Origin of the sequence: Marinobacter sp. BW6, from assembly GCF_008107725.1 — a bacterium.
Classification (GTDB): domain Bacteria; phylum Pseudomonadota; class Gammaproteobacteria; order Pseudomonadales; family Oleiphilaceae; genus Marinobacter.
Genome location: NZ_VIRN01000064.1, coordinates 1,662,495 through 1,719,290, shown reverse-complemented (window position 1 = coordinate 1,719,290; position 56,796 = coordinate 1,662,495). Strand labels below are relative to the sequence as shown.

Here is a 56,796-nt window from a genome sequence, read left to right as displayed (position 1 = left end):
CGGCCTCCCGCAGAAATGACACTTCCGGACTAACCCCCAGAGGGAAAAGGGTTACCACCATAACGAAGAACAACAGCGGATTGAGCAGATCCTGCCGCTGCCGGAAGGCCACCTGCATATCCCGGGCAAACACAGCCTGCATCGCCGCCAGCGAACCGACGGTATCCTGCCGCAAAGTCAGTGCCGGCCGGCAATCAGCATTCATTGGTTGCCCCTCCACCCAGAACAATACGCTGCATACCGGGTAAAGTCAGATCGTGGTGGGTGGTCACTACCACCGCACCCCCCTCGGCGGCCCGCTGTTGAAGGAGGTCCTCAATGGCGCTGACCCCGCCAGAATCAATGGCGGTGAAGACCTCATCCAGCAGCCAGAGCGGCTCATCGGCGATCAACAGGCGCGCCAGGGCCACCCGCCGTTGCTGCCCTGCCGAAAGATTCCGGCAGGGCACATCCTGAAACCCTTTCAGCCCGGTACCATCGAGCGCCTGGCGCAGAACCGGATCCGGCAGCGGTCGCCGCCCTGCCGTCAGTGCCCGGAGATTTTCCATGGGTGTCAGCAATGGTTTTATGCCCGGCCGGTGGCCAAGATACAGGGTATTGCGGAGGAATTCTTCGCGCTGGCCGGATCTCGGCTTGCCGCACCAGAGCAGACTGCCGGACCAGGCGTCATTCAGTCCTGCCAGCATCCGCAGCAGAGTAGTCTTGCCGGAGCCGTTCGGCCCCTCGACACGGGTCACCGTACCGGGCAGTATGGAGAACGACAGGCCACGGAACAGTATCCGTTCATCCCGTTCGCACTGCAGATCGACAGCCTGTAATAACGGCTCAGACATCAGGGCCCCGTAACCAGGACGATGCGCGTGAAGACGGCATCGGGTGCATTCGTGACAGCGGCGGCCATGAATATTGTTCGCGCATGACCTGCCGGCGCGGCGTATTATAACGAAAGTGCCGGCGGATTACTCTTGTCCAACATCAAATCAGTGACGATGAAACTACCCAACGGACAACAGCCCCCGACACCTCCAGCTCAGCCTGCAACGCACACTTCCCGGCCTGCAGTCACAACCGAAGCGGCCCGCGAGCCCGTGGCTGCATCAGCACGGCAGCTACTCGATCAGCTGCAGCTGACAAACCGGGAAACCACCCTGGCCCGGGTGGCAGAAATCATCAACCGTCAGGGCGGCAACGGTGCAGATCTGTTACTGGACATTCGGGGCAAGTCTCTTCTCGTTCAGGCCGCCGTCGGCAAGACCGAACTGGCGACCGGTGATTGGGTAAAAGTAATGCGGGCTGGCAATGAGCTGCAGCTGATGGGCAAACTGGCTCCCGCGCCCGAAGCCGGTATCGCCCGGGCCCTCGCCCAGCGGCTGCCCTGGCAGCAAACCCTGGACTCTGGTCTGGCCAGACTGATGGGCACCCTGACACAGGGCCTCCGCCAAGACCCGCTACCGGGCCAACTGCCCTCATCGCGAGCCCCCCAACCTCTTCCGGAAGCCGCCAGGCAGGCTATTGAACAAATGGTGGCGAGGCTGCCTTCGGGGAACAGCCTGACCCCCGGCTCTGGCAGCCAGGACACGACATCACAACAGGTACGCCAATGGCTTTCGGAAAGTGGCCTGTTCGCCGAATCACGCCTGGCTCAGACACCCTCTGCCCAGTTACCCGATCTCAAGCTGGCGCTTGCCAGGGTAATCACCGCATTGCTTGCCCAACAGGGCAGTACACCGGAGCACTTCAACCGGCTGACACCTATCTCGACGCCAGAGCTCATGCAGGCGCCACTTCAGTTTCCGCAACCACTGGCCACACCCCAGCCCCCCGGCAGTGGCGAAGCGCCCAGCGTGGGGCAGATGCTCCGTCTGCTGGCCGGAATGCTCAACCGGATCACCGTCAACCAATTGCACAGCCAGGTACTGACCGCCCGAGGCGGTGGCGATGCAGCAGGGCCAGCACCCACGTCCACCCTCGTGCTCGATCTGCCATGGCTGACACCCCAGAATGAGCCGAGACTGGCTCAGGTCCGGATCGAACAATACCCGGACAAGGGGGAGTCAGAAACCAAATCAACGAAAACCGCCACAGCCGAATGGCGGCTTTCATTGACCATGGATCTGGATGAAGCAGGCCCCCTGCACTTTGATGTTGCCCTCCGCCAGCAGGCGGTAAGCGCCCGGGTCTGGGCGGAGAAACAGACGACCCTGCGCCAGGTAAACCAGGAGCTTCCCGCACTGAGACAGAGCCTGACCGAGCTGGGTCTGGAAGTGACAGACCTGGACTGCCGCCGAGGAACGCCCCAAAGCAGCGTTACCCGACTCGAACACAGACTGGTGGATACCCGGGCATGACATCAGAAAAAGAACACCAAAGCAGAGCCGCCGTGGCGCTTAAATATGATGGCGAGAAAGCGCCCACCATTAGCGCCACTGGCACCCACGAGCTGGCGGAGGAGATCATCCGCATAGCTCGGGAGCACGATGTTCCACTGTACGAAAATGCAGAGCTGGCCAGCATTCTGGCCCGCCTGTCATTGAACGAAGAGATTCCCGAATCGCTGTACCGGGTGATTGCGGAGATCCTGGCTTTTGCCTTCCATATTCGTGGGCTAACCCCAGATGATCGCAAACCCGGCGCGCCGGATGATTCAGTGAATCAGTGAGCGGAGCGCCCAGGCCTGCTGCCAGTTGTCGCCACGCCTTGGCGCCACAGTGGTTTCAAAGTAATGGCGCAACCGTCGCCGGTCCTCCGGCTGGTCCTTCAGGGCTGACCCGATGATGTGGTGCATCAGCTGTTCAACCGTGATACTGCCACCGCCGTAATACCAGGCGTTGAGGCTGGCCGCATGAGCGACCGAAACCGCTTCCGCAGTCGACAGCGCGGAGCCCGCCAAACGGTCGGTACTTCGGCCGTCCAGGGTCTGGCCATTGCGCAGCTCATGGAACATGGTGACCAGGATCTCGACGACCGATTCTTCAAGCTCCACTTCAATGCCGGCCCGGCTGTTGGCCCTGCCTACCTCCCGGAGCACAACACCCATCTCGTCTGCCAGATCACGGATCGGTCGTATCTCCTCGAAGTCCATGCGCCGTTTCAGGGCAGCGCTCATCCGGTGAACACCCTCATCGATACTGTTGGACGTGGCGATGACATTAAAGCCTTCCCGTGCGAGCACCACACCGTCCTCGCCCGCCAGTTCGGGGATCACCACCACCCTGTCGGACAGCACAGAGAGCAGCGCATCCTGCAGCGACTGGGGACAGCGGGCGATCTCTTCAAACCGGACCATTCGCCCCTCCATCATGCCCCGGAGCAAGGGGCTGGGTACCAATGCTTTCAGGCAGGGGCCCTCGGTATGCAGAACCGCTTCGTTCCAGCTGTACAAGAGCTGCCCTACGGCACTCACCGCCCCGCCCTGGAGCGTCAGCGTAGAGCTGCCGGATATGGCCGCAGCCAGCAATTCCGACAACCAGGATTTGGCCGTGCCCGGCTCGCCGACCAGAAGGCAACCGCGGCTGGTGCACAGGGAAATGATGATCCGAACCACCATGGCCCGGTCAGCAACGAATTTCCGTTCGATGCCGAGCTTCTCATCCCCCATCACAAACTTTTCCACCGCCCGGGGCGACATATGCCAACCGGGTGGCACCGGACCATGATCCAGACCTCTGAGCTTATCCAGCTCAGCCGCATAGACCACTTCCACCGGTTCCCGCTGAGCGGCTTTCGACGTCAATTTTGTGTTGCTCATTCCTGACTCCTGCGGCCACCACGAACTTCCGGTGCCATCCGCTCTCTCGGGAGAATCCGTGGCAGTTCGGAAAGCGGAATAATGCCTTCAATCACATGATCCAGAGCGCTGTCCCGCATGGTCACCAGGCCCGCATCAAGGGCGCGCCAACGCAATTCTCCGATCGGCGGTTGGCTGGAAATGGCGTTCCGGATGTCCGAATCGACTTCCATGTACTCGACAATCGCCACTCGGCCCTGGGTGCCACGGCCGTTGCATTTGTCGCAGCCGGCGCCTTCAAAGCAGCGGAAATCGGCCGGGGGACCATCCGGGAACACCTCGGATAAAATCACTGGATCCGGCTTCACCGGCTTTCGACAATGCTTGCAGATACGCTTTGCAAGACGCTGGGCAATAACGGCCAGCAGCTCACCGGCGATGGAATTCGGATGGATCCCCAAGTCGTAAAGACGCTGCAGAGAATCCACCGCATCGTTGCAGTGCAGGGTCGACAAAACTACGTGCCCGGTCTGGGAGGCCCGGATCGCTTCCAGCGCGGTTTCCTGGTCACGAATCTCACCCACGAGGATCACGTCCGGATCTTCCCGGACAAACGATCTCATGGCATCGGCGAAACCAAAGCCAATTTCCGACCGCACCCGGGTCTGCTGGATATTATCGATGGAGTACTCGATGGGGTCTTCCACGGTAATCACTTTCCGACGCCCATCATCGGCAAGAGTCTGCAGCCCGGCATACAAGGTGGTGGACTTGCCGGACCCGGTCGGCCCCACTACCAGCACCAGCCCGGCCGGGTTATCCAGCAGTCGCTGATAGCGGGCTCCGATCATGGATGACATGCCCAGTTCGGCAATGGTCATCGCGCGACCGGTCTGGGGCAACAGCCGGATAATGGCATGCTCGCCATGCAGCGAGGGTTGGGTCTGGATACGCAGGTCATAGGCCATATCGCCAAGCTGCAGCCTGGATCGCCCGCCCTGGGGCAATCGATGCTCGGCGATGTTCAGTTCTGCCCGCAGCTTGATGACATTGAGCACCCCCTTGATCTCCCGGGGCGACAACTGATACTGCGGAAGATCATGGAGATCTCCATCTACCCGCAGGCGAATCCGAATCCGGTCACCGTACTGTTCGATATGAATGTCGCTGGCCTTTTCACTCACAGCATCCAGCAGGATGGCTTCGTAGACGGACACCAGATAGGGACTGACATGCTTGTTTTTCGGATCCTTACCGAGCAGTTGATCCGCGCTGCCAGCCGAATCCGCCTGCTTACCCGGGCCAGGTTCGTAATCCGCTGCAAAGCGGCGTCCTTTGGCGGTCAGATCCAGCGCTGACCAGAGACGGCGAAAGTCAGTCGGTGTCACCAGCAGGCAATCAATGACCTGGTTGGGACTCAGCCGCTCCAGCTGATCCGTGCGCGCATCTGGATCATCGGTCACAACAGTGATCCGGCCATCTTCCTCAGCAATTGGAATCAGTCGCGAAAGATCCAGAAACGTCCGGGAGAATCGCCGGAACAGCGCGGGATGGAGATCCGGCAGAAGCTCGTCTGCGTCTGTGAAGGTCATGCCCCGCTGCCGGGCGAGAGAGCGATAAAGATCCATCTCTTCCAGATTCAGCTTGCGCCGGAGCACATCAAGCAATCGGCAATTCTGTTTTGCCGCCTCCGCCTTTGACTCGGCCAGGATCTTGTCATCCACAACGCCCTGATCGATAAGGATCTGCTCCACATTGCGGTTAAAGTCGACCCAGCCGAGAGTTCGCACCCGCTCCAGCCCCTTGTCGCGACGCACAAACATGGCGAGGCTTGGCACCGGTCCCGCGCGCCCCTCAAGGCAAACCAGATGGCCACCTTTGCGCAATAGATGAACCAGGCTGCCGGGCTCTTTGATAAACGATGTACAAAGGACAAAGTCGCATGACCGGTCAGGCGCCTGGGCGTCCTCGGCGTTGGCGACCACCACATCGACATTGTGCATACCGAGACGGAAAAACCGCTCTCTGGCCACTTCGGCGACAACCGCATTTCTCTCAACGTATATCACCCGATGGGCCAGCCCTGAGAGCACAGCGGCAAAATATCCGGAGCCACCGCCCACGTGCATTACCACGTGATCCGGTTCAATCTCCGGAAGCAGGGAGAGAATATGACTGACGGTTTCTTCGCGGGGAATGGAGTGGCCGGTTATCGAGGGAACCAGATCAGAACCGGAAACAAAATCATGGCGGGATACAGATCGGAGGGCCTCAAGGGCCCTCGGATAAACTCTCTTCATTAAACAGCGTCCGTAACGGCAGGGTATCAGGCCGCCTGACGTTTTCTGAGTGCTGACACCAGCTCGGCCTCGGGACGGGAAATTCCGCACGTGTTCATAAGATCGTCGATATCGGCGCCAAGATCAACCAGTCGAGAAGCTTCATCGTAGGAGATTCGCAGCGGATCGTTCTGGCGCATTTCATCCAGCGTGGTCCGCAGCTCGTGCAACTGGCGTTCGCAGGTGACCAGCCGCTGCCCTACCCCCATGCTGCCACTGGTGGTGGCATGCAGTTCCCGGCCGATTGTATCGCACCGCTCTTTCAGCGATGCCCTCAGGCTCCGCACCTCTCGTCTGAGCACCAGGCCCTGAACGAAAACCAAAGACAAGGCACCAACAGTCAGCGCCCAGGGAAGATACGAAGGAATTTCTGCAAACATGACGAATGTCTCCCGTTAATTGCCACGGAAGGCATCCATCTGCAGACGCGTAACCCGGTTGCCCCGAATTACAGTGCTGCGATTTCAGCCCACTCGTGGTCTGACAGCATCTTGTCGAACTCGACCAGAATGATCAGTTCGCCATCCTTGTTGCACACGCCCTGGATAAACTTGGCACTTTCCTCGTTACCCACGTTCGGTGCGGTCTCAATTTCGCTGGCTTTCAGGTACACCACCTCGGCCACAGAATCCACCAGGATACCCATTACCTGGTTGGCGGATTCCATTACCACAATCCTGGTGGCGTCGGTTACTTCCGCATCCGCCAGGCCAAAGCGCCGGCGGGTGTCAATGACGGTAACCACGTTACCCCGAAGGTTGATGATGCCGAGCACATAATCCGGGGCGCCCGGAACCGGAGCAATCTCCGTGTATCTGAGCACTTCCTGGATCTGCATGACATTCAGACCATAGGTCTCATCATCCAGCCGGAAGGTAACGTACTGCAGTACCTGATCGTCCTGGGCCTGATTGGTTTGTCCGCTCGGGGATGCCATAGCGATGTTTCTCCTCTTGGGCTGCCCGGCGGGCAACCTGATCGTCAAAAAAATATCATCAGTGCCCAATACTATAGTTAAGGGCACAAACCGTGCCAGCACGGCTCGGTTTCATTCAGTAACCGTTGTTTGCGTCAGCTCAGATCCAGATGGTGCTCTCTTTCGGCCCGCACCAGCAAGTCCGCCATGGTGCGCACATCGATCAGCGCGCACATATGGTCAATGACGGTTCCCGCCAGCCAGGGCCGCTTGCTGCGGGCGGTCCGCCAGCGCACTTCGTCGGGCCTGAGAGTAAAGGACTGGGCCACGTCATCACAGGCCAGTCCCCAGTCGCTGTTATCAAGCCGGATCACGAACCGGTAGTTGTCACGGACATCGGGTGGCACCCGCCCCGCCATGATCCATTCGGCGGTATCCACCACGCGCAGGTTGTGGTCCCGATCAGGGCGAATGCCCATATACCAGCGCGGGCTTCCCGGGATCGGCCGGATCTCTTCCTCAATTCGATGAATGGCACCGAGCAGAATCAGTGGCACTGCCAACTGCAATCCGGCAACCGTAAAAATAAGGCACTCAAAGGGCTGCTCTGACCACTCCGGCCGGGATGGCGGCGCAGACGGCTCCGGCCCTGGCCGCACTTCCACTTTCGCCTTGGGCACAGGCGGCTCCGGAGCCTGACGCATCACTGGCCGGGCTGGCTCGGCGGGCTTTTCCTGAACCGGCCTGGGCGGTTCAGGCCTTGCCGCCGGTTTTTCGGCGGTTGTTACCGGGGCCGGACTTGGTCGCGTTGCTACCTGAGGCTTCTGAGGTGCCGGCTTCACAGGTTCAGGCGCCCCGGCTTCCTCCCGGAGTGCAGTGTCGGTAGCCGTGTGCAGCAATTCATCAAGGTAACTGGCAATGGCGGTTTCCGGATCCGCCAGCCTTGTCAATTTATCGTCAGCCATGCTGACGCTCCTTCACCGTACCCACCCGGGACATCAGATCGTCCAGCAGATGACTGTAGGCCCGGACACCGTGGGTTTCCGCATCCAGTGCAGAGGGCGTAATACCGCCCTGGCTGGCATCCCGGAACTTGGTGTCCACCGGAATGGCAAACTGCCACAGGGATTCGCGATAGGTTTTTCGCAGGAGGTTAAGGCTCTTCACCGATGCCTGGGTACGCCGGTCATACAGGGTTGGCACGATGGTGTAGGACAGTTCGTTTTTCTGGGAGCGCATGATCATCTTCAGGGTATGGAGCATGCGTTCCAGGCCCTTGATGGCCAGAAATTCGGTTTGCACGGGAATAATAAGGTGCTGCGCCGCCGCCAGGGCATTGACCATCAAAACCCCCAGCGAAGGGGTATTGTCCAGCAGGACATAATCGAAGTCGTCCCAGAGCTGGGTCAGGGCCCGGGAAATGATCAGCCCCATTCCCTCCACGCCGATCATTCGCCGCTCAAGGGTGGCCAGGGCGGCACTCGCCGGCAAAAGGGACAGGCCCTTGCAGCTGGTTTCCGTAATCAGTTGGGCAGGCAACCCTTCCGGAACCTTGCCCTGGTGCTGGAACAAGTCGAAAACACTGTGCGCGATGGTATCCGGATCGTACCCGAACCAGCTGGTGAGTGAGCCATGAGGGTCCAGATCCACAACGAGAACACGCTTGCCGCGTTCGGCAAGCAGGCCGCCCAAGGCGACCACACTCGTGGTTTTGCCGACACCACCTTTTTGATTGGCTACTGCCCAGATTCGCACGCTTTGACTCTCCAGAGAATACATCGGTGTGGCCGGCAATCACCTTTCGCCACAGTCCCGTTTATCGGCCATTCCCCGGGCAACTTGAACCAATCCTCGGGAAATCCGGCAAGCTGTTGCCGGCGCCTTTTGTTAACGGGGAGTAATACAGGAACCATGCCAATGGCTCTATACGCATCTGCCGACGTTCTGGTCAGCGCATGGCGCCGCGAATACTGGCGTCACGGGAAATCAGCAACACCACCCGTCGGTTTCTGCGCCGCCCCTCTTCCGCGTCATTCCGGGCAACCGGCTGATACTGACCATAGCCAACGGCTGCGAGACGCTCCGGTTCGATGCCCTCCATCACCAGCATCCGTACCATCGATGCCGCCCGGGCGGCAGACAATTCCCAATTGGAGGGATAGCGGGAGGTACTGATTGGCTGGTTATCGGTAAAGCCTTCCACTTTGACCGCGTTGTCCCGGTTGTTCAGGACGGTGGCGATTTTCTCGACAACGCCAAACGCGTCGTAATGGGGTTCGGCGTCACCGCTGCCAAACAACAGGCTGTTGGGCAGATTCAACTCCAGCCACTCGTCGCTGGTCTCCAGTGACACCACCCCCTGGTTGATCAGCTCGTCGAATTCCATCGACAGCTGGTCGGCCATGGCCCGGAGCGCTTCCGTTCGGGCCTGTGCGTCCATCTCCGGATTACGGGGGGCTTCGGTCACTGCCGGTGGAATGACATTCTCCGCTGGCGCATTCAGAGATCTTTGTGGCTGGTCGCCAACCTCGATGGGCTGAAAGGACCTCTGGGGCGCGTTAAACACACCGGTCAAGGTTTCCGACAGGACTTTGTACTTACCTTCGTTGACCGACGATACCGAATACATCACCACGAAAAAGGCGAACAACAGCGTGATGAAATCCGCATAGGAAATCAGCCACCGCTCCTTGTTATGAAGATCTTCCTGGGGTTGCCTACGGCGCCGCATAAGATGGCCTGCGCATGCTTACTGCAGGAAGCCCCGCAGCCGCAATTCGATGGATTTCGGGTTTTCACCCTCGGCGATGGCAATAATACCGTCGATCATCATGTCCTCGTATCGGGTACGTTCCCGCACGATACCGCGCATCTTGTTTGCGACCGGGAAGAACAGCAGGTTGGCCAGCGCCACGCCGTAGATGGTGGCCACAAAGGCGGTCGCGATCCCGCTGCCCAGTGACTGTGGATCCTCCAGGTTCGTCATTACCTGGATCAATCCCATCACCGCCCCGATGATGCCGATGGTCGGGGAGTAACCGCCCATGGCCTCGAACACTTTGGCAGACTCCAGATCCCTCTGCTCACGGGACTCCAGGTCCACTTCCATGATACCCCTGATGGTCTCGGTTTCGGCCCCGTCCACCAGCAGTTGCAAACCCTTGCGCGCAAAGGGTTCCGGCTCTCGTTCGGCAAGACCTTCAAGACCCAGCAACCCCTGTTTCCGGGCTTTGACACTCCAGTCGATGACCTTTCCGATACCGTCTTCCAGGTTAATGAACGGCGGAACGAACACCCACCGCACCTGGGTAAAGGCCCGTTTGAGCATGGGCCAGGAGGTCTGCAGGATGGTCGCCGCCAGGGTACCCCCAATAACGATAATGGCTGCGGGCCCGTTAAACAGGGAGCTGACCGCTCCGCCCTCCAGCAGATTGCCGCCAAGTATGGCGGCAAAGGCCAGTATGACTCCGAGCAGGCTCAGGAAATCCATCAGCTGACACCTTCGACCAGGCGTGGCCCGATTTCGTCCAGCGACAGCACATCATCAGTCAGCCCCGCCTTGGCGACCGCCATGGGCATTCCGTAAATAACCGACGATTTTTCATCCTGTGACCAGATGTCCGATCCACTCTGCTTCATCATCCGGCAACCTTCTTTGCCGTCCGAGCCCATACCGGTAAGAATGACGCCCAGAGTCTTGCCCGGAAAACTCCTGGCCAGGGAACCGAAGGTTACGTCCACACAGGGCTTGTAATTAAGTCGCTCGTCTCCGGGCAGGATCCGTATCCGGGCCTGACCACCCCGATTCTCGACCATCATCTGTTTGCCGCCGGGCGCGAGCAAGGCAAGCCCGGGCCGCAACACATCGCCATCCTCGGCCTGCCGGACTTCAATCCGGCAGAGCTTGTTCAGGCGCTCGGCGAAGGCCGGCGTAAAGCTGGCCGGCATATGCTGTACCAGAACGATGGGGGCCGGGAACGTCGCGGGCAATGCCGTCAGTACCCGTTGCAGGGCCACCGGCCCGCCGGTTGAGGTGCCGATACCCACCACAGCGTAATGCTTGGCCGTACCTCGACGGGCATGACGCCTTGGTGTTTCGGTTTCGCTCGCAGGACCTGCCGGTGGATTGGAGGGATGGGCGTCGGGTCGATGACGCGGCGCCGATTCCGTCCGGGGGTGCGCTGAAGGGCCCGGCGACCTGGAGGCCGGCGCTGCCGGTTCGGAGCGGGACGGCGACTTAGACCGGTTGCCGGGGCGGCTGCGAGCCACATCCAGAATCCGGTCAATCAGAATTTTCTGGAGCTGGCTGTTATCCCGGGCTATTTCTTCGAAATTCTTGGGCAGAAAATCAACGGCACCCGCCTCGAGCGCGTCCAGGGTCACCCGAGCGCCTTCATAGGTCAGCGAAGAGAACATGAGCACCGGTATAGGATGTTTGCGCATGATCTCGCGCACGGCGGAGATGCCGTCCATTACCGGCATCTCGTAATCCATGGTGATGACGTCGGGGCGCAGTTTTTCGGCCAGCTCAACGCCTTCTCGACCGTTGGTGGCAGCACCAACCACCTTGATCTGGCCGGAGCTGGTCAGGATTTCCGTCAGCCGTTTGCGAAAAAACCCTGAATCGTCAACGACCAGGACAGAAACTGTCATCCACTTCTCCTACCCAATCCAAAGTTCTCTGGCCTCAACCAGCTGCCGGCGCGGCTCAGCCGTAGTGTTGCAGCAAGCTGGGAACATCAATGATCAGCGCAATCCGGCCGTCACCGGTAATGGTGGCGCCCGCCATACCCGGTGTACCCTGCAGTGCGCGCCCGAGGGGTTTGATAACCACCTCTTCCTGCCCGACAAGCTGGTCGACGACAAAACCCACCTGCTTGGTACCCATGGCCACGATGACCACATGAGCGTTTTCGGGCACCTCCTGGGTAGCACCGCTACGAACCAGCCAGCGTTTGATGTGAAACAGCGGGAATACCTTTTCCCGAACCACAATACACTCACGCCCATCGACGATGTTGGTCTTGGTCAGGTCCAGATGGAAGATCTCGACTACATTTACCAACGGCAATGCGAACGACTGATCCCCCAGCATGATCATCAGAGTGGGCATGATCGCCAGTGTCAACGGAACCTTGATGACGATTCGCGAACCCTTACCCAGTTCCGATTCGATGCTCAACTGGCCATTGAGCTGGCCAATCTTGGTTTTAACCACATCCATGCCGACACCACGACCGGAAACATCTGAAATCTGGTCCTTGGTGGAAAATCCGGCGGCAAAAATCAGATTGAAGCACTCGGAATTAGTCAGGCGATCAGCGGCATCCTGATCGTAGATCCCCTTCTCAACTGCCTTCCGGCGCAGCACTTCCGGATCCATACCGGCGCCGTCATCTTCGATGAACAGCAGGATATGATCACCCTCCTGCTCGGCAGACAGGGTAACGGTACCCTGCCGGGGCTTACCTGCTTTCTCACGTACCTCGGGGGCTTCAATCCCGTGGTCTACCGAATTCCGGACCAGGTGGACCAGCGGATCGGACAGCGCTTCGACCAGGTTCTTGTCCAGGTCGGTGTCTTCACCGTGCATCACCAGGTTGACCTCTTTCTTGAGGTTCCGGGCCAGATCACGCACCACCCGTGGGAACCGGCCAAACACTTTCTTGATCGGCTGCATGCGGGTCTGCATCACCGCAGACTGGAGATCTGTGGTGACCACATCCAGGTTGGACACCGCCTTGTGCATGTGTTCGTCTTCGCTTTCGAGGCCCAGACGCTGGAGGCGGTTACGAACCAGCACCAGTTCCCCCACCATATTCATGATGTCGTCGAGGCGCTTGGTGTCGACGCGTACCGTCGTTTCCGCCGCCGGAGCATGCTCGCGGGCGGGCATGGCCGGTGCGGCAGCGCCTTTTGCTTCCGGTTTCTCTGGCTTCGGAGCCTCTGCCTTCGGCTTGGCCGGCTCTTTCGGGGCTGAGGTTTCCTTCGGCGCTGAAGCCTGTTTGGGGGCTGAAGGCTCGCCACCCGCTGTCGGACTTCCGCCTTTGCCGTGGAGATCGTCCAGCAGTTTCTCGAATTCGTCGTCGGTGATCAGATCATCGCCGCCGGCCTCAGCCTTAACGGCCGGTTTTTCTTCTTTACTGACGGGCTCTTCTTCGCCCGCCGGTGCACCCGCAAACTGCCCTTTTCCGTGCAGCTGATCCAGCAGCGCCTCGAATTCGTCGTCGCTTATTTCGTCGTCTCCGGAACCCTCATGGTCACCGGCGGCCGATTCCGCGCCCGAAGCCGAAGAAGTGTCGTCGGATTTCTCGTCCTGCAATGCGTCCAGAAGTTGCTCGAATTCATCGTCGGTGATGTCGCCACCGTCTTCCGCAGGTTCGCTCTGTTGGTGCTCAGGTTGAGAAGCAGCGGCGGGTGTCCCCTCGCCTTCTGGCTGGGCCAGGGCATCCAGGCGTGCAATCAGTTCGTCCGGGGCCGGTGTCAGTTCCTCGTGATTGCGGACCTGCTCAAACATGGCATTGACGTTGTCCAGGGCTTCCAGAACCACGTCCATCAACTCAGAGTCCACCTTGCGCTTGTGATTACGCAGGATGTCAAAAACGTTCTCGGCGGAATGGCAGCAATTCACCAGTGCTTCAAGCTGAAGGAAGCCCGCGCCGCCTTTAACGGTGTGAAAGCCACGGAAGATGGCGTTGAGCAGGTCACTGTCGTCAGGATGTTGCTCAAGATCTACCAACTGCTCTGACAGCTTTTCGAGGATCTCGCCGGCTTCTACCAGGAAGTCCTGCAAAATCTCTTCATCAGCATCAAACGCCATGCGTTACCCTCTTCATTCAGAAACCGAGACTGGACAACAGGTCGTCTACGTCATCCTGTCCCGAAACTACATCTTCACGCTCATCGGCCTTGATCTGGGGCCCGACGCCCTTCTCTGCAGATTCTTCCTTTTCTTCAATCTGGTGCACCGTTCCGGTCAGCTGATCCACATGGCTGGCCATCACAACCAGGCTGAGCATCTGCTCCTCCACCTCTTTCACCAGGGCGGTGACCTTCTGGATAACCTGACCCGTAAGATCCTGATAATCCTGGGCCAGCAGAATTTCCGACAGGTTGCTGTACATGGTGTCAGCATCGGTAGCCATGCTAACGAAAAAGCGATCAATCCGGCCGTAAAGCTCCCGGAACTCGGCCGGCTGCATTTCCCGGCGACGCAGTCGCTGCCACTCATCACGCAAGGCGGCGGCCTCGTCTCTCAGGGCATTCGCCACCGGCATGGTTTCCTCAACCAGATCCATGGTCCGGTTGGCCGCTTCACCGGTCATCTGCACGACGTATTCGAGGCGATCGGAGGCATCTGTCATCATCGACAGCGCTTCCTGCTGCTCGGCGTTACGGGGGTCAATCTGGAAGTTCCGGATTGCTTCGTGCAAGCTCCGGGTCAATCGCCCTACCTCGCGATACAGACTCTGATCCCTGACCTCACTAAGTTCATTGATCAGGGTCATGGCTTGCGCATAATCACCTGCATCAACACTCTCTGCCAGTGCTGCCGCCTGCCGCTGGAGCTTTTCCGTCACCTCCGGTTCAAGGCCCCGATGGTTCTTTTTGCTATCGCTCATGAGAGCCATCCGACCTCTGGTTACTGGATTCTTTCAAAGATTTTCTCAATCTTTTCCTTGAGCACCGCGGCGGTGAACGGTTTGACAACATAACCGTTCACGCCCGCCTGGGCCGCGGCAACAATCTGATCCCGCTTGGCCTCAGCCGTTACCATCAATACCGGCAGGGTTTTCAGATTCTCATCCGCCCGAACGGCCTTGAGCAGATCAAAACCGGACATGCCCGGCATGTTCCAGTCGGTTACCAGAAAATCGTATTTGCCGCTCTTGAGCATCGGCAGCGCTGTGTTGCCGTCGTCAGCTTCATCGGTGTTGGTGAAGCCCAGATCACGCAGCAGGTTCTTGATGATCCGTCGCATCGTGGAGAAGTCGTCCACAATGAGAATTTTCATGTTTTTGTCCAATGGGACCTCCAGTTAGTAACACCCGGAATTCATTTGACCTTTGCGTTCAAAGTCTAGCAGGCCGCTGTTTTAACCGCTTATTGTCAGACCTTTGCTTCGGTTGTAAAGCATCGGTTACCAAAAACTACAGACTACCCCGTCGCCGACACAGACTGAACGCAGTCAGCTGTCCGATTCCTGGCGCCAATCCGACAGCCGTCCCCGAAGGCGCAAAGCTGCCTGGCTGTGAATCTGGCTTACCCGGCTCTCGCTGACGCCAAGCACCGCACCAATCTCCTTGAGGTTCAGTTCTTCCTGGTAATACAGGCTCAGCACCAGTTTTTCCCGCTCTGGCAGGTCTTCAATGGCCTCCGCGAGGCTGCGCCGGAAGGCATCGGAGGACAAGCCCTCAAGGGGATTATCCTGTGTCTCTGTCTGTTCTATCGGCAGCTCTCCGGATTCATTGAGCTCATCGAGACTAAAAAGTCGGCCACTATTGGAATCGGAAAGGTAAGAATGATATTCGGCCAATCCCATACCCAGCTCTTCGGCCACTTCCAGATCCTGGGCTTCACGGCCCAGACGGTCTTCAACGGCCTTGATGGCCTGGGAAATACGGCGGGCGTTGCGATGCACAGAACGGGGGACCCAGTCGCCCTTGCGGATTTCATCCACCATGGCGCCGCGAATCCGGATACCGGCGTAGGTTTCGAAGGTGGCACCTTTGGTGGAACTGTAGCGCTGGGCAGCCTCAAGCAAGCCGATCATGCCGGCCTGCATCAGGTCTTCCAACTGAACGGACGCCGGCAGGCGGGCCATCAGGTGAAGAGCAATTTTCTTGACCAGCGGCGCATGCTGCTCAACGAGCTGAGAAGGCTTCTGCGCACCCGACTGGTTATAGATTCCGAGGTTTTTCGCCAATGTCATGTATCCGGTTTCTTGTTTGACTGGATCCGATTCAGACTTCGACGAGCCGCTCCACAAAAAATTCCAAATGCCCGCGGGGAGAGGACGGCAATGGCCAACTGTCTACCTTGTCCGCCAGCGCCTTTATGGCCAGGGAGGCTTTCGCTCTGGGATAGGCATCCAGCACCGCGCGCTGTCGCTGGACCGCTTTCTTCACAGCCTCATCGTAGGGGACTATTCCGACGTATTGTAGTGCCACGTCCAGGAAGCGCTCGGTGACCCGTGTCAGTTTTTCAAACAGATGCCGACCTTCCTGCTCGTTTCGCACCTGGTTGGCAAGAATACGGAAACGATTGGTGCCGTATTCGCGGTTCATGAGTTTGATCAGGGCGTAACAGTCAGTAATGGAAGTGGGCTCATCGCACACCACCAGTAACAGTTCCTGGGATGCCCTGAGAAAGCTGACCACCGATTCGGAGATACCGGCGGCAGTATCCACGATCAGGACATCAATCTGGTCCCCCAGTTCGCTGAATGCGTTAATCAGCCCGGCATGTTCCATGGGGCTGAGCTGGGTCATTCTCTGGGTACCAGAGGAGGCAGGAACAATCTTGATACCGCCAGGACCATTCACCAGAACGTCCTTGAGATCACATTCACCTGCCAGCACATCCTGGAGATTACGATTGGCGGTAATGCCGAGCAACACGTCGATATTCGCCAGCCCCAGGTCGGCGTCGAGCAGCACCACTCTCCGGCCTTTCTGCGCCAGGGCGATTCCGAGGTTCACCGACACGTTACTCTTGCCGACTCCACCTTTTCCGCCGGAAACTGCAATCACCTGTACCGGTTGTGCTTTGCTCATACTGTTTTTTGTCTCTCGCCACGTTTCGCCGGGTGCTATCTTCCGACGCCTGCTGTCAATCTGTCCGGTCTCAGGCGTGTTCTTTCAGACCCTCTGCGACCGCCTGCTGTTGCTGGAGAGTTTTAAGCCGGTCCACGGCCAGCCGCACCAGCGGAACGGCTTCTGCGTGGTGCAGATCTTCAGGAATCTTCTGCCCGTCTGTGTAATAGGCTACCGGCAGACCGGTTTCCATCACAAAGCCGAGAGACTCACCCAGTGTGAGCGCCTCATCAATCTTGGTCATTACACAGCCCGCAAGTTTTGCCATCTTATAGCAATGCCAGACGGATTTCATGATGCGCGGTTGACTGGTTGCAGAGACCACCAGGTGCGTTTTGATATTGTGATGGCTGCGAGCCAGTTCTGCCAGCTGTTCCTGGTAGCCTTTGTCGGCGCTGGTCAGACCAGCGGTATCGATCAGGACCAGGTGACGGTCTGACAGCTCGTCCAGAATATCATCCAGACTGTGGCTCTCATCCACGACCCGAACCGGCACGTTCAAGATACGGCCGAACACGAACAACTGCTCGTGCGCCGCCACCCGATAGCGATCGGTGGTGACCAGGGCCACCGAGTCGGAGCCATGCTTGAGCACGTAGCGGGCCGCCAGTTTGCCAATGGTAGTGGTTTTTCCGGAACCGGTGGGACCCACCAGCGCGTAGGCACCACCCTCATCGAGCCACTCCATGCGGGAGGTCCGGACGCCGGTACACAGCATTTTCAGGGACTGTTTCCACCCATCTTCCAGGCGCCCTGCCTTATGGCGCCGGGAAATTGACCCCGCCAGATCACTGCCGAGTCCGAATTCCTGCAACCGCTCGGCCAACCTCTGCTGAACGGCGGTCGTTGCCGAAACCTCCGGCTCCGGTTGCGACCGACGCCCCTGCATCATGTCTCTCAGGGAGCTGATCTCGGCGCGCATCTGCGCCAGCTCATCGGAATAAGTTTCCCCAGGTGCTTTCGACAGAGGTTCCACATCATCAAAACCACCGCTTACCGTTTCCTGAACGGCTGCAAACGACGATCCGGCGTAGCTGGCTCCCTGGGACGCACGTTTTTCCCTGACTTCGCGAATGCGATCCCGTGACCGACTCAGCTCGTCCTCGAGCCGGCGGTGCTGGTCGGCCTGCATCTCAGCAAGACGGGACCCGTTGGTCGCTTCCTCAGCCTGGTTGCCCAGACGCTGACGTGCCATGTTTTCGTCGTAGTCCAGAGCCGTCACAATTTCGACGCCGCCGTCGACCCGACGGTTGGAAAGGATTACGGCGTCTGGCCCCATCTGTTCACTGACCTGTTTCAGCGCCTCGGCCATGGTCTGAGCAAAAAACCGTTTTACTTTCATGATGCCTCTTCCTCCACCGGCAACGCCGTGCCGGCGCTGTCCGCTCTGTCATCCGGGCCGTTACTGGCCAACGGACGCCACGATCGTAATCTGTTTGTTATCCGGAATTTCCTGGTAGGAGAGCACGTGAAGTCGCTCTACCCCATAACTGGCAAACTTCGCCAGGACCGGCCTCAGAGGCCCGGACACCAGCAGAATGGCCGGTTTGCCGAGCATCTCCTGGCGCTGGACGCTCTCCTGAAGGGAGCGCTGGAGCTTTTCAACCATATTCGGTTCCAGAACCAGGCCAATATCTTCCTGACCGCCGGATTGTTGACTCTGTTGAACTGACTTCAGCAATAACTGTTCCAGATCTGGATCCAGGGTGATTACCGGTATCTCCGATTCGTTGCCGCAGATACTCTGGACAATCATCCGGCGCAGGGACTGCCGGGCGACCGTAGTCAGCAGCTTCGGATCCTGACTCTTCGGATGCACATTCACGACGGCCTCGGCAATGGACCGCATATCCCGGATCGGCACTTCTTCTTTCAGCAGGTTCTGCAGTACTTTCAGTAGCAGACTGATTGAAACGGTGGTGGGCACCAGCTCCTCGGCCAGCTTCGGAGAAATCTTCTCCAACTGATCGAGCCACTTCTGGACTTCCTCGTGGCCCAGCAGTTCGTGGGCATGCTTCTGCAATACCTGGTTCAGGTGGGTAGCGACGACGGTACTGGCATCAACCACGGTATACCCCAGGGTCTGGGCCTGGTCCTTCTTGTCGGGCTCGATCCAGCAGGCATCCAGACCAAACGCCGGGTCCTTGCCTTCAATCCCCTCCACTTTCCCGAATACCTGTCCCGGATCTATTGCCAGCTCGCGGTCCGGATGAATTTCCGCCTCGGCAATGGTCACGCCCATCAGGGTGATGCGGTAGACGTTAGGCATCAGATCCAGGTTGTCACGAATGTGGACCGAGGGCATCAGGAACCCCAGATCCTGGGACAGCTTTTTACGAACACCCTTTATTCGACTGAGCAACTGACCACCCTGGGATTTGTCCACCAGGGGAATCAGCCGGTAACCCACTTCCAGACCGACGATATCGACAGTGGACACATCGTCCCAGCCGAGCTCTTTGGTCTCTCCAGGTGCCGGCAACTGACGTCCCTGATCGCCACCTGCATCACCGCCCGGGGGCAGATCCCGACCCGATGGCCTTGGGGCCGCAGCGCCACCACCCCGCACCGGGAACGCGCCCTCTTCTTCCACGGTCTGTCGCTGGTGCTTCCAGATATACCAGGCCGCTCCACCTGCCAGCGCCCCCAGTCCCAGGAAGGCCACGTGGGGCATACCGGGAATCAAACCGAGGATAATCAGGATCGCGGCGGCAATAGACAGCGCCTTGGGTGCACTGAACATCTGTTGGAGAATCTGGCCGCCCATGTCCTGGCTGGAGGTAACGCGCGTCACCATGATCGCCGCGGACGTGGAAAGCAGCAGAGACGGAATCTGTGCCACCAGGCCGTCACCAATGGTCAACAAGGCGTAGCGCTCTACGGCCAGGCCAAAATCCAGCCCGTGCTGGAGCATGCCGATGGCGATACCACCGATAATGTTGATGGCAAGAATCAACAGGCCGGCAATGGCGTCCCCTTTCACGAACTTGGAAGCACCATCCATGGAACCGTAGAAATCCGCTTCCTGGGCAATCTCTGAACGACGATGCTTGGCCTCGTCCTGGTTGATCAGACCGGCGTTCAGATCAGCATCAATGGCCATCTGCTTGCCGGGCATGGCGTCCAGGGTAAAACGTGCACTTACCTCAGACACCCGACCGGCACCCTTGGTCACCACCAGGAAGTTGATGATCATAAGGATCGCAAACACCACCAGACCCACGGCATAGTTACCGCCGATCAGGACTGCACCAAAGGATTCGATAACCTTACCGGCTGCATCACCGCCTTCGTGACCATTCAGCAGTACGATCCTGGTAGATGCCACGTTCAGGGCGAGGCGCAAGAGCGTGGCCACCAGCAGGACTGTCGGGAAAGAGGCGAACTCCATCGGCCGGAGGGCGTACACACACACCAGCAGAATAACGATCGACAGGGTGATGTTGAAGGTAAAGAACACGTCCAACAGGAAAGCTGGCATGGGCAGGATCATCATACCCAGCAAACCCATCAGCATGACGGGAACGCCCAGATTTCCCCGTGTCAGGGTTTTGACGTTATTAAGGACTAAAGCTCTGTCCATGCCGGAAACTTCTCCGATTGGCCGTGCCTGCAGGCATTTTAAAGGTCGAAAATCTGACACCAAGGCGTCGTTTGGAAGGGTTATCGCAAGATCCGTACCACCCCTTAGTGGATTTCCGTTAACCGGCCATTTGCGGCCTGACTCCCCTTGCCAGATGCGGTATCCTTGCGCCATTTGATCGCGACGCTAAAACTCCAACCAGACACACAGGTGACCCCATGCCAATCCACGAGGTAAAACACCCTCTGATCCGCCACAAGCTCGGCATCATGCGCCGTGCGGATATCAGCACCAAGAATTTCCGGGAGCTGGCACAGGAAGTTGGTGCACTTCTGACCTACGAGGCCACCAAGGATTTCAATCTTCAGGAAAAGACCATCGAAGGCTGGGCTGGACCGGTTAACGTGGAACAGATTCATGGCAAGAAAGTTACCATTGTTCCGATCCTGCGGGCGGGGCTTGGCATGCTCGATGGTGTGCTGAGCCTGATCCCGGTGGCCCGGGTGAGCGTTGTCGGCCAGATCCGCAATGAGGAGACCCTGGAGGCCAGCACCTACCTGGAAAAGCTGGTGGGGGAACTGGACCAGCGCATGGCCATGATTGTCGATCCGATGCTCGCCACCGGGGGTTCCATGATCTCCACCATTGATCTGCTCAAGAAAGCAGGCAGCACCGAGATCCGGGCTCTGGTTCTGGTCGCAGCACCTGAAGGGGTTGAAAAGGTTCTCGAGAAGCACCCGGATGTATCCATCTACACCGCGTCTGTAGATGAGCGCCTTAACGACAAAGGCTACATCCTTCCGGGTCTCGGCGATGCCGGCGACAAGATCTTCGGCACCAAGCAGAAGGACGTTTAAGCATGCAGGACCATACCAACGACCCGGTCTGGAAACAGGCCATTGCCGGCTCCCAGATGTTGCTGGTGGCCTTCGGCGCACTGGTCCTGATGCCCCTGATTACCGGGCTGGATCCCAACGTGGCCTTGTTTACCGCCGGCCTTGGCACCCTGATCTTCCACGTGGTGACCGGGGGCCAGATCCCGATTTTCCTGGCGTCATCCTTCGCCTTCATTGCACCGGTTATTGCCTCCAAGGGCCGGTTTGGCATTGAAGAAACCCTGGGCGGCCTGATGGCGGCAGGTATTCTGTATATTTTACTGAGTGGACTGGTACGCCTGCGCGGTACCGGCTTTGTCCGGCGTCTGCTGCCGCCGGTGGTCATCGGCCCGGTAATCATGACCATCGGGCTCGGCCTGGCACCCGTTGCGGTTCATATGGCCTCAGGACGCACCGGTGACGGTGCCAACCAGCTGATTCCCTATGACACCGCCATCTGGATCGCCATGATCTCTCTGGCGGTGACCATCATCATGTCAGTCTGGTCCAAGGGCATCTTCCGGCTGATTCCGATCATGTTCGGCGTCATCACCGGCTATATCCTGTCTGCTTTTGCCGGCATCGTGGATACCACGCCGATCCAGGAAGCCGCCTGGTTTGCCGTCCCCAACTTTGTTGCGCCGGCCTTCAGCTGGGGCGCGGTATTGTTCATGATTCCGGTGGCCATTGCCCCGGCTATCGAGCACATTGGTGACGTTCTGGCCATCGGCAACGTGACCCGCAAGAACTACCTGGAAAAACCGGGCCTGCACCGCACCCTGCTGGGTGACGGTCTGGCGACCAGCGCTGCCTCCATGCTCGGCGGGCCGCCAAACACCACTTACTCGGAAGTAACCGGCGCTGTGATGCTGACCAAGAACTTCAACCCGAAGGTCATGTGGTGGGCTGCCTGCATAGCCATCGTTCTGGCTTTCGTTGGCAAGTTCGGCGCGGCACTACAGACCATCCCGGTACCCGTCATGGGTGGCATCCTGTGCCTGCTGTTCGGCTCCATTGCCGTGGTCGGCCTCAACACACTGATTCGCCACCAGGTGGATCTGTCACAGTCTCGCAACCTGGTTATCGTGGGTGTCACCCTGGTGTTCGGTATCGGCGGCATGGTGCTCGGGCACCTGGAAGGCATCGCGTTGTGCGCGGTGGCTGCCATCATCCTGAACCTGATACTCCCCGGCAGCCGCGAGGCATGGGGTAAAGCCGTTTATGAGCAGAAAGCCGACTGACAGCTCCGGCATCAGCTTCACTGCCCTGTATACCGGTGCCGTCTGGCACCGGTACGGGCTTTCTGACGACACCCTCGCCACGGAAAAGGGCCGCTGGCTCTACCACCTGATGACACCCTTCGAAGCTGCCAGCAAAGCGGCCATCGGAGGCAACATCCGCACCTTCCTCCTGCAACGACACCTGATCATCGACCACCTGATCGACCAGGCAATCCGCGACAAGGGCATCACCCAGGTGCTGGAAATTGCCTGCGGCATGTCGCCCCGGGGGATTCGTTTACGCCAGAAACATCCCCTGCTCCACATGGTCGAAGCCGACCTGCCCGACATGGCCGCCCGGAAAGCCCTCCGCCTGGTGACCACCGGCCGACTCGGCGACCACCATCAGGTCACACCCGTCGATATCCTCGCCGACCACGGTGAGTATCAACTGGAAAAAGTGATCGACCGGGTATTCGAGAACAACCAGCCGGTGATCATCGTCACCGAAGGCCTGACCAGCTACTTTTCACTGGAAACCATCAGCGAGTTCTGGCGGCGACTTGCCGCCGCCATGGCAAAGCGCCCCGGTTCCATTTACCTGTCCGAAAGCTACTACCAGCCCAGCCAGCCTTTTTTGAACAATACCCTCAAAGCACTTGGTGGCGTCCTCGGGGCCGTCACCCGCAGCGAGGTATCCTTCCACTTCCAGAACGACGCCCAGGCACGGGAGCATTTCCTGTCCTATGGGTTTGCCTCCGCCACAGTGCACGATCCGCGATCCTGGTATGGGATTCTGCCAATCCCCGAAAGCCGCGGGGAGCCGATGGTTCGGGTTATTGAGGCTGGTTGTTGATGCGATCTCGAATGGTTCCAAAGCGGGTTGTCGGGTGGGCCTCCCAAAGATGCCGGCGGCCAAGGATGGCCGACGCCAAGCGCACATGGATGTGCTCGTAGCGGTTTTTGGGAGGCCCACCCGACAACCCGCCAGCACCAATCCTCGCAGGCCACCAGGGAACACAGCACTGACCTCAGACGTCCCGCCGCAAATCCGAGGGAATCGGGAAGTCAGGCATACCCGGCTTCGGCCCGCGCCCCTTTCGGAACTGCCGCAGCTGGAAGACATAGGCGAGCACCTGGGCAATGGCCATGTAGAGGCCATCGGGAATCTCCTCGCCGATGTCGGTGTTGTGGTACACCGCCCGGGTCAGCGGCGGCGTTCTCAGGATCTCGACTTTGTTCTCCCGGGCAATCTCCATGATCTTGAAGGCAATCTCATCGGCGCCTTTGGCGACCACAATGGGCGCAGCATTGGCTTTCTGGTCATATTTCAACGCCACGGCATAGTGGGTCGGGTTGGTGATCACCACATCTGCGGTAGGCACATCCTGCATCATGCGCCGCTGGGCCATTTCGCGCTGCAGCTGACGGATCTTGCCTTTAACCTCCGGCTTGCCCTCGGTGTCCTTGTACTCGTCTTTCACTTCCTGCTTGGTCATGCGCAGCTTTTTCTGGTGATCGAAGATCTGGAATGGCACGTCGATCATCGCAATGATGATCGTGGCGCAGGACAGCAGGAAGAAGCTCCAGGCGATAGTCCAGAGTACGTGCTCCATGGCCGGCACCACCGGCTCTTCGGCGATGGCCAGCAGGTCTTCAGTGCGTAGATTCAGGATCAGGATGGCCAATGCCATAACCAGGCCGACCTTGGCAATGGCCTTGACCAGTTCAATCAATGAACGCATGGAGAACATCCGACCAAGGCCCTTGATGGGGTCCATGCGATTGAGTTTCGGTGCCACGGCCTTACCGCTGATCAGCAGCCCACCGATGCCAATGGAGCCAAAGATGGCGGCGATCAGAAGCAGCACCAGAATGGGCGAAAGAGCCCAGGCGGCCTCCTTGGCAGAGGCGATGAGCTGCACGCTCATGTGTCGCATGTCGAAGATGGCGGAGCGTTCGATCACAAAGCTGTCGCGCATGATGGCCTCCAGCGACGCACCAAGGCTGGCGCCGAACATGAGCATGCCGCCCGCGCCGGCCAGAAGCACAGCCATGGTGGCAAGCTCTTTGGAGCGCGCAGTCTGGCCCTCCTCCTTGGCTTTTTCCAGCCTTCGGGGAGTGGCCTCTTCCGTTTTTTCCTGACTGTTGTCGTCTTCTTCGGCCATGAGTCTTTACGGCTGCCCCTGCAGTCCCCGCATGAAATCAAATGTCTCTCGGGTGTACTGATCAAAGTGCGGCAGAAAATTGGCGTGCAGCACCCATATGGCAAACAATCCAAAAATCAGGCCAATCGGGAAACCCAGGGCGAAGATGTTCATCTGGGGTGCGGCACGGGTCATAACGCCGAAGGAGATGTTGACGATCAGCACGGCAGTAACCGCCGGCAACGCCAGGAGCATGGCGGAGGCGAACATCCAGCTGATCCGGTGGGCCAGCTCCCAGACGCCGGTCTGGCCCAGGCCTTCCATGCCGATGGGCAGGGTCCGGAAGCTTTCGATAAAGACCTCGAAGGCGACCAGGTGTCCGTTCATGGCCAGGAACAGCAAGGTGATCGTAATGGTGTAGATCTGGGCCAGAACGGGCACGTTAACGCCGTTGGCGGGGTCAACCATGGAGGCAAAGCCCAGCCCCATTTGCATGGCGATCATCTGTCCGGCAACGACGAACAATTGCCAGAGTGCTGTGAGCGCGAAGCCCATGCCGACGCCAATGAGTATCTGCTGAAGGGTGATGACAACGGCATCGGCACTCAGGGCTTCCACCTGAGGAACGGGCGGGATCATGGGTGCGATCAGGATGGTCATCAGCAAAGCCAGGCCCAGGCGGACCCGTGCAGGCACCAGCTGGGTACCGAAGATGGGGATCACCATCAGGAAACTGGCCAGACGGAACAAGGGCCAGAGGTGCTGGCCGACCCACTGGCTGATAACGTCCGCGCCGATTTCCGCCGGTATCATCCGTCAGCCGATCAGGTAAGGAATGTTGCCGAACAGCCGGTTGGCGTGGTCCAGCAGTTGCGTCAACATCCAGGGGCCCCAGACAATAATGACAATCAACGTGACCAGCAGGCGCGGCAGGAAGCTCAAGGTCTGTTCGTTGATCTGTGTTGCCGCCTGGAAGGTACTGACGACCAGACCGATAACCAGACCGGGCCCGATGATGACTGAGGCAAGGAGGACAATCATCCACAGGGCTTCGCGCAGGATGTCGATAACGGTTTCCGGAGTCATGACGCCTCCTATATTCCGTAACTGGCAGCGAGGGTGCCCATGATCAGGGCCCAACCGTCTACCAGCACAAACAGCATGATCTTGAACGGCAGGGAGATGATGATCGGCGACAGCATCATCATACCCATGGCCATGAGAACACTGGCCACCACCATGTCGATAATCAGGAACGGGATGAACAGGATAAACCCGATCTGGAATGCGGTTTTGAGCTCACTGGTCACGAATGCCGGCATCAGGATCCAGAAAGACACGTCTTGCGGCGTCTCGTACTGTGTATCGGAGATTCGCATGAACAATGCCAGATCGCTCTCACGGGTCTGTTCCAGCATGAATTTCCGGAAGGGCTGGCTGGCCAGCTCGACCGCTTCCAGGGAGGTCACTTCTTCCTGCATGTAGGGTTGCAATGCGACTCGATTGGCCTCCTCCAGTACCGGTTTCATGATGAAGATACTGAGAAACAGGGCCAGCCCCAGAAGAATCTGGTTCGAGGGGGTGGACTGCAGGCCAATGGCCTGACGCAGAATGGCAAACACAACGATGATGCGGGTGAACGAGGTCATCATCATGAGCATGGCCGGCAGGAAGGTCAGCGCTGTCATTAACGCCAGGATCTGCAGGGTTACCGAGTATTCCTGCGCCCCCTCGCCTTCGCCGGGTGTGACGGTAAACGCCGGTATACCGGGGATGCCAGACGGTTCCTGGGCAAGGGCCAAAGGCGCCCAGACCAGGCCGGCCAATACAATCAGGGATGGAAGCAGTCGCTTGATGGTTGCGGCAAGCATGGGCCTAGTCGTTCCTTGTCGGGGAGGTCCAGGATTTGCCAATCATGCCCTGCAGGCGACGGGCAAAATCACTGGAACCGGCGCTGCCGGCCTCGACAACCGGCTCGTCAAACACATGCAGGGTCCGGATCGCCGATGGGGTAATGCCCAGCAGGATCTGCTGGCCGCCCACTTCAATCAGGGCGATACGCTCGCGAGCACCGATGGCCATCACCGACACAACCTTGATGGCGTTGTTGTTCATGCCGGTCATGCCGTTCATCCGGCGGATAATCCAGGCGCAGCCATAGATCACGGCAACCACTGCCACCAGGCCCAGCCCCAGGCTGAGAATGGTGCCAAGGGTATCCGGGGCTCTCACCGGAGAATCAGCCGCGGTCGTCTTTGCCGTTTCCTGAGCAACGACCGGATTGATCACAAGCAGCGTCACTGCTGCAGTCAGTCTGGACCACATGCTACTTCTGCAACCGCTTGATGCGTTCACCCGGGCTGATCACGTCGGTCAAGCGGATGCCGAACTTTTCGTTCACCATAACCACTTCGCCGTGGGCGATCAGGGTACCGTTTACCAGAACGTCCAGCGGCTCACCCGCCAGCCGGTCCAGCTCAATTACCGAGCCCTGGTTAAGCTGCAAAAGGTTGCGGATCGGGATCTGGGTGTTACCTACTTCCATTGAAATAGTCACCGGTATATCGAGGATAACGTCAATATCCGGAGCCGGACCACCGCCCTGGGCGGGCTCGCTTCCGGTATCAAACTCTTCCATGGGAGCAGCCTGAACGTCGTCGCCGTCGTCTCCGGACTCACCGGCCTCTGCCATCGCTGCAGCCCATTCGTCCTCACGCTCTCCTTCATCACCGGACTCTTCCATGGCGGCTTCCCACTCGGCAGCCAGCTTTTCGTCTTCGCTGAGTTCCTGCTCGCCTTTCTTGTCGTCGTCAGCCATTGCGTCCCACCTTCAATTGTTTCTTTACCTTGGGCACTGATGCCCGTTCATGAATTCGCAGTGCCAGTTTTCCGTCACGGGTTCCCAACGTTGCCTTGTAGATGGGGATACCGTTGGCAGTGACCGTCAGATGCTCCGGAATCTCCACCGGAATGATGTCGCCGGCTTTCATCTTGGCGATGTCCCGCAACGATATCCGGCGGCGACAGACCGTGGTGTTGATCGGAACGTTAACCTCTTTGATGTCTTCCTGAAGCGCATTTACCCAACGCTCATCGACATCATCAATATCACTCTGCACCCCAGCATCGAGCACGTCTCGGATGGGCTCGATCATGGAATAGGGCAAGGCAAAATGCAGCTCACCGCCGCCACCGTCCAGTTCAATGTGGAAAGTGCTGACCACAACCACCTCACTGGGACTGACGATGTTGGCCATGGCCGGGTTGACCTCCGAGCTCAGGTACTCGAAATCCACCTTGAGTACCGCGTGCCAGGCTTCCTGCATGTCATGGAACACCTGATCCAGGACCATCTGGACAATGCGAGTCTCGGTTGGAGTGAACTCGCGACCCTCGATCTTGGCGTGGCGACCTTCCCCACCGAAGAAGTTGTCCACCAGTTTGAAAACCAGCTTGGCATCCAGTACGAACAGCGAGGTGCCTCGCAACGGGCGGACTTTGCACAGATTCAGGCTGGTGGGGACGTACAGGGTATGGATGTACTCGCCGAATTTCATGATCTGAACGCCGCCGGTGGAGACATCAGCATTGCGACGCATCAGGTTGAACAGACTGATGCGGGTATAGCGGGCAAATCGCTCGTTGATCATTTCCAGAGTCGGCATCCGGCCCCGGACAATGCGGTCCTGACTGGCAAGGTCGTAGTTCTTTATGCCGGTATCGTCAGTCTCTTCATAGGTATCAATGTCACCGTCGTCCACCCCGTGGAGGAGCGCATCGATTTCATCCTGTGACAACAAATCCTGCATACGTAGTCCTGCCCGTGAAGTACCTTGGCCCGTGCGCTATTGCACGACAAAATTTCTGAATAACACCCGTTTAATGGCGGGCTCACCTTCCTGCTCCAGCACCTGATTGACCGTCGTCAGCATCCGGTCGGCCAGGCCGCTCCGCCCCTCGGGCGTCTGCAGTTTATTGAAATCGCTACTCCCAAGGACCGTTACCAACTGGCTTCGAATCAGAGGCATATGCAGCTTGGCCCCTTCAAGTGCCTGCAAATCTGTTGCCTCCAGGGCCAGATGGGCCTGCGCATAGCGCTGGCGGCCTTCCGCCTGAACCGTGGTAACGATGGCTTTATTGATCTGGTAATAGCTACTGGGAATGAAGGTTTCCTCTGCAACAGCCTCCGCGTCACCCTCTTCGTCACCCATCCCCGGCAAGCCATCGCCGAGGAACCACAGGGTACCCACCACAGAAAGCACGATTGCCAGAATGACCACCACGACCAGCATGATGATCAGCTTCAGTTTCCCCTTCTTGGCAGGAGCCGCTTCAGATTCGTTATTTTCAGCCATAATGTTCGCTTTGCCAGAAATCCGTCACAGGGAGCAATTTTCCGTGACCTTTCAGGATTGGATGCAAAGGGCGGGCCAGAACACCCAACCTTCCCGTTCAGAACAGCAGTTTAGCGTTGCCGGGAAGGATGGGCAAAAGAGATTGGAGGAGAATAACGAAGGGTGTCAGGCGAAGATGTCTACTTCGCCTTTCCAACTCAGATCAAGGCTGCCAGAGCTGGCACTTTCATCGTCCTGATCGCCTGCGACGAGCGACGTCGAATCCGCACCGGAGCCATCGTGGTCTCCGGCTCCCTGCTCGCCGGTCTGCTGCCGGGGCGAATCAGACACATCGAAACCAGCCAGGGACAGCCCCTGCTCACCGAGCATATCCCGAAGCCGGTGGGAGTGCAGTTCCAGCTGATCCCGGACCACCGGATTCGCGGAATGGACAGTAATGTTCGCCTGCTCATTCTGCACCCGAACCTTAACCTCCATGGGCCCCATATCCGGCGGCGTCAGGTGGATTTCTGCAACCGACATGTTGCGCGCGGTCAGCCAGCTGAGCTTGCCCACCAGTTTGTCACCCCACTCTGCATGGCCAACCGGCACATCAATGGACGTTGCATAACCCCGCAACGGAGCAGCATTCTCGGCCGTCAGTTTCGCTGCCCCATTGGCATTATTGGCCGCTTGCTGGGACACCAGGTCCATGGCCGACTGAAAGCGGCCAGAATTGATCAACGAGCCGGAATCCGCATTGCGGCCCGTGTCGGTGAGCACTGAGGCTTTCATGGCATCTGTCAGTGTGGCATCGCCGGAGACACCGCCGGACAGGGACTGAGCTTTCTGGCCCGGGGCCCCTGAGAGAAGGCCACTGAACAACCCGGCAACGGGATTGGTTTGGCCCGAACCACCGGTCGCAGCGTTGGCGCCGGCGCCCGGCACTGTAGCTGAGATGACGGCCTCACCGGGACCTCCGGCTTTTGAATTAAACCAGGACTGCAACTCGACAAAGGTGAGCGGAAGCGCCGTCGGTTCTGATTTGCCTTCGCCAGCAACAGCGGCCTCGCCCGCTTCCCGTGGTTCAGCATCCGTGGAAGCGTCAGCTTTATCGCCACCCTTTGGATCTGCGTTCGCGTTTGCTTCCGTTTTCGAATCTGAAGAAGTGTCCCGGGCAGCCCGGGATTCATCGGCAGATCTGGCCTCGGCGTTCCGGTCCGCCTTCTGGCGATCGAGCCGCTTTTGCTCCGCCTGGGAGACAGATTCAAAATCGTTTTTCCTGTCAGCCGGATCCCGGCTGGTTCCGGACTTGGACGGGCCGGGATCTTTCTGCGTCCCGGGCGCGGGGGTTTGGGGAAGAACCATCTGGGCCATGGCAACCTCTTGCCGCTTTTTTCGCATTGTCGCCCTAGCCTTGCCGGACTCGGCCGGTGCTTGGGCAGTTATCAACTCTATGCGAAAGACAAAGCAATTGTGATGCCAGAGAACGGCAGCTCTGTCTGGAGAAAGACCTGGGTTGGCGAAAATTATCGAACCAGCAATCCGTCCAGGCGCTCAATCACCTGCTCGAATTCCCGGTCGATGTCATCCAGCAAACCCGGCGCATCTTCCAAACGGGACTCTTTTCCGGCCATCTCGGCCTTCAGGCAGATTTGGCCAAGCCTTGGGGCACCGATATTGATGCAACTGCCCTTGAAGCTGTGGGCTGTCTTGGCAAATGCGTCGCTGTCCTCTGCCTTCAGCGCTTCCCGCAGCCCACGGATCCTTTCCCGGGAATCTGCAAGATAGGTCTGTATCAGCACTTCGAATTCATCTTCCATGACGTCTCGAAGCTCAGCCAGTGCCTCCTCGTCAAGGTGTGGTTTATCGGTCATCTCGATTCTCCGCTGTTCGGGCGAACTGCCAATCATAGGCAATTTCAACATGGTTGCCCTGTTCATGAAACCTGATGGTCTCAGCCAGACGTTTCAAGAGCAGCAGGCCCCGACCTGCATAACGCCCGCTGGTCGTCGGGGAAATGCCAGCGGCCACACTGGGGTGGTTGTGGAAATCAAACCCCCGACCACTGTCCTCACAAACAACACGAAGCCGACCTCCATCCGGTTTCAAGGAATGATGCAGTGTAAACCGGATGTAATGCCCCTCCACGTTGGCCAGGCGCCGATTGCGCTCGGCATAATAACGGCCAAAGCCCTCCGGGGAGTGCTTCCATTCCGACGGCAGTTCCAGCACACCGTGTTCAAGTGCGTTGTTGTAGAGTTCCGCCAGCAAGGTGTAGATTTCGCCACTCTTCCGGCGAAGCCCCGGCACTTCCATGCAGATGTGAAGCAGCAGAGGCAAGGGACTGAACTCTCCAAGGGTACGTTCCCGGATTTCGTAGGTGCAACGCCATTCCGCCGGCCCAGCAAGGGCAGAGGGCACTGCGTGGTCCGGCAGGGTGGCGAGACCGGCCTCGTACACCATTTCAAGGGAGCACAGCGTCAGATCGTCGCCACCTTCAAAGTGCCCGGTAAACCGGTGAACCGCGGACATCATGGCATCGAATGGGTGGTCACTGACATCCAACCGATCAAGCGTTGCTGTCACGCCCTGCTCGCCGAAGACGTTGCCAGCACTGTCGGAAGATTCCAGAAAGCCGTCGGTCATCATCAACACCCGATCACCCGGGGCAGCGCCAACCCTCTCGAATTCGGCATTGAACTGGTCAGGCGGGAGGATACCGAGCGGCAAGTGCCGCGATGGCAATGCCAGGCGCTCCCCCGAGGGCCGGATCAGCCAGCCATCCGGAAGACCACCGTTCCAGATTTGCACCTGATTGAGTTTGAAATCCGCCTCGATCATGGCGCCGCAGCAGAACATGCCTGTGGGCAGAATCCGTTTGAGTTTCTGGTTGATCTCCCGCAACACGTCCTGGCCGTTAAAGCCCTTGTTCGCCATTCCGTAGAAGATCTCGGCGACCGGCATGGCACCAATGGCGGCCGGCAGTCCGTGGCCGGTGAAATCCCCCACGAAGATCAGCATCCCGCCCGCCGGTCGGGGCGAGGCAAACAGTACATCACCATTGAAAATGGACTGCGGCGAGGCGTGATACCGAATGTTGGCGGCGTCCAGGCAACCGGAGTGTGCCACGTTATCGAATACCCGCTTTGCGATTTCCTGCTCTTCGGTCAATTGGCGATTCCGCTCCCGAATCAAGTCTCGCTGATCGGACAGAGCCTGGTGCATCAGCCGCATGCGGTTGAACGCCTTGATCTTCGCTTCGATAATTATTCGGTTATAGGGTTTGCCCAGAAAGTCGTCACCACCAGCCTCCAGGCAACGGGCCAGAGCGCCCGCTTCAGACAGGGAGGTCAGGAAGATCAGAGGGACCAGACGCTCGCCGGCCAGAAACTTGATCTGACGGGCGGCCTCCATGCCATCCATTACCGGCATCAGTGCATCAAGCAGCACCAGATCCGGGGCTTCCCTCTGGAATACCGAGACCGCATCAAGTCCATTGGCGACATCCAGGACTTCGTGTCCCAGGCGTTTCAGGAGTGTTTTGAGGATAAGGCGGTCGCTGTCAGAATCGTCAGCGATGAGTATTCTGAGGGGGCTGTTATATTCTGCAACGGAATCATCCATGACTACTCCGGCAGTCCGCGAATATCAGCGGATGTTGAACAGTTGCTCGAAATTGGAGATGGAAAGAATGCGCCGGACATCGTTATTGCAGTTTTCTATCACAATACGGGCGCTGTCGCCCCCTGCGTAATCCCTGAGCAACAACAACATGCCCAGGGCCGAGCTGTCCAGATAGGTAGTTTCAGACAGATCCACAAGGTAATTCCGGATGTCCGGATCACCGTGCTCGTAGGCATCACGGAAGGCCTGATGGGTGCTGAAATCAAAACGCCCCTGAATCCTGATAACAAGGGTCTGACCGTCATCATCGCGGCGCGTCTGAATCGGCATTCCAAAAACCTCCCAAGGGATCAAGAGCAGCATTCAACCGGCGTTCTCCACCAGCCCTTCTTCGGGTAAGGATAGCTGAGTGGTCTGATTTTGCATCCGTATTTGCTTGATGTGGAGCAAGATTCAGCGTCGACGGACGTTAAAGGCCCGCCCGGCAGCTTCGTCCGAGAGTTTCTGTTCTCGGAGATCCTGTTCTTTCTGCTCCTGTTGCCGGCAGGTTTCGATGTACTTTTCCATGCCGCGCCGACGCTCCCAGGCCTGCTGCCATTCCTGCTTACGCGCCTCGAAGACCTTTTCGGCCTGCTCCAGTTGTTTCTGCTGCTGCCGGATCACCTGATCCAGCTGCCCGATAAAGGCCTGCCAGGCCTGGAGCCGAGACACCTGTACCACGCCTTGCTGGCTGTTGCGGATCTGGTCCCGGTATTCCTGCTGATAGCGATTCAGGTTCTGCACCTGTTCACGCTGCTCTTCAGCCAGTTTTCGGGCCTCACCCATTCGCTCCAGGGCTTCCTGCTCCTTGCGCTGCTCAAGAGAGAGAACCACTTCCAGCCGCCGGGATCGAAGCATCAGGCATCACCTCCGCCGCCAGCAGCCGGATTCGGCACCGCCGACTTGCGCCGATCAGGTGAACGTCGCTCCGGAACCACCGCCAACAACTGCTCCACGCTTTCTTTTAGCGGTGCGCTCTCATTAAGCCCCTGCTGCAAAAACTGGCGCATATTACCAATGTGAGTGATCGCGAAATCAGTCTCGGGGTCGGAGCCCTTTACGTAGGCGCCCACGGAAATCAGATCCCGGGCCTGCTGGTACCGCGAATACACCTGCTTGAACCGCTGGGCCCTGGAAAAGTGCTCCGTCTCGGTGACCTGGGGCATCACCCGGCTGATGGAAGCTTCCACATCAATGGCCGGGTAGTGGCCCTCTTCCGCGAGACGGCGAGACAGAACGATATGGCCATCCAGAATCGCCCGGGCGGCATCGGCGATCGGATCCTGCTGGTCGTCACCTTCGGTAAGGACGGTGTAGAAGGCGGTGATCGAGCCTCCCCCGGGGCGGCCGTTGCCAGTACGCTCCACCAACTGGGGCAGTTTGGCGAACACCGAGGGCGGGTAGCCTTTGGTCGCCGGCGGCTCACCAACAGCTAGGGCAATCTCCCGCTGGGCCTGGGCATAACGGGTCAGGGAATCCATCAACAGAAGCACCCGTTTGCCCTGGTCCCGATAATACTCGGCAATACGGGTGGTCAGCATGGCGGCGCGCAGCCGCATCAAGGGCGAGTCGTCGGCCGGCGCGGCCACCACCACCGAGCGGGAAAGACCCTCCTCACCCAGTATGTCTTCGATAAACTCTTTTACCTCACGCCCCCGTTCACCAATAAGGCCCACCACTGTTATGTCGGCATCGGTGAAGCGGGTCATCATGCCCAGCAGCATACTCTTGCCCACGCCACTGCCGGCAAACAGGCCAAGACGCTGGCCCTGGCCGACGGTCATCAGCGCGTTGATCGCCCGGATACCAACGTCCATGGACTGTCGCACCGGTGCACGATTCAGGGGGTTGATAATATCGCCGGTAAGAGCAACACGGGCTTCGGCCTGCAGGGGCCCTTTTCCGTCGAGGGGCTCACCACTGCCATCCACCACCCGGCCGAGCAACTGGGGGCCCACCGGAACGCGGCTGGCGGCAGACAGGGGCACGACCCTGGCACCGGGTTTGAGCCCCTCAATCGCAGTGAGCGGCATCAGGTAAACCTTGTCGTCCTCGAAGCCCACCACCTCCGCTTCAACGTTGCCGGCGTTCTGACCAAAGATTACGCAGCGATCACCGACGACCATGGGACAACCCACACATTCCAGGGTCAGGCCCACCATGCGGGTCAATCGTCCGGAGAGTTCAGGTTCAGGTTCGTTGCCCAGGAAACCCTGAAAGCGATTAAGGCGATCAGCGAGGCTCGAGGTCATCACCGTCACCTTCATTTTGCGTCGGCTTCGGGTCGTCTGCGGATTCCTCGGACTCCTGGACATCCAGCACATCACGATGGAAACCGGTCAGATCCTCCATAATGGAATCCAGCTCCTCGGTTTCTCCGCCCTCACTGTCGTTCATCTGCTGATCCAGCATGCTCTGCACAGCCCGCTGGAAGCGTTTCTCGACCGTGAAATCCACCAGACTGTGGCGGGTTTCCACCTTGCAGCCACCGGGCAGGATACTGTTGTCTTCGATGACGGAAGCAGTCGCTTCCAGCCGGGCGGTGACCTCGCGAACCATCTCACAGTCTTCGGGATGAATGTGGATGCGGATGTTCTCGGCCGTCGAGGGTAAAGCCTCCATAGCGCGTCGAACCACATGGCGAATCTGGGACGAATCGATGGTGAGTTCGCGGTAGACTACTGCCCGTGCAAGCACCGTGGTCAGGTTGACCAACGAGGTTTCAAGCTCGTCCTCGTGGCGCCGGATCGGTAGCAGCAGTTCACCCAGCAAGTGTTCGAGACGGTCCAGTTTTGTGTCGATTTCCTTGCGGGTGTCGTCGTAGCCCTGGGTTTTCCCCTTCTCCCTGCCCTCTGTCAGGCCTGTTTCCAGCCCCTCCCGGTGCCCGTCTTCCTTCCCGGCTTTAAGGCCGTCCTCGTAACCCTGATCACGTCCTTCTTTAAAACCGTCTTCACGGGCCGCCTGACGGATCTCGTCAATGTCGGCTGCCGTCAGGGGTTTGACCTCGCGCTCTTCTTCCCGGGCCACTTCGTTGCCGCGGGCGTCCAGTAAGGGCAGCTCCCAGCGCTCGTAGGCGGTCAGCTGCTCCTTGGGAATCCGGTTGACGTCTCGGGTGGAATCTTTCATTACATCATTTCTTCGCCGGCACCGCCGAGGGAGATTTCGCCAGCCTCGGCCATACGGCGTGCGATGGTGATAATGTCTTTCTGGGCCGATTCAACCTCGCTGACCTTGACCGGCCCCTTGGCCTCAAGATCATCCTGCAGCAATTCAGCCGCACGCTTGGACATGTTCTTGAAGATCTTGTTCTGAACGTCCTCGTCGGCACCCTTCAGGGCCACCACCAGAACTTCCGAGGAAACTTCCCGCAACAGCGCCTGGATACCGCGATCGTCCACCTCCTTGAGGTTATCGAACACGAACATCAGATCCTCAATCGTGCTGGCAAGATCCGGATCCATATCCTTGATGGAATCCATCAGATTGCCCTCTATGCTCCGATCCATGAAGTTCATGATATCCGCTGCCCGTTTGACACCGCCAATGCGGCTGGTCTGGGAGGCAGCACCGCCGGAAAACTGTTTCTCCAGAATATCATTGAGCTCCTGCAAGGCCTGGGGCTGGATGCTCTCCAGTGACGCCACCCGCATCATGACGTCAAGGCGAACTTTTTCATCCAGGGTGCCAAGAATTTCTGCGGCCTGATCCGGGTCCAGATAAGAAATAACAATGGCCTGGATCTGCGGGTGCTCGTAGCGAATGATGTCGCCGACAGCCCTGGGTTCCATCCATTTGAGGGTATCAAGGCCGGTGGTATTGCCGCCAATCAGGATGCGATCGATCAGACTGGATGCCTTATCGTCGCCGAGGGCCTGGGTCAGCATCGTCCGAATGTACTCATCATTACCCACACCCAGACCGGTCTGGCCACCCACGGCATCAACAAACTGATTCAGCACATAGGTGACTTCGTCCTTGCTGACGTCCTTCATCTGGGCCATGGCCACGCCCACACGCTGAACCTCCTTGGGACCCATGTGCTTAAGAATTTCAGCCGCGTCCGCCTCGCCCAGTGACATCAGCAGAATCGCAGCCTGCTCCACACGCGGAATTTTACGCTGCGGCTTCTGGGGCTCATTGCCACCCTGTTGATTGGCTTGCTCAGTCATCGACATTCACCCACTGGCGCATTACCTGTGCGACCCGCGCAGGGTCTTCGGCAATCAGACCTTTCAACGCGTTCAGCTGCCTATCATAACCGTCTGTGGCACCCGGCAAAAGCAGATCATCCTGAGATGACATGGCCTTGCGCAGGTCCTCTCCGCCCTCGATATCGTCAAGGCCACCATATCCGCCGCCACTTCCGGAACCGGAATCCAGACCGCGCTCCCGCTGACCACCGCCAGACAGGCTCTTGAGCGTTGGGCGCAGCAGCCCGAGCACCAGCACCAGAATAACCAGGCCTGCCAGTACCTGCTTCATCAGGTCCCAGAACCACGGCTGTTCCCAGAAAGCCGGGGCCTCAAACTCAACGGTTTCTTCCGGCGCAAATGCGGTGTTCATTACCGTAACACTGTCACCCCTGGCGGCAGAGTATCCCACCGCGTCCCGCACCAACATGCTGAGACGTTGGAGCTCCTGCTCCGGCCAAGGCTCGTAGCTGACCTCACCCGTCTGGGGATCCACCACTTTCATATCATCCACCGCCAGAGCCACCGTCACCCGTTTGACTCTTCCGAGCTCCTGGCGCCTGTAGCTGACCGTGCGATCCATTTCGTAGTTTCGCGTGGACTCGCGGCGCACATTCACAGGCGCGGGGGCGGCCTCTTCGCCATCGCCACCGGCAGCCTGCTCGGGCACCGTTGCATCGGCCGGAGGCTGGTTCGCCAGTGCGCCGGGAATACCGCCCTGGGCACCGGCGCCACGCTGCTCTGTAAGCTCACGCTCGCTGCGCACCGCCTGTTGTTCCGGGTTAAACAATTCCTCTGCCTGCTCCACCGAGGAGAAATCCAGATCGGCTGAGACTTCGGCACGATAGCGTCCATCACCCACGATAGGTCCGATCAGAGAGGCCACGCGACGTGTCAGGCGCTCCTCAACTTTGGCGGTGTATTCATACTGGTCCGCCATCTGGTCAGCATTGCTCTGACTCTCCTTGCCGGTCAGCAGATTACCGTTCTGGTCGACAACGGTGACGTGTTCCTTGCTCATCATGGGAACGCTGCCGGCAACCAGGTTCACAATGGCGTTAATCTGTTCCTGCTCGGGTCGGCGACCAGCAAAGACCTCTAGAAAGACCGAGGCAGACGGGTCACGGGCATCACGTACAAACACGGAGCGTTCCGGGATTGCCAGGTGCACGCGGGCATTGCGGACACCTCGCATGCTGGCAACGGTGCGCGCCAGCTCACCCTCAAGTCCGCGGCGGTAAGAAATGGTTTCCATGAACTGGGAGGTACCAAGACCGCGCTCCTGGTCCAGCAACTCGTAACCCATGGTTTTACGATCCGTGACCCCCTCTGCAGCCAGTTTCAGGCGGGCGTCGTAGACCTGATCGGAGGGCACCAGCAACGCGCCGGTGCGAGGATCCATCTTGTATTCGATACCGCTGCTGTCGAGGATGCTGGTGACGTCCTGCGGATTGTAGGAAGACAGATCGCCGACCACCGGCTGGTAGTTCGGCTCCTGGGCCCAGAGTACGACTGCCAGGCCCAGCGCCACACTGGCGGCAAGCCCCACCATCAAACCAATCTGGCGCAGCAGGTTGAGCCGGTTAAACCCCATGAACAGGTCGCTGCGACTCTCTGGCGAGTCGCCCTCGCGGGCCGCCGGCATGTTGGAGGCGTTGGTTTCTGCAGGTACGCTGGCCATGACTCTGCTCCGTTATCAGATCGGCATGTTCATAATGTCTTCGTAGGCCCGAACCACCCGGTTACGTACCTGGGTCAGCGCTTCGAAGGAGACAGAGGATTTCTGGGCGGCAATCATCACGCGGGTGATGTCCACGTTCGGATCGCCCATATCGTATGCGGTTCGCAGATCCCCCGCGGTTTTCTGGAGGTCGTTCACGTTGTTCACGGCATTGCTCAGCATGTCATTGAAGCTGGGCGTTTCCTGGGTTTCCTGAACCTGCCGGGGGCCGTCTATACGGCCACGAACCGATTGATCCTGCTCGACCCGCTGGTTCTGCATCATCTGGGAACGCAGGGACCGGATATCGGACAAAACACTGTTGATGTCGGCACGCTGAACCATAACTTTCTCCTGGCTCCGCCCTCCCAGGGACGGAATTGCTCTTGGGCTGCTGTTAGTCCCAATAAAGCAATTGACAGGCCAAGTAGATTATAGCGCTTAATATCAGTGAGTTATGAACTTAAAGTCTGATCCAGTAAAAATCCCTGACGGACTTTTGACAAGAGGCGGAGTGCGCGCCCGGGCACTGGAAACGAGAGATAAAAAAACGGCACCCCAAGGGGTGCCAATGAAGGAGTTCGTCTTGCAGTGGGTCAGACCAAGGCCATTTCGGCGTCCAGATCGATTCCGGCATCACGCATCTGGGCCAGCTTGTACCTGAGTGTCCGGGGACTGATCCCCAACTGCTCTGCGGCCCGATTGCGACGTCCACGCTCTTTCCGGAGTGTCTGAATAATGATACGGAATTCCTGCTGCCTCAGATCATCTCCCAGCGAAACCGCGCCCTCCGGCTCGTCACTGTGCAACTGAGAAGGTACGTCCAGGGGGGAAAAGCCAGAGTCTGAAATATCCGGCTCGCCCGCTGCTGTGTTGGCAACGGTCTCGGGTTGCGAAACCGGCGCCGCGCTGCGAAGGTCCGGCCGGCCGGTGATGCCCAGTTCCAGACACAGATCGCCAGAGTGAATGACATTTCCCTGGTGCAGCACCAGCGCTCGCTGGATGGCATTGTCCAGCTCCCGCACATTACCCGGCCATTGATGATTCATAAGCGCACTTTTTGCGTCCCGGGCAAAGGTAATCCCGGTCAGCTTCATTTTTCGGCAATGCTTTTTAAGCAGCGAAGTAGCCAGTGGCATGATATCCAGTGGGCGCTCCCGAAGCGGCTGCCAGTGCATCGGAAACACCGTCAGCCGGTAGTATAGGTCTTCGCGGAATTTGCCTTCGCGAACGTAATCCGCCAGATCCCGATTAGTGGTCGCCACCACCCGGACATCCAGGCTGATGGTCTTGCGCCCGCCAACCCGCTCAACTTCTCGCTCCTGCAGAACCCGTAACAGCTTGGACTGAAGCCCCAGATCCATCTCCGAAATCTCATCCAGAAGAATGGTACCGCCGTTGGCCTGCTCGAATTTGCCTGGCGAAGAGGCAACGGCACCGGTAAAGGCTCCTTTCTCATGACCAAACAGAATAGCTTCCAGCATGTTTTCGGGAATCGCCGCACAGTTGATGGCCACAAACGCCTGATCCGCCCGGGGAGATTGCTGGTGAATAAATCGGGCAAGGACTTCCTTGCCGGTTCCGCTCTCTCCGGAAATCATAACTGTGGAGTCGCTGCCGGCCACTTTGGTCGCCAGCTGGAACATCCGCTTGCTGATAGGATCTTCTGCCACCGGCTCATCGCTGGCTTTTTCGCGCCCGCCCCCGACAACCTTGCTGACAGCATCCACCAGAAACCTTGGCTCGAAGGGCTTCACAAGGTAATCAATGGCCCCAGCCTGCATAGCAGACACTGCATCGCTGATCTGGCCATAGGCCGTGATCAGCATCATCGGCAGCCCCGGATACAGCCGCTGCACTTCAGCCAGCAGTTGGTGCCCGGACAGCCCCGGCATGTTGACATCGCTGACCACCATATCCACCGGAGACTCTGCCAGTCGCTCAAGTGCCTCGCTGGCATTGGAGGCTTCCCGTACCCGGAATTTCGCAAGTTCAAGGGTGGTTACCAGCGCTTCTCGCAGGTCATGGTCGTCCTCAACAATCAGAATCTGGGCCTTTGCCATGATTACCTCCGGTCAGTCTCTGTTTCGTAATTGCGGTAGACGCAGGGTAGCTACCGCACCGCCTTGCTCTGGCGATTCGATGGAAAACCGTCCCTGATGCGCCTTGATGACGGCTTGCACCACCGCAAGGCCGAGCCCCGTACCATGGGACTTGGTCGTGTAAAAAGCTTCTGTTAACCGGGCCGCGGCCGAAGACGCAAAGCCGGGCCCATTGTCCAGAACGCGGATGACCAATTCACCGGCTTCTTCGTCTACCCGGACGGCAACATGAGTAGCGCCGGCCTCAAGGCTGTTATTCACCAGATTGGTGCAGGCGCCAACGAGCGCATCCCGGTTACACATCAACCGGCAGTCGCTGGAAATTTCGTTCTGGAGTCTGACTTGTGCGCCGGGAGCCAACTTCAGACCTTCGACCGCCGAAGCCAGTGCCGAAACCAGCTTGCCGGCAGACAGCTCCTCTGCCAGCCGGGTTTCGCCCCGGGCGAAGATCAGCATATCGCGCACCTGCTGCTCCAGATGAGTCAGGCGAGACATCAAACGCGAAGCACAGCGCTGACGCATTTCTTCATCAAGGTCTTCCTGGCTCAGATGCCCACCATAGAGAATGGCCGCGGACAGGGGCGTGCGAATCTGATGCGCAAGGGACGCGACCATCTTGCCCATGGCAGACAGACGCTGGGCATGCGCCAGCTGCGCCTGGAGATGCCGGGTTTCGGTGAGGTCGGTGAGCAGGATCAACTGGCCGGGCTGGTTTTCCATGGTCCGGATCTCAATACTGACCCTGCGGCCATCTTTCAGAGATACTTCGTGACCATCGTCCCGCCTGGGCGCGAAACAGCGATGGATGACATCAACCCAGCGCGCGCCGTCCAAGGGTTCGCCCAGAAGTGAAATGGCAGCGGGGTTGGTCTGCGTCACCACGCCCTGGCTATCCAGAACCACGACGCCGGCAGGCAGGGCATTCAGCAAGGTAGACAGGCGGTCCGCCAGCTGTTCTTTTTCTTCCAGCTCCTGCTGACGCTGAAGCGATTCCTGGTTCAGCTCACCGGAAAGTTGGTTGACCCGCGATTCAAGGGTTCGGTAGGAATCGGTAATCTGTCGCGACATCCGGTTGAACAGTTCCAGGGCGGAATCCACTGCCTCATCGTCCTGCTCCGGAAACAGGGCCGTAACCTTGTCGTTTACATCCGCCGCCGCATTGGCTTTCGCGCTGCCCGCGTCGGACTGAAGAACAAATTGTGCCTGACTCATAACCTGACTCCCCGATCGGCCCGTTGGTTCGGACCCAATAGTTCGGATACTTCGTTTGCAGGTTCTTAAGCCAGCACCGTGCCAACTTGTTTTTTTCGTTATATTTCAGTTGGAAAGCGAATTCAGAAAGAGAGGGATGACAAATTTACGGCGGTCAGAAACGGAAACGGCGCCTCAGGTTACGAACCTTTGACGCCGTTTCATTCGTTCAGGAAACCGGACTATCGAGTTCAGGATTCCTCGGATTCCTCTTCCCGCAGCCCGTACTTGCGAACTTTCTCTACCAGGGTAGTACGACGGATCCGTAGCTTCTCGGCAGCCCGGGCCACCACGCCGCCGGCTTCGTCGAGTGCCTGCTGGATAAGCTGTTTCTCAAGGTTGGAGAGGTAATCCTTCAGGTCAATACCGTTCACCGGCAACAACGCCGGGGCATCCAGACCCACCAGCCCTGGAATACCGGAAGGCATCCCGGTGTCCTCAACCGGACGATTCTCATCATAGTCATCAACGTAGCGGAATTTTTTGGGCAACTCCTGTACGCCAATCACGCTGTAGGGATGCATGATCGACAGGCGTTCGACCAGATTGGCCAATTCACGCACGTTGCCGGGCCAGTCATGGCGACACAGACTCATGATCGCCGCCGAGTTCATCCGCAGCGAGCCGCGCTTCTCTTTTTCCATCCGGGAAATGAGCTCGTTGATCAGCAGGGGAATGTCTTCCACCCGATCACGCAACGCCGGCATCTCGATCGGGAACACATTCAGGCGGTAATACAGATCTTCCCGAAAGTCGCCAGACTCTATCATGTCTTCCAGATGCTTGTGGGTAGCGGCGATTACCCGCACATCCGCCGACTGTGTGCGATTGCTGCCCACCCGCTCGAAGGTGCGTTCCTGAAGAACCCGGAGAATCTTCACCTGCATGTTGAGCGGCATGTCGCCGATCTCATCAAGAAACAGGGTTCCACCCTCGGCCAGCTCGAAGCGCCCTACCCGAGCCGTGATAGCACCGGTAAAGGCACCTTTTTCATGGCCGAACAGTTCGCTTTCCAGCAGTTCCGCCGGAATGGCGCCACAATTAACCGGCACAAACGGTTTCTCCCGTCGGGAAGAGTGGTAATGCAGGTTGCGGGCAACGACTTCCTTGCCGGTACCGGATTCACCAGTGATCAGAACGCTTACGTCCTTATCGGCAACCTGTTCCATCAATTGGCGTACCTGATGGACCTTCCGACTGGTTCCCACAAGGCTGCGAAAGAGCTGAAGTCCGCGCTGCTGGCCACGCTCGCGGGAGCGGCTAAACTGATCCCGGTAGATCTGGGCACGGTAGAGCGAGTCAACAAACTTGGTGTAATTCAGTGGCCATTCTATGCGAGCAATAATGCGGGCGCCGGCCTCATCGGACAGGCCCTTGAGTTCGGGGTGTCCAACAACCAGAAACGGAACGCCCTGAACTGCATTGCAAACAGTCCCAATGGCCTCGGTGACGCCGTCATCCTCGCCGTTCACCACCGCGACCGCGATATCTGAAAGGCTTTCCTCGTCGCCGCTGTTCAAAAGTGCCCTGGCTTCATCGCCGGCGAGGACCTGCTCCTCACCAATGAACTCAAGAATGGTGACTATGTCCCGCAATCTTGAATCATCCTCGCTCAGCACCAGCACTTTGTTATTTTTAGACATTCAACCGAATCTCTTGAGGGATTTGTGCGGTATTTAAGACTGTAAGGACGGCAGAGTCAATTTTATGACGCTATTTTGGTCGATTCGACAAGACGTTCTGATAGGCCTTTGCCGCGCTCCGATTCCGGTTTACCCCCTTGAGGCCCTCTTCCGCTTCCTGGCGGGCAATGCGGGCGGAATCATCTGCTGCGTCAATAAACTGCTGCAACTCCTGCAAGCGGAGTCTCACTGGCTCCGCCTCCACTTTTCCCGATTCCAGGGCAACCATCACAGGCTCGACTGCTGGCTTCACCTGCTCGTTGAGGCGGCCCATCGCTTCCCAGTCTTTGTCTGCGAGGGCGCGACCAAGATCGGCGATCAACTGATCGAGGTGATCAAGGTGAACTTGCGGGTCTGCCATGTCGGTCTCCTTGGAAATCAGCGGCGAGCGGCGCGACGGGCGGCAGAGGCGGTAAATTCGCTGCCCCGGAACCCGGGGTCGAAATCGTACGCCGGGAAACCATCATCAAGCCCATCAACATAATAACGCTCCGCCTTCAGGTCGTAGGTCATTTCCATGGTAGTCCAGAACACCGGCTCACTGTAATAGCTAATGTTGTGGGCTTCGGACACACGCCACAGTTTCCCGTCCGCATCGTATCCCTCAGAAGCCAGAATCTGCCAGCTGTCCTCGTCCACATAGAAAACGCGACGGTCGTAAATATGGCTGATGCCCGTCCGACGCTTTGCTTCGACCACCCACACTCGATGCAGCTCATAACGGGTCAGTTCCTGATTGATGTGGCCCGGACGAATCACATCATCGGCCTCCACCTCCGTCCCGTGCAGCTTGTAGGCGTTGTAAGGTACGAACAGCTCTCGCTTGCCTTTCAGCTCCCAGTCGTACTGGTTTGGCGCGCCGTTGTACATATCCTTCTGGTCAACCGAACGCAGTGACGATGAATTCGGCAAATCGGTCTCGTAGGCCAGGTTGGGCGACCTGCGAAGCCGGCGGGAACCGGAATCATAGCGCCAGGCAAGGCGCGGCGACCGGACCTGGTCCAGGGTCTCGTGTACCAGCGTGATGGTCCCGGCCAGCGACGAAGGCGCAATGGTGTCTGTCTTCAGGTAAAAAATCTTGTTGTCGATTTCCGCCAGCTCCGCCCCCTTCTGACTGTAGGCAAAGAAGTAGTCGTAATCATTGACCACAGGGTTGTAAGAACCATCCTTCTGGGGCGTTGCTGATGCACTCCGCAGGGAAATCTCTTCACCGCGGTAGCGAAGGATGTGGTTCCAGATGACCTCCAGGCCGTCTTTGGGGACAGGGAACGGACTGGTCATGATGGTGTCCCGGACACCATTCCCATTGTCCAGCAACTGCGCTGTGAGGGCATTCTCACGAAACTTGTCGTAGACATGCTCCGGGAACGCCGCCGTGCGGCGAGTCTGGTAAACAGGCATGAAAAAGTCAGGCCCATACTTTTCCAGCATGGCAATATGGCCATCGGAGAGCTTGTCCCGGTAAAGGTCAAGATTTTTGGACGTTATGACGAAGAGGGCCTCGTCTTCCGGAAACGGATCAATTTCAACCTGGCCCTTGCGCCATTCCTCCGGAGGCGTGGCGAGCCCCCCGGTCCACTCGGGTATGCTGCCTGACCGGTTGCCCGCCCTCTCGGCTCCAACCGGGGTGAGATCCTCACCCAGCCGCTCGGCTTCGGCGGTCGTGACTTTGGACAGAGCCTGTCCGGAAAAACCGAAAAAAACCGCGGCGATACCTGCAACGATGTGGCTTCGCATCCCTTACACCTCCAGAAATTCATGCTGTTGGGCAGCCGCAACGATCAGAACTCGCACAGCCGGGGGCCTTTGTGCCAAATTCAAACGGTCGTTTCAAGTGATTGTTTGTATTTAATTGTGAAACCTGTCTGCACAGACAGTTGAAGAAATTCGCCACCGAAAATGGTACAGTGATCAATTAATTTTCCGGGGTTACACCCGCGCTGGGGGATTGAAGGTATTCCATGGCCTCGCAATGGCACTCGCTGGTTTCGCAAAAACTCTTTCTCGCCCGCACTCTGCTCGGGCAACTGGACCGGCCAACGGTCGAGGGTGAAGGGCAGTCCCCCAACGAAGCGGAACAGGCCTTGCGCCGGGAGGCAGCGATTCAAGGGGCGATTGAGCTGCTCCTCAGGTCCCGGAAATTATTGCTGGTGATGATTGCCAGGCTGTACCAGAGAAAATCCGAAGAACCTGCAACTCTGGGTGAACTGGCCTCTCTGATCGGACCGGAACCGAATGAAATAGGTCGGCTGAGAGAGCTTGAACAGCACTCGGGAAGCTGGTGGAACCACATGGAACAATTGGAACGGTCGCAGAGCCGACCACCGGCGACCAAAAAAACCGTCAGCGCGGAGAACATCATCGCGGTGTCCGCCGATTCCGGGCCGGATCGATCCGCGACGGCGTTGCTGAAAACACTGAATGCAGTCAAAAATTTTGCCGACGATCTGGAAGACCAGCACAGCGAGTGGTAAGCCACCCGAACAACCTGCTTTCCAGGTCGTATTAACTTGAAGGTTTATTGAATGTCACCATCGTTTTTTGAAATCGTGCAACTGACCAACGGCGATTACGCCCTGCGCCGCATTGATGATGACAGTGCGCCGCTGGTAAAAATCTCTTTCTCGGAAGAAGCCCGGGAAATGATGGAAGACCGTGATATGTCCGTCGCAAAAGCAATGATCGCCGCCGGCATTGAGGCTGTCGGCAATGTTGCCCACGATATCGACTGGGAAGATGACGAACTGGACGCCTCAGACGCCCAGCCCTCCTACACGCTCCACTGAACGACTAACGCTGCCTGAGAACAACCCCGTGGCTGCTGCCTTCGGCAGAGGCCTTTTGCAGGGATTCGAAAGCAGCGCGGCCCAGTTTACGGGTCCACATGACCACCGCATGACACGTACCCGCACTGAGGGCTCGCTCGGCCAGCTCCTGCGCAGGATAGTCTGGCGTTGAACGAAGCACCAGCAACTCCCCAGCCACGATCCCGTGCATTTTTTGCCACTTGCTGACCAATGCCTGAGGCGGGTCGATCCAAGCCAGCCAACGCTTTTCCTGGTTCAGTTGGGTCAGCATGGGCAACAGCAGCTGGAAATTTTCTACCTGGCCTTCCGGCAGAATAATTTCTGTTACGTTGCCCGAGACCTGAGCTTCGGTGGTTTCCGGAGAGCGTCGGGCGCGAATAACGGAGCGTCGCTCGCGGGCGGCGGTTGCCGGCACTGAACAGGACAGAGCATTGGGATTGTAGGCCAGATTCTGATTAAAGCTCATTTGTTCCATAATTCACCCGTTTTCAATCTATCTGAGGCTATCCGGACTGTTCAGTGCAGATCAGAGCGGCGGATAACACCGACACCCAGGCCTTCGATGAACAGTTCCTGTTCAGTGAGGTCCACTTCAATCGGCGCGAATTCTTCGTTCTCGGCAATAAGGTAGACTTTCGAGCCTTCCTTGCGGAAACGTTTCACCGTGACCTCATCGCCTACCCGAGCCACAACCACCTGGCCATTGTGAACATCCTGGGTGCTGTGCACTGCCAGCAAATCGCCATCAAGAATGCCGATGTCCTTCATACTCATGCCCCTAACCCGCAACAGGTAATCTGCCGATGGCGAGAAGAACTCAGGCTGAAGAGTACAGTGATCCTCAATATGCTCCTGGGCGAGGATCGGACTACCCGCAGCGACCTGGCCGATAACCGGTAACCCCAGATCCTCTTCTGCCTCAGGCAAACGAATACCGCGGCTGGCCCCCGGCACCATTTCAATGGCACCTTTCCGTGCCAGCGCCCGAAGATGTTCCTCTGCAGCATTGGCTGAGCGGAAACCCAGTTCCGCCGCGATTTCAGCGCGAGTTGGCGGATAGCCGGTCTCATCGACGTATCGGCGTATGATATCCAGTACCTGTGACTGCCTTGCTGTCAGCTTCATCAAGCTACTCCGCTAAATCGGGGCCGGCACCAACGTTTTCCTGTCGAAAAGGCCGTTCCGGATGCCCTGTTTTTTTATACAGTAAACTGACTATATACAGTGTTTTATCCAGTGTAAAGTCAGGCCCATGATTTTCCTGCATTCGCTTAACAATGATGATCGACAGCGGTGTGATATGGTTAGTGCACGAGTCCTCACGAATCAGGGAGTAGCATGACCCAAACCAGTGCCTGCAGGATGCCTGACATCCTAGAGACGAACGAAGGGAAAGAACGCCGCGTTGGCGTCGAGATCGAACTGTCTGGTCTGGGCTACGATGAACTGGTCACATTGGCCGCGAGACTGCTGGAAGGTACTCCTGTACTTCAGTCACGCTATGTGACAACGCTGCAGACAGCGCTGGGCGAGTTCACGGTGGAGCTTGATTCCGACCCGATCAAGGATCTCGATCTGGCCGATGAGCGTTTTCCGCAATCGATCCGGGAACTGGGGGGGCAGGCGATGGATGTGATTGACGCTGCTGCCGAGCGCATAGTGCCGCTGGAGATCATCAGCCCGCCCTTGGGTTTCTCCAGTCTGGAGGTAATTGAAACCCTCGTAGACAAACTGAGAAACGCCGGAGCCCTGGGCAGCCGGGACGCCATCTATTTCGCCTTCGGCCTGCAGTTGAATCCGGAACTTCCCGATCTCAGCCCGAAGACAATGGTGCGTTACTTTCAGGCGTTCGCGGCGCTCTACGACTGGCTCAAAAACCGTCATCAACTGGATGTCAGCCGCAAATTCACCACCTACATCGAACCCTGGCACGGGCGCTACACCGAGCTTTTGATGGAAGACAACTACCACCCGAACCTCGGCGAGCTGATGGAGGACTACCTGGAGTTCAATCCAACCCGCAACCGTGCGCTTGATCTGCTCCCGCTCTTTGCGCACCTGGACAGGGAACGCCTGGAACGCCACGTCAAGGATCCGAGAATCAAGAGTCGGCCCACCCTGCACTACCGGTTGCCGGATTGCGACATCGATAATCCCGATTGGCATTTTTCTACCGTGTGGAATGATTGGATCGTACTGGAGCAACTGGCCAACAACCCGGACGACCTGGCCGACATACGCCGGCTATTCCGGGAGCGGCGGAAACTCAACCTGCACAACCTGACCCACAGCTGGCAGGAAACCACCGACGACTGGTTGACCAAGAACGGGTATGTCTGAACAGTATCCCGAACAGGAGCTTGAGGTTCCCGGCCTGACCATCGGCATCAGCGGCCCCACCCGCAAAAGCCTGGCCCATCGTCTTATCAGCCTTGGCCTACGGCTTCACGGCGCCCGCACACACTACATTCGTCCCGGGTCACGGGTAGCCGTAGCGATGCTTGATGGCCTTGTGCTCTCGGGAGGCACTCATGTCCATCCCGAGCGCTATGGCCAGGAACCCCAGGTTACCGCAAACTATGATCGCAAACGGGATGCAACGGACCAGTCGCTCCTTGAGCAGGCTGAGGCCATCGGCATTCCCGTGCTCGGGATTTGCCGGGGCGCCCAGTTCATCAACGTTTTCCATGGCGGGTCCCTATGTCAGAACGTGACCCCTCTGAGGGTCAATACTCGGCATCGACCCCTGTTGCTGCCCCTGCAAACCGTCCGCCTGGTCACGCCAAGCCGGCTTGAACAAGCCATGCGCTCGCCGGTGATCGGCGCCAACCGTATTCACAGCCAGGCGATCAAACGTCTTGGCCGCAATCTTCGAGTGACCGCCCTCGACAATGATCTTTTCGTACAGGGCATTGAGAGTACCGGGCGCCAATGGCTGACTGGGATCCAGTGGCACCCGGAATACCTGTTCTACCATGGTGGGCACCGACGCATCTTTGGCCAGTTCGTAGATGCCGCCCGCCGATTCAAACTGGCCCGCCTGGAACCGGATTCCGGCGAGTCCTGACCAAACAATGGTTTCCAAAGGAGGAAATACCATGATCGGATGGAACCGCAAGCCCCGTTCAAACCGAAAGTCCCGTTTGCTTCTTACCCTGGCGCTCACCGTGCCGGCTATGGCAATAGCGGGCGAAGTGACGCTCACCGGCGAAGGCAGTGTCCGCTATGAGCCGGACAGCGCCAGGCTCCAGTTTACTGCCAGTGCAGAGCATGAACTTCCCCAGAAGGCCACCGAACGGGTGGCTGCTCTGATGGAGCAGTGGCGCGAGGGTATTACCGAGTACCGGGATCAGCTCAATGACTACGCAGATGCGTCGGTGAACCTTTACACCCGAACTCTGCCCGCATCGGAAAGGGACGAGGAGCCCCGCAAGCAGGCCGTCGCCTCCCAGACCATCAGCTTCAGCATCAGTGACCTTACTCTGCTCAATCCCCTGCTTCAGAAGGCCCAGGCTGTGGGCCTGGATTACCACCTCGGCCCTCACCAGTTCTTCCATTCGGATGAGACCGTTATGGAACAGGAAGCACTAGCCAGAGCCATCGCAGACGCCCAGGCCCGGTGCCGATTCGTGGCCAGTCAGCTCGACCAGACCTGCGGTGATGTGGTCACCATCAATATCAATGGCGGACACCGCCCGGTACCAATGATGATGGCGGAGGCCAAATCCATGTCGGATACGGTTTCAAGCGTGGGTGAGCGGGAAATCCAGGCCTCAGTGAGCGCCACCTTCGAGCTGGACTGAACTCAGAAATCCCGGGTGTAGAAAATATCCAGGGAGGCCGCCAGCCCGCTGGCAGCCTCCAGATAGAAGTAGCGGCCCAGATCGTAGCGAAGAGCGACCGTAGTGATCGGCTCGAAGATGCCGACACCGTAGCGAACACTCAGCTCATCCGTCAGATAGCCGCTCGCCACAACCGAGGTCTGATCGCCGGAGCCCTCCGCTTCCAGGGTGAGCTGGCGGATGCCAAACTCTTCGCCAATTTGCCCCGTCACCTTGTTGGTCTGGGTCAGCCCCAGTGACAGCGCCGCCCGGCTCATCTGGCCCTCATCACCCCGGCTCTGGGGCGCCCTACCAAGAATGACATAGGAAAGCGCGTCCGTCTGGGGCATATCGGGGTTGGAGAATACTTCCGTCTGGGGCGACTGCACAGGGCCGGTCAGGCGAATACCGGCAACAACGGTATCCACGGTACGGACGGCCTCGATGTCCAGATAGGGTTGGGTAAGATTGCCCACGAACAACAGTCTTGCCCGCCTGAGCTCGAGCTCCTGACCATAGGCTTCATACTGGCCATTGACCAGCTGGAGCGTGCCGCGAGTATCCATGTCATTGCCAATGCGAAGAGACCCCTTCAGATCACCGGTCACGCCGAAGGCGGCAAAGGTCACCTGATCTTCTCCAACGACCACTGTCACATCCATGTTCAGCGATCGGACAACGGGCTCCTCCCGCTCCACGCCGACAATGACCTCATCCTCCGATACCGACACGGCCTGCTCCGGCAAACCCTGTATCTCGATGTCGCCTCTTGGCACGCCGACCTGTCCGGATACCTCCAGGACTCCTTCACTGAAAACGATGGTCAGGTCCGGCTCCACCTCAAGCTGCGCGTAGGGCTCCAGGTTAAATGGCACACGGCTGCCGGAAATCGTGATTTCGCCCCGGGGAGACTGTTGCCAATCGATCACGCCATCCACAATGGTCTGGCTTCGCGCATTGCTCCGGATCCTGCCACTGATCTCGGCCGAGTAACCGCCAAACTGAACGCTGGCGATCACCTCCTCGATCGGTACCGGCAAGCGGGGATCGGAAACCCGTCCATTCACTAGATGCAGTTCGCCGGTCACCGCCGGTTTCATCAGCGGGCCGGAGAGCTGGCCCTGGCCGTTCACGCGACCGGCAACTTCATCCAGCCCGGAAAGCAGCCCTGCAAGGGCAATATCCAGACCCTCGAGACTGAAGGAACCCTCGACGTTGCGGTCCTCCGAGTTCGGATCCAGCTCCATGTCCAGCGTGAAATCACCAAGCTCCGGGCCGGAAAGACGGACCGAAAGATCGGCTTGTTTCGGCTTCAGGCCGACCTCGGTCGTCAGGGTATTGTAGGCGAGCGACTCCCACTCCCCGTCCACCAGCAGCTGGAATTGTCCTTCGCCGGCGTCCAGGAAAACGCGTCCGTCAGGGCCGTCGCCGGTGGTGGTGAAATCAACCTCTCCGTTGATCCGGCCGTCCCAGCGTAAAGTCTCTGGCAGCAAGGGTGCCAGGGCCACAGCAGGGAAACGGTCGATACGATAGGCAATGCGGGGGACCGGGAGCAGTGTCTGGTCCTCAGCACAAACCGTACTCTCTTCCCAGCGCCAGCAATGATTGCCAAATGTGAGTTCACCATCGGCTTTGTAAGCCAGGGTCGCCGGGGCCTGCAGCCGCCATTGCTGGGACTGTTCCGGAAGGTCAATCACGCCCCGAGACAACTCTCCCTGCCAGGTTTTCCAGTCAGCGCCGGCCCCTCCTGCGAAACCCAGCTCAAGGTCAGCCTCCGCATGACGTGCTCCGATGCTCACGGTGTGCTTTCCCTGGGTGCCATTGGCTTCCAGAGTGAGGATTTCAAGCTCTTGCCCGAACCCTTTGAGGTTTTCCGCCTGCAAACGGCTGACAAGGCGCATCCCCTCCTGCAGGTCGGCCTCAAGACTCAGGGTTTCAAGGGCAAGCTCATCCTGCCAGGCCAGGTTTTTGCCATTCGCCCTAAGCTGTCCCGTCGGGCGCTCTGGTGTTCCCTCCGCAGTCAGGCTGGCTTGCAGGTTCCCCGTCAGGCCGGGCAGAACAATCTCTGGCGCTGGCAGATTCAGAGCCAGATCACCACGCAGCACATCGCCCCAGGTACCGTTGCCCTCAATACGGTTTTCGCCCACCAACAGCCGCAGGTCGGATAGTTCCCAACTGCCAGATGAGGTATCGAGCCGGCCCTGCAGAGACGCCGGATTGGAACGCCAGACGCCCTCAAGATCCCATCCGGCGTTCATGGCGGGTACCGGACCATCCCCGAGCTGTCCCTCGGTCGTCACATCACCGCTTAAACTTGCTTCCAGAACAGGTACCCAATAACCGGGATTGAAATCCTTGAGGCTCAAGGCCGCCTGCCAGGAAAGTGGTCCGGAAAAGTTCACCGATCCGTTGCCGGTAAGAGACCCCGCGCCTGTGCTGACGGTCAGGTTGGTCAGTGTGGTCTGCTCGGTATCACCATCCACCGTGGTGGCCAGTTCCGCGCTGCCCTGAGGACCATCGACACCAGCTTCAAGGTCTGCGTGGTAGCTCCCCTCACGCCAGGACACGGTGCCATCCAGGGAACGAAGGGTTACCACTGGCGTTTCAAGACCAGGAATCAACGTATACCAGGGAAATCCGCGCAAACGGATATCGGCACTGGCTTCGAGGCCCTGGCGCCAGGAAACATTGCCATTGGCCACCACAGTATCCTGCCCGGCCCCGCTCGCCCGCCCCGCGGCCAGCTCGATCCGGATGTTCTCGGCCGCGCGAGTCGTCGCCAGGCCCTCCAGCGTCAGCCGTACCGGGCCTGCCGTGCCCGGAAGCGTGGCTTGCCCCCGGGTACGAAAACCCTCCTGCAGGCTACCCCGGGCGTCCACAGACCAATCATTGAGCACAAGGGTCTCAGGCAGCGCCTGCGCTGCGCGGAACTGATCCGAGGTTAGCCTCAACTGTGCCGGCAGGGCTGGATCGAGCGGCTCGACTTCCCCCGAGAGTTCAGCATTCAGGTAGCCGCGACTGGATGCAGCGACCATCAGATCCCGAACGCTGCCGGAGAGCCGGGCGTCGAGAAGCCACTCATCTCCGTAAGGCGGCGGTATGTCGGCTTTGACTTCCAGATTGACAGGCCAGTCCCTGCGAGTCTCTATCCGGCCAGCGGCGGACACCGTGTACTCGCCCAACTGATACCAGGCGCGCTTAATGTTCCAGTCGGCGCCCGATCCCCCCGCGTCCAGCTCAAACCGGTCCCAGACTCTATTGCCGTTGAAGCTAAAAGGCCCTACCCGGACGCCACCGATATTCAGCGCCAGCGGCAGGTCCACGCTTGGCAGTGTGATGGGGCTCCCGCCTTCGGATTTGTCAGCCGGGGGTAACTGGGTGACTTCGAGCGTCTCTGCCTCCAGATTCTCAATACACAGCTGTTTTTGGAACAGGCAGGAAGGCGACCAGTCCACGAGTGGCGACTCAACGACCACTTCAACCCCGTAGCCCCGCCATTGCAGGTGGTCAGCCTGCCACTGACCAAACAGGGATCCCCGGTCATTTTCCACCTGAAGGCCTGGCACCTGCTCTATAACCCAGGCTGTCCCCGTCTCGGAGCGCAGGGCCAGCAAAACAGCTGACACCACAAGGGCAGGCACGAGAATCAATACCGCCAGACCGACCAGCAACCAGAACCGAAGACGGCGCGGGTGTGCCGGCTGCTCGTGCGGCCTGTCGTCTGATGTTTCCGGTGTCCTCGTCACAGCTCAGGCCCCATGGAAAAGTGAATGCGCCAATCCCCGCCAAATTCACGATCCAGTCCTTTGGCAATGTCCAGCCGCAGCGACCCGACTGGGCTGATCCAGCGTATGCCGACACCGGCGCCGGTGGCCAGCGGGTCGCTCAGGTTGTTGATCGCGTTGCCATGGTCGACGAACACGGCGGCGCGCCATTTATCCGCAAACTGGTACTGATATTCGCCACTGCCAACCATCAGGAAGCGGCCGCCCACCGGCACGCCGTTATCGTTCTCTGGCGATAGGGTCTCATAGCCATACCCTCGCACGCTTTGGTCACCGCCAGCGAAGAATCGCAGGGATGGAGGCACATCTGAAAACCGGTTGGTTGCCACAGCCCCCGCCTGCAGACGGCCCAGAAACCGGTGCTTGTCCGCCAGCGTAAACAGCCCCTTGACCAGGGCGTTTACATGGAGGATATCCACATCGGACAGCACCGCCCGATGCGAACCGGTGACATCGAACTGCAAGTGATAGCCCCGGGATGGGTCCAGTGGGGAGTCTGCGTGAATTTTAGAGTAGCCAGCGCCCGGGAGCAGAAGTGTGCTTGTACCTTTCTCGTCGTTACCGATGTTGAAACGCTCGCCTTCCCAACGAAGCGACAGGACCTGCAGCCAGCCATTATCCAACTGATGCTGCCACTGCTGCCCAAACGTCAACAGTTCTGACTCGACATTCTCGATGTCCTCCCGCTGATAGCCGGCGGTGAGCCGAATCAGATCAGTCATGGGCGGATCCAGGGGCAACTCGTACCAGGTACTCAGGTTCTGCCGTGGCACCGAAAGCTCTGTTTCCGCACCACGCTTGTGGCCCATGGGATTAATCCAGTGCTCCCGCCAGTTACCCCGGAACCGTGGACCGACATCAGTCGAGAAACCGACGCCTGCAGATACTGATCGTGCCTCTCTTCGAGTGAGCTCCACGCGAACGGGAATCACGCCGTCTTCGGCACTGCTCGGCGATGCATCGATATCCACCCCACTGAAGTACCCGCTGTTCTGAAGATCCCGATTCAGTCTGGCTACCTCATCTGAATGGAAGGGAATGCCGGGTTCGAACGTGACGAACTGCTCCAGGAGGCCAAGCTCGAACCAGTGGCCTTCCCGAAAGGTAACCTCTCCAAGGCGATACCGCTCGCCACTTTCATAGATCAGAGTGACGGTAGCACTTCGGGTTGCCGGATCCACTTCCAGGGTGCGGGTAACAAAGCTGCCGTCAAAATAGCCACGCCGACGGGCACGGGTCTGGATGGTGTCGCGGAGATTGGCATATTGGCCATGATTGAGAATATCCCCTTCGGCGGGCTGCGCAGGGAGGTTGGATGTAAACCGGTCATCAGCGGCTGCCGGGCCCCTGATCTCAACGACACGGGACTTGACCAGTACCGGCTCACCGGGGGTAATCGACAAGATCAGCGTGGCGGTAGAATCCGAATCGCCCTGCTCGAGACGCCAGTCAATCATGGGACTGTAATAGCCGAGGGCCCGCAATGCCTCCCGGGCCTGGTCCACAGCCGTGGAGGCGTAACGCCTGAGGTTGCCCGCACTTCGACCTTCAACCTCACCAATGAAAGCCTCGGCGTTTGATTTCAGCTCCGGATAGTCTCCTTCCATGTTCACAACCACCTGTTGCGCGCAAACCCACGCAGGCAGACAGCAAAGCAAAGTGAAGAAAAGCCGGATCCGGCCCGAATTCACGACTTGGTAAATTGATAGCATCCGGCTATTTCAATGTTGGTGGTAACAAGAAAGATTTCCGTTAAAGCGTGGGAGTTTAATGGCAGACGGTCAAGTTAATCCATGGCTGGCCGATCGGCCTGCGTTAACCGGCCTCAGGGCGAGTCGTTTGTAGCGACGAAATAAGCTAACCTGTCAGATACTTAGCAACAGACCGGACCTTGGCGAATGCTGAAGATAAATCGAGAAAACTTGAAGTCCAGCCACCAGCTTGTCTGGTTCATCATTGATTTCCTGATGCTGGGCCTGCTGATCATCAACCTGGCGTTCATTATCTGGGACTCGATCTATAACTTTGTCGCCGTTCAGAATCTGCTCAAAGAACATGCCCCGGTCATCCAGTCCGCCTATCACCCTATCCACGAACGCTTCATCTTTTACGATCTGATCTTTGTCAGTATTTTCCTGACCGAGTTCTTTGTTCGCTGGGGTTACGCCATCAAGGCCAAAGTCTATGATCGCTGGTACTTTTACCCGTTCATACACTGGTATGACCTGGTGGGCTGTATTCCAGTAGGAAGCCTGCGCTTCCTCCGCATTCTGCGGGTGATCTCCATCATCTACCGACTGCACCAGTACAAGATCATTGACGTCACAAACACCAAGATTTACCGCTTCGTGAATTTCTATTACGAAGCCTTTATGGAAGAGCTCTCCGATCGCATTGTGCTGAAGGTGCTGAGCGGCGTGCAGCAGGAGGTCAAACTGGGCTCGCCGCTGTTTGACAAGATCCAGAAGGACATTCTCTACCCCCGACGGGACATGCTCTCCGACTGGATTTCCAAACGGGTTGCCGAGGCGGCCCAGGAAGGCTACGTACCCAATCGCGGAGCCCTCAGGAGCTACCTGGAAGACAGAGTGGATAATGCCCTGAAACAGAACCTGGAGCTGTCACGATTGAAATATCTTCCGGTGGTGGGCCCCACCATTCAGGAAACCCTGGAAGAGGCCGTGGGGGACATCGTTGCCCACGTTATACACCAGATTCTCGAAGATCTGGCCTCAGCCTCCAACCACGCCTTCATTGAAGATATCGTGAACGTATTCCTGCCGACACCCGGTGAAGTGAGAGCCGATGAGGCCCAG

The 56,796-nt window shown here is 58.5% G+C and carries 56 protein-coding genes (2 of these 56 running past the window's edge); 11 read left to right on the top strand and 45 right to left on the bottom strand.

The genetic code is table 11. The features are described from left to right. Both ccmB and ccmA read right to left on the bottom strand, forming a co-directional pair. Nucleotides 1-205, bottom strand: the 5' end (the start) of a protein-coding gene (gene ccmB, locus FMN52_RS16565) for a heme exporter protein CcmB (RefSeq protein WP_148609653.1). 521 nt of this gene lie to the left of the window's left edge; the window shows 205 of its 726 coding nt (coding positions 1-205); the start codon lies at nt 203-205; its stop codon lies off the left edge, out of view. After that, a complete protein-coding gene (gene ccmA / locus FMN52_RS16560; RefSeq protein ID WP_148609652.1) occupies nt 195-833 on the bottom strand; it encodes a cytochrome c biogenesis heme-transporting ATPase CcmA in 639 nt (212 codons plus the stop codon). Before ccmA ends, ccmB begins: the two co-directional genes overlap by 11 nt. Before the next feature lie 255 nt (nt 834-1,088). On the opposite strand from ccmA, the gene FMN52_RS16555 reads away from it, so the two are divergent. Together FMN52_RS16555 and FMN52_RS16550 are read left to right on the top strand one after the other, a co-directional pair. Continuing rightward, the gene (locus FMN52_RS16555; RefSeq protein ID WP_240339504.1) at nt 1,089-2,348 is read left to right on the top strand and encodes a flagellar hook-length control protein FliK; all 1,260 of its coding nucleotides are present in this window, start codon (nt 1,089-1,091) and stop codon (nt 2,346-2,348) included. Continuing rightward, the gene (locus FMN52_RS16550; RefSeq protein ID WP_148609651.1) at nt 2,345-2,659 is read left to right on the top strand and encodes an EscU/YscU/HrcU family type III secretion system export apparatus switch protein; all 315 of its coding nucleotides are present in this window, start codon (nt 2,345-2,347) and stop codon (nt 2,657-2,659) included. Before FMN52_RS16555 ends, FMN52_RS16550 begins: the two co-directional genes overlap by 4 nt. Here FMN52_RS16550 and FMN52_RS16545 read toward each other — a convergent pair. The 16 genes from FMN52_RS16545 to flhA form a co-directional block, all read right to left on the bottom strand. Next, the gene (locus FMN52_RS16545) at nt 2,645-3,748 is read right to left on the bottom strand and encodes an AAA family ATPase (RefSeq protein WP_148609650.1); all 1,104 of its coding nucleotides are present in this window, start codon (nt 3,746-3,748) and stop codon (nt 2,645-2,647) included. The genes FMN52_RS16550 and FMN52_RS16545 overlap by 15 nt on opposite strands. Further along, a complete protein-coding gene (locus tag FMN52_RS16540) occupies nt 3,745-6,027 on the bottom strand; it encodes an ATPase, T2SS/T4P/T4SS family (protein WP_148609649.1) in 2,283 nt (760 codons plus the stop codon). The genes FMN52_RS16545 and FMN52_RS16540 overlap by 4 nt, the downstream gene beginning before the upstream one ends. Before the next feature lie 26 nt (nt 6,028-6,053). Then, a complete protein-coding gene (locus tag FMN52_RS16535; RefSeq protein WP_148609648.1) occupies nt 6,054-6,446 on the bottom strand; it encodes a DUF2802 domain-containing protein in 393 nt (130 codons plus the stop codon). Nucleotides 6,447-6,514: 68 nt separating this feature from the next. After that, on the bottom strand, nt 6,515-7,003 hold the full coding sequence (locus tag FMN52_RS16530) for a chemotaxis protein CheW (RefSeq protein ID WP_008173094.1): 489 nt from the start codon (nt 7,001-7,003) through the stop codon (nt 6,515-6,517). A gap of 134 nt (nt 7,004-7,137) precedes the next feature. Next, on the bottom strand, nt 7,138-7,947 hold the full coding sequence (locus tag FMN52_RS16525) for a chemotaxis protein CheW (protein WP_148609647.1): 810 nt from the start codon (nt 7,945-7,947) through the stop codon (nt 7,138-7,140). Further along, nucleotides 7,940-8,737 (bottom strand): ParA family protein, encoded by a 798-nt coding sequence (locus tag FMN52_RS16520; protein WP_192875728.1) that lies wholly within the window; start codon nt 8,735-8,737, stop codon nt 7,940-7,942. The genes FMN52_RS16525 and FMN52_RS16520 overlap by 8 nt, the downstream gene beginning before the upstream one ends. Before the next feature lie 193 nt (nt 8,738-8,930). Continuing rightward, nucleotides 8,931-9,713, bottom strand: coding sequence for a flagellar motor protein MotD (motD, locus tag FMN52_RS16515; protein ID WP_148609646.1), 783 nt, complete (start codon nt 9,711-9,713; stop codon nt 8,931-8,933). A gap of 18 nt (nt 9,714-9,731) precedes the next feature. Next, nucleotides 9,732-10,472 (bottom strand): flagellar motor protein, encoded by a 741-nt coding sequence (locus FMN52_RS16510; RefSeq protein ID WP_148609645.1) that lies wholly within the window; start codon nt 10,470-10,472, stop codon nt 9,732-9,734. Next, a complete protein-coding gene (locus tag FMN52_RS16505; RefSeq protein ID WP_148609644.1) occupies nt 10,472-11,635 on the bottom strand; it encodes a chemotaxis response regulator protein-glutamate methylesterase in 1,164 nt (387 codons plus the stop codon). The genes FMN52_RS16510 and FMN52_RS16505 overlap by 1 nt, the downstream gene beginning before the upstream one ends. 55 nt (nt 11,636-11,690) lie before the next feature. Then, nucleotides 11,691-13,802, bottom strand: a complete 2,112-nt coding sequence (locus FMN52_RS16500) for a chemotaxis protein CheA (RefSeq protein WP_148609643.1) — start codon at nt 13,800-13,802, stop codon at nt 11,691-11,693. A gap of 16 nt (nt 13,803-13,818) precedes the next feature. After that, nucleotides 13,819-14,604: a protein phosphatase CheZ gene (locus FMN52_RS16495; protein WP_148609642.1), complete on the bottom strand. Its 786-nt coding sequence runs from the start codon at nt 14,602-14,604 to the stop codon at nt 13,819-13,821. Nucleotides 14,605-14,624: 20 nt separating this feature from the next. Beyond that, nucleotides 14,625-15,008, bottom strand: coding sequence for a chemotaxis response regulator CheY (gene cheY, locus FMN52_RS16490; protein ID WP_008173086.1), 384 nt, complete (start codon nt 15,006-15,008; stop codon nt 14,625-14,627). Between the two features lie 162 nt (nt 15,009-15,170). Further along, nucleotides 15,171-15,914, bottom strand: a complete 744-nt coding sequence (locus tag FMN52_RS16485; protein WP_148609641.1) for an RNA polymerase sigma factor FliA — start codon at nt 15,912-15,914, stop codon at nt 15,171-15,173. 31 nt (nt 15,915-15,945) lie between these two features. Continuing rightward, nucleotides 15,946-16,758, bottom strand: coding sequence for a MinD/ParA family protein (locus FMN52_RS16480; RefSeq protein WP_148609640.1), 813 nt, complete (start codon nt 16,756-16,758; stop codon nt 15,946-15,948). A 70-nt stretch (nt 16,759-16,828) separates the two neighbouring features. Next, nucleotides 16,829-18,139, bottom strand: a complete 1,311-nt coding sequence (gene flhF, locus FMN52_RS16475; RefSeq protein ID WP_148609639.1) for a flagellar biosynthesis protein FlhF — start codon at nt 18,137-18,139, stop codon at nt 16,829-16,831. Nucleotides 18,140-18,199: 60 nt separating this feature from the next. Continuing rightward, nucleotides 18,200-20,380: a flagellar biosynthesis protein FlhA gene (flhA, locus tag FMN52_RS16470; protein ID WP_148609638.1), complete on the bottom strand. Its 2,181-nt coding sequence runs from the start codon at nt 20,378-20,380 to the stop codon at nt 18,200-18,202. Between the two features lie 218 nt (nt 20,381-20,598). Between flhA and upp the strand changes: the two genes are divergently transcribed. The 3 genes from upp to FMN52_RS16455 are packed head-to-tail and all read left to right on the top strand — an operon-like array spanning nt 20,599 to nt 23,331. Beyond that, nucleotides 20,599-21,237: a uracil phosphoribosyltransferase gene (gene upp, locus FMN52_RS16465; protein WP_008173081.1), complete on the top strand. Its 639-nt coding sequence runs from the start codon at nt 20,599-20,601 to the stop codon at nt 21,235-21,237. A gap of 2 nt (nt 21,238-21,239) precedes the next feature. Beyond that, the gene (locus FMN52_RS16460) at nt 21,240-22,496 is read left to right on the top strand and encodes a uracil-xanthine permease family protein (RefSeq protein ID WP_148609637.1); all 1,257 of its coding nucleotides are present in this window, start codon (nt 21,240-21,242) and stop codon (nt 22,494-22,496) included. Further along, the gene (locus FMN52_RS16455) at nt 22,477-23,331 is read left to right on the top strand and encodes a class I SAM-dependent methyltransferase (RefSeq protein WP_148609636.1); all 855 of its coding nucleotides are present in this window, start codon (nt 22,477-22,479) and stop codon (nt 23,329-23,331) included. The genes FMN52_RS16460 and FMN52_RS16455 overlap by 20 nt, the downstream gene beginning before the upstream one ends. Before the next feature lie 175 nt (nt 23,332-23,506). Here FMN52_RS16455 and flhB read toward each other — a convergent pair whose 3' ends face one another. From flhB to FMN52_RS16340, 23 genes are all read right to left on the bottom strand, one after another. After that, entirely contained in the window at nt 23,507-24,643 is a 1,137-nt protein-coding gene (flhB, locus tag FMN52_RS16450) for a flagellar biosynthesis protein FlhB (RefSeq protein ID WP_148609635.1), read from the bottom strand. A 6-nt stretch (nt 24,644-24,649) separates the two neighbouring features. Then, nucleotides 24,650-25,435: a flagellar biosynthetic protein FliR gene (gene fliR, locus FMN52_RS16445; protein ID WP_148609634.1), complete on the bottom strand. Its 786-nt coding sequence runs from the start codon at nt 25,433-25,435 to the stop codon at nt 24,650-24,652. 3 nt (nt 25,436-25,438) lie between these two features. After that, entirely contained in the window at nt 25,439-25,708 is a 270-nt protein-coding gene (gene fliQ / locus FMN52_RS16440) for a flagellar biosynthesis protein FliQ (RefSeq protein ID WP_148609633.1), read from the bottom strand. Nucleotides 25,709-25,716: 8 nt separating this feature from the next. After that, the gene (fliP, locus tag FMN52_RS16435; protein WP_148609632.1) at nt 25,717-26,493 is read right to left on the bottom strand and encodes a flagellar type III secretion system pore protein FliP; all 777 of its coding nucleotides are present in this window, start codon (nt 26,491-26,493) and stop codon (nt 25,717-25,719) included. A gap of 4 nt (nt 26,494-26,497) precedes the next feature. Next, on the bottom strand, nt 26,498-26,947 hold the full coding sequence (gene fliO, locus FMN52_RS16430; protein WP_148609631.1) for a flagellar biosynthetic protein FliO: 450 nt from the start codon (nt 26,945-26,947) through the stop codon (nt 26,498-26,500). Between the two features lies 1 nt (nt 26,948). Beyond that, entirely contained in the window at nt 26,949-27,440 is a 492-nt protein-coding gene (gene fliN / locus FMN52_RS16425; protein ID WP_148609630.1) for a flagellar motor switch protein FliN, read from the bottom strand. Continuing rightward, entirely contained in the window at nt 27,433-28,431 is a 999-nt protein-coding gene (gene fliM / locus FMN52_RS16420; protein ID WP_148609629.1) for a flagellar motor switch protein FliM, read from the bottom strand. The genes fliN and fliM overlap by 8 nt, the downstream gene beginning before the upstream one ends. A 36-nt stretch (nt 28,432-28,467) precedes the next feature. Then, nucleotides 28,468-28,977 (bottom strand): flagellar basal body-associated FliL family protein, encoded by a 510-nt coding sequence (locus FMN52_RS16415; RefSeq protein ID WP_148609628.1) that lies wholly within the window; start codon nt 28,975-28,977, stop codon nt 28,468-28,470. 165 nt (nt 28,978-29,142) lie between these two features. Then, nucleotides 29,143-30,333, bottom strand: coding sequence for a flagellar hook-length control protein FliK (locus FMN52_RS16410; RefSeq protein WP_148609627.1), 1,191 nt, complete (start codon nt 30,331-30,333; stop codon nt 29,143-29,145). A 152-nt stretch (nt 30,334-30,485) separates the two neighbouring features. Beyond that, the gene (locus FMN52_RS16405; RefSeq protein WP_148609626.1) at nt 30,486-30,833 is read right to left on the bottom strand and encodes an Hpt domain-containing protein; all 348 of its coding nucleotides are present in this window, start codon (nt 30,831-30,833) and stop codon (nt 30,486-30,488) included. Continuing rightward, on the bottom strand, nt 30,823-32,583 hold the full coding sequence (locus FMN52_RS16400; RefSeq protein ID WP_148609625.1) for a fused response regulator/phosphatase: 1,761 nt from the start codon (nt 32,581-32,583) through the stop codon (nt 30,823-30,825). Before FMN52_RS16400 ends, FMN52_RS16405 begins: the two co-directional genes overlap by 11 nt. Before the next feature lie 24 nt (nt 32,584-32,607). Continuing rightward, entirely contained in the window at nt 32,608-32,913 is a 306-nt protein-coding gene (locus FMN52_RS16395) for an STAS domain-containing protein (RefSeq protein WP_148609624.1), read from the bottom strand. Nucleotides 32,914-33,036: 123 nt separating this feature from the next. Continuing rightward, nucleotides 33,037-33,480, bottom strand: a complete 444-nt coding sequence (gene fliJ / locus FMN52_RS16390; protein WP_148609623.1) for a flagellar export protein FliJ — start codon at nt 33,478-33,480, stop codon at nt 33,037-33,039. Next, complete coding sequence (gene fliI / locus FMN52_RS16385) at nt 33,480-34,874, bottom strand: flagellar protein export ATPase FliI (RefSeq protein WP_148609622.1); 1,395 nt, start codon at nt 34,872-34,874, stop codon at nt 33,480-33,482. Before fliI ends, fliJ begins: the two co-directional genes overlap by 1 nt. After that, nucleotides 34,855-35,748, bottom strand: coding sequence for a flagellar assembly protein FliH (locus FMN52_RS16380; protein ID WP_148609621.1), 894 nt, complete (start codon nt 35,746-35,748; stop codon nt 34,855-34,857). Before FMN52_RS16380 ends, fliI begins: the two co-directional genes overlap by 20 nt. Continuing rightward, the gene (gene fliG / locus FMN52_RS16375; protein WP_148609620.1) at nt 35,748-36,791 is read right to left on the bottom strand and encodes a flagellar motor switch protein FliG; all 1,044 of its coding nucleotides are present in this window, start codon (nt 36,789-36,791) and stop codon (nt 35,748-35,750) included. Before fliG ends, FMN52_RS16380 begins: the two co-directional genes overlap by 1 nt. Further along, nucleotides 36,784-38,493, bottom strand: coding sequence for a flagellar basal-body MS-ring/collar protein FliF (gene fliF / locus FMN52_RS16370; protein ID WP_148609619.1), 1,710 nt, complete (start codon nt 38,491-38,493; stop codon nt 36,784-36,786). Before fliF ends, fliG begins: the two co-directional genes overlap by 8 nt. 15 nt (nt 38,494-38,508) lie before the next feature. Next, nucleotides 38,509-38,877, bottom strand: coding sequence for a flagellar hook-basal body complex protein FliE (fliE, locus tag FMN52_RS16365; RefSeq protein ID WP_008173058.1), 369 nt, complete (start codon nt 38,875-38,877; stop codon nt 38,509-38,511). A gap of 251 nt (nt 38,878-39,128) precedes the next feature. Beyond that, the gene (locus tag FMN52_RS16360; RefSeq protein WP_148609618.1) at nt 39,129-40,595 is read right to left on the bottom strand and encodes a sigma-54 dependent transcriptional regulator; all 1,467 of its coding nucleotides are present in this window, start codon (nt 40,593-40,595) and stop codon (nt 39,129-39,131) included. Nucleotides 40,596-40,607: 12 nt separating this feature from the next. Then, entirely contained in the window at nt 40,608-41,846 is a 1,239-nt protein-coding gene (locus tag FMN52_RS16355; protein WP_148609617.1) for an ATP-binding protein, read from the bottom strand. 230 nt (nt 41,847-42,076) lie between these two features. Continuing rightward, nucleotides 42,077-43,528, bottom strand: a complete 1,452-nt coding sequence (locus FMN52_RS16350) for a sigma-54 dependent transcriptional regulator (RefSeq protein ID WP_148609616.1) — start codon at nt 43,526-43,528, stop codon at nt 42,077-42,079. A gap of 70 nt (nt 43,529-43,598) precedes the next feature. Further along, nucleotides 43,599-43,928 (bottom strand): SOS cell division inhibitor, encoded by a 330-nt coding sequence (locus FMN52_RS16345; protein WP_148609615.1) that lies wholly within the window; start codon nt 43,926-43,928, stop codon nt 43,599-43,601. A 17-nt stretch (nt 43,929-43,945) separates the two neighbouring features. Further along, nucleotides 43,946-45,304, bottom strand: a complete 1,359-nt coding sequence (locus tag FMN52_RS16340; protein WP_148609614.1) for a DUF1329 domain-containing protein — start codon at nt 45,302-45,304, stop codon at nt 43,946-43,948. Between the two features lie 224 nt (nt 45,305-45,528). On the opposite strand from FMN52_RS16340, the gene FMN52_RS16335 reads away from it, so the two are divergent. Together FMN52_RS16335 and FMN52_RS16330 are read left to right on the top strand one after the other, a co-directional pair. Continuing rightward, a complete protein-coding gene (locus FMN52_RS16335) occupies nt 45,529-46,041 on the top strand; it encodes a DUF6586 family protein (RefSeq protein WP_148609613.1) in 513 nt (170 codons plus the stop codon). 51 nt (nt 46,042-46,092) lie between these two features. Continuing rightward, complete coding sequence (locus FMN52_RS16330; RefSeq protein ID WP_008177453.1) at nt 46,093-46,353, top strand: hypothetical protein; 261 nt, start codon at nt 46,093-46,095, stop codon at nt 46,351-46,353. A 4-nt stretch (nt 46,354-46,357) separates the two neighbouring features. Here FMN52_RS16330 and FMN52_RS16325 read toward each other — a convergent pair whose 3' ends face one another. Further along, nucleotides 46,358-46,849 carry a SulA-like leucine-rich domain-containing protein gene (locus FMN52_RS16325; protein WP_148609612.1) on the bottom strand — a complete coding sequence of 164 codons (492 nt, stop codon included), beginning with the start codon at nt 46,847-46,849 and terminating at the stop codon, nt 46,358-46,360. Between the two features lie 41 nt (nt 46,850-46,890). Continuing rightward, a complete protein-coding gene (gene lexA / locus FMN52_RS16320) occupies nt 46,891-47,502 on the bottom strand; it encodes a transcriptional repressor LexA (RefSeq protein WP_008177448.1) in 612 nt (203 codons plus the stop codon). Between the two features lie 210 nt (nt 47,503-47,712). On the opposite strand from lexA, the gene FMN52_RS16315 reads away from it, so the two are divergent. The 3 genes from FMN52_RS16315 to FMN52_RS16305 are packed head-to-tail and all read left to right on the top strand — an operon-like array spanning nt 47,713 to nt 50,177. After that, nucleotides 47,713-48,714 carry an amidoligase family protein gene (locus FMN52_RS16315; protein WP_148609611.1) on the top strand — a complete coding sequence of 334 codons (1,002 nt, stop codon included), beginning with the start codon at nt 47,713-47,715 and terminating at the stop codon, nt 48,712-48,714. After that, nucleotides 48,707-49,441, top strand: a complete 735-nt coding sequence (locus FMN52_RS16310; RefSeq protein ID WP_148609610.1) for a type 1 glutamine amidotransferase — start codon at nt 48,707-48,709, stop codon at nt 49,439-49,441. The genes FMN52_RS16315 and FMN52_RS16310 overlap by 8 nt, the downstream gene beginning before the upstream one ends. Nucleotides 49,442-49,472: 31 nt before the next feature. Continuing rightward, nucleotides 49,473-50,177, top strand: a complete 705-nt coding sequence (locus tag FMN52_RS16305) for an SIMPL domain-containing protein (RefSeq protein ID WP_148609609.1) — start codon at nt 49,473-49,475, stop codon at nt 50,175-50,177. Between the two features lie 2 nt (nt 50,178-50,179). Here FMN52_RS16305 and FMN52_RS16300 read toward each other — a convergent pair whose 3' ends face one another. Both FMN52_RS16300 and FMN52_RS16295 read right to left on the bottom strand, forming a co-directional pair. Further along, complete coding sequence (locus FMN52_RS16300; protein WP_240339503.1) at nt 50,180-53,941, bottom strand: translocation/assembly module TamB domain-containing protein; 3,762 nt, start codon at nt 53,939-53,941, stop codon at nt 50,180-50,182. Beyond that, entirely contained in the window at nt 53,938-55,587 is a 1,650-nt protein-coding gene (locus FMN52_RS16295; RefSeq protein WP_148609608.1) for an autotransporter assembly complex family protein, read from the bottom strand. Before FMN52_RS16295 ends, FMN52_RS16300 begins: the two co-directional genes overlap by 4 nt. 291 nt (nt 55,588-55,878) lie before the next feature. On the opposite strand from FMN52_RS16295, the gene FMN52_RS16290 reads away from it, so the two are divergent. Further along, nucleotides 55,879-56,796: the 5' portion of a hypothetical protein gene (locus FMN52_RS16290; protein ID WP_148609607.1), read on the top strand. It continues 90 nt past the right edge of the window; 918 of the gene's 1,008 nt are visible here — the first part of the coding sequence; its start codon is at nt 55,879-55,881; the stop codon falls past the right edge of the window.

What these genes read in the sequence shown, in the direction of transcription:
- ccmA (WP_148609652.1), bottom strand. Translation starts at nt 833, where the DNA reads ATGTCTGAGCCGTTATTACAGGCTGTCGATCTGCAGTGCGAACGGGAT.
- FMN52_RS16550 (WP_148609651.1), top strand. Translation starts at nt 2,345, where the DNA reads ATGACATCAGAAAAAGAACACCAAAGCAGAGCCGCCGTGGCGCTTAAA.
- FMN52_RS16545 (WP_148609650.1), bottom strand. Translation starts at nt 3,748, where the DNA reads ATGAGCAACACAAAATTGACGTCGAAAGCCGCTCAGCGGGAACCGGTG.
- FMN52_RS16540 (WP_148609649.1), bottom strand. Translation starts at nt 6,027, where the DNA reads ATGAAGAGAGTTTATCCGAGGGCCCTTGAGGCCCTCCGATCTGTATCC.
- FMN52_RS16535 (WP_148609648.1), bottom strand. Translation starts at nt 6,446, where the DNA reads ATGTTTGCAGAAATTCCTTCGTATCTTCCCTGGGCGCTGACTGTTGGT.
- FMN52_RS16530 (WP_008173094.1), bottom strand. Translation starts at nt 7,003, where the DNA reads ATGGCATCCCCGAGCGGACAAACCAATCAGGCCCAGGACGATCAGGTA.
- FMN52_RS16525 (WP_148609647.1), bottom strand. Translation starts at nt 7,947, where the DNA reads ATGGCTGACGATAAATTGACAAGGCTGGCGGATCCGGAAACCGCCATT.
- motD (WP_148609646.1), bottom strand. Translation starts at nt 9,713, where the DNA reads ATGCGGCGCCGTAGGCAACCCCAGGAAGATCTTCATAACAAGGAGCGG.
- FMN52_RS16510 (WP_148609645.1), bottom strand. Translation starts at nt 10,472, where the DNA reads ATGGATTTCCTGAGCCTGCTCGGAGTCATACTGGCCTTTGCCGCCATA.
- FMN52_RS16505 (WP_148609644.1), bottom strand. Translation starts at nt 11,635, where the DNA reads ATGACAGTTTCTGTCCTGGTCGTTGACGATTCAGGGTTTTTTCGCAAA.
- FMN52_RS16500 (WP_148609643.1), bottom strand. Translation starts at nt 13,802, where the DNA reads ATGGCGTTTGATGCTGATGAAGAGATTTTGCAGGACTTCCTGGTAGAA.
- FMN52_RS16495 (WP_148609642.1), bottom strand. Translation starts at nt 14,604, where the DNA reads ATGAGCGATAGCAAAAAGAACCATCGGGGCCTTGAACCGGAGGTGACG.
- FMN52_RS16485 (WP_148609641.1), bottom strand. Translation starts at nt 15,914, where the DNA reads ATGACATTGGCGAAAAACCTCGGAATCTATAACCAGTCGGGTGCGCAG.
- FMN52_RS16480 (WP_148609640.1), bottom strand. Translation starts at nt 16,758, where the DNA reads ATGAGCAAAGCACAACCGGTACAGGTGATTGCAGTTTCCGGCGGAAAA.
- flhF (WP_148609639.1), bottom strand. Translation starts at nt 18,139, where the DNA reads ATGAAAGTAAAACGGTTTTTTGCTCAGACCATGGCCGAGGCGCTGAAA.
- flhA (WP_148609638.1), bottom strand. Translation starts at nt 20,380, where the DNA reads ATGGACAGAGCTTTAGTCCTTAATAACGTCAAAACCCTGACACGGGGA.
- upp (WP_008173081.1), top strand. Translation starts at nt 20,599, where the DNA reads ATGCCAATCCACGAGGTAAAACACCCTCTGATCCGCCACAAGCTCGGC.
- FMN52_RS16460 (WP_148609637.1), top strand. Translation starts at nt 21,240, where the DNA reads ATGCAGGACCATACCAACGACCCGGTCTGGAAACAGGCCATTGCCGGC.
- FMN52_RS16455 (WP_148609636.1), top strand. Translation starts at nt 22,477, where the DNA reads ATGAGCAGAAAGCCGACTGACAGCTCCGGCATCAGCTTCACTGCCCTG.
- flhB (WP_148609635.1), bottom strand. Translation starts at nt 24,643, where the DNA reads ATGGCCGAAGAAGACGACAACAGTCAGGAAAAAACGGAAGAGGCCACT.
- fliR (WP_148609634.1), bottom strand. Translation starts at nt 25,435, where the DNA reads ATGATACCGGCGGAAATCGGCGCGGACGTTATCAGCCAGTGGGTCGGC.
- fliQ (WP_148609633.1), bottom strand. Translation starts at nt 25,708, where the DNA reads ATGACTCCGGAAACCGTTATCGACATCCTGCGCGAAGCCCTGTGGATG.
- fliP (WP_148609632.1), bottom strand. Translation starts at nt 26,493, where the DNA reads ATGCTTGCCGCAACCATCAAGCGACTGCTTCCATCCCTGATTGTATTG.
- fliO (WP_148609631.1), bottom strand. Translation starts at nt 26,947, where the DNA reads ATGTGGTCCAGACTGACTGCAGCAGTGACGCTGCTTGTGATCAATCCG.
- fliN (WP_148609630.1), bottom strand. Translation starts at nt 27,440, where the DNA reads ATGGCTGACGACGACAAGAAAGGCGAGCAGGAACTCAGCGAAGACGAA.
- fliM (WP_148609629.1), bottom strand. Translation starts at nt 28,431, where the DNA reads ATGCAGGATTTGTTGTCACAGGATGAAATCGATGCGCTCCTCCACGGG.
- FMN52_RS16415 (WP_148609628.1), bottom strand. Translation starts at nt 28,977, where the DNA reads ATGGCTGAAAATAACGAATCTGAAGCGGCTCCTGCCAAGAAGGGGAAA.
- FMN52_RS16410 (WP_148609627.1), bottom strand. Translation starts at nt 30,333, where the DNA reads ATGGCCCAGATGGTTCTTCCCCAAACCCCCGCGCCCGGGACGCAGAAA.
- FMN52_RS16405 (WP_148609626.1), bottom strand. Translation starts at nt 30,833, where the DNA reads ATGACCGATAAACCACACCTTGACGAGGAGGCACTGGCTGAGCTTCGA.
- FMN52_RS16400 (WP_148609625.1), bottom strand. Translation starts at nt 32,583, where the DNA reads ATGGATGATTCCGTTGCAGAATATAACAGCCCCCTCAGAATACTCATC.
- FMN52_RS16395 (WP_148609624.1), bottom strand. Translation starts at nt 32,913, where the DNA reads ATGCCGATTCAGACGCGCCGCGATGATGACGGTCAGACCCTTGTTATC.
- fliJ (WP_148609623.1), bottom strand. Translation starts at nt 33,480, where the DNA reads ATGCTTCGATCCCGGCGGCTGGAAGTGGTTCTCTCTCTTGAGCAGCGC.
- fliI (WP_148609622.1), bottom strand. Translation starts at nt 34,874, where the DNA reads ATGACCTCGAGCCTCGCTGATCGCCTTAATCGCTTTCAGGGTTTCCTG.
- FMN52_RS16380 (WP_148609621.1), bottom strand. Translation starts at nt 35,748, where the DNA reads ATGAAAGATTCCACCCGAGACGTCAACCGGATTCCCAAGGAGCAGCTG.
- fliG (WP_148609620.1), bottom strand. Translation starts at nt 36,791, where the DNA reads ATGACTGAGCAAGCCAATCAACAGGGTGGCAATGAGCCCCAGAAGCCG.
- fliF (WP_148609619.1), bottom strand. Translation starts at nt 38,493, where the DNA reads ATGGCCAGCGTACCTGCAGAAACCAACGCCTCCAACATGCCGGCGGCC.
- fliE (WP_008173058.1), bottom strand. Translation starts at nt 38,877, where the DNA reads ATGGTTCAGCGTGCCGACATCAACAGTGTTTTGTCCGATATCCGGTCC.
- FMN52_RS16360 (WP_148609618.1), bottom strand. Translation starts at nt 40,595, where the DNA reads ATGGCAAAGGCCCAGATTCTGATTGTTGAGGACGACCATGACCTGCGA.
- FMN52_RS16355 (WP_148609617.1), bottom strand. Translation starts at nt 41,846, where the DNA reads ATGAGTCAGGCACAATTTGTTCTTCAGTCCGACGCGGGCAGCGCGAAA.
- FMN52_RS16350 (WP_148609616.1), bottom strand. Translation starts at nt 43,528, where the DNA reads ATGTCTAAAAATAACAAAGTGCTGGTGCTGAGCGAGGATGATTCAAGA.
- FMN52_RS16345 (WP_148609615.1), bottom strand. Translation starts at nt 43,928, where the DNA reads ATGGCAGACCCGCAAGTTCACCTTGATCACCTCGATCAGTTGATCGCC.
- FMN52_RS16340 (WP_148609614.1), bottom strand. Translation starts at nt 45,304, where the DNA reads ATGCGAAGCCACATCGTTGCAGGTATCGCCGCGGTTTTTTTCGGTTTT.
- FMN52_RS16335 (WP_148609613.1), top strand. Translation starts at nt 45,529, where the DNA reads ATGGCCTCGCAATGGCACTCGCTGGTTTCGCAAAAACTCTTTCTCGCC.
- FMN52_RS16330 (WP_008177453.1), top strand. Translation starts at nt 46,093, where the DNA reads ATGTCACCATCGTTTTTTGAAATCGTGCAACTGACCAACGGCGATTAC.
- FMN52_RS16325 (WP_148609612.1), bottom strand. Translation starts at nt 46,849, where the DNA reads ATGGAACAAATGAGCTTTAATCAGAATCTGGCCTACAATCCCAATGCT.
- FMN52_RS16315 (WP_148609611.1), top strand. Translation starts at nt 47,713, where the DNA reads ATGACCCAAACCAGTGCCTGCAGGATGCCTGACATCCTAGAGACGAAC.
- FMN52_RS16310 (WP_148609610.1), top strand. Translation starts at nt 48,707, where the DNA reads ATGTCTGAACAGTATCCCGAACAGGAGCTTGAGGTTCCCGGCCTGACC.
- FMN52_RS16305 (WP_148609609.1), top strand. Translation starts at nt 49,473, where the DNA reads ATGATCGGATGGAACCGCAAGCCCCGTTCAAACCGAAAGTCCCGTTTG.
- FMN52_RS16295 (WP_148609608.1), bottom strand. Translation starts at nt 55,587, where the DNA reads ATGGAAGGAGACTATCCGGAGCTGAAATCAAACGCCGAGGCTTTCATT.